This is a genomic window from Desulfovibrio intestinivivus (genome assembly GCF_053570665.1).
Genome location: NZ_JBRBQT010000001.1, coordinates 3,084,436 through 3,142,106 on the forward strand (window position 1 = coordinate 3,084,436; position 57,671 = coordinate 3,142,106).

Consider the following 57,671-nt stretch of genomic DNA (forward strand, 5'->3'; position numbering starts at 1 on the left):
CTGAACGGGGCCATCAACGTTCAGGGCGGGCGCGATGACCTCGCCCTTGCCGCCAACCAGATGGTTTCAACCACCGGGCAAAAATGGGCCGCCCTTGTTGTGGGCACCTATTATGTGGATAAGGACGCAACCTTTATCAACGCCCGGCTGGTGCGCGCCAGCGATGGCCTTGTGATGCGCACGGGCCAGCTTGTGCTGGTGAATACCCCCATTGTGACGCGCATGGCCGAGGCCGATGCGCCACCGCCGGTAAAGACCACGGCCAGCAGCGCCCCAGCCAAACCGGCCCCAACTTCGCTCTATACGCCTGCCAGCAGCATCAGCAGCGGCACGCTTGTAATCAAACAAGGGCGGTAATGCCGGAATTGCCATGAAAAAAACGTTGAACAACATCTGCACACTTTGCCTTGTGGCCTCATGCGCCCTGCCCCTAGCGGCGCTGCCAGCCATTGCGCTGGCCGACAGCATGTCGTCATACAACGGGCAGGCCAATGATGCCCAGGCAAAGCGCGAGGCAAAGGAACGGGCCAACTATCTTTCTGATGCCAACGAGCACAGCCTGGCCTATCTTGGTCAGGCCCGCCAGTTCCGCGAACAGGGGCGCTATGAGCTTGCGCGGCAGCGTTATCTTCAGGCCCTTTCCATCTGTGCCGACGACCAGACCCTTGGTATCATAAAAAGAGAACTGAACGGCGTTGAACTGCTTTTGCGCACCATGCGCTGAGGATCACCATGAACCGCTTTTTCATTACCATTCTTGTGCTTGCGGCCCTGCTCTTTCCGCTCACTGCGGCGGCAGCCGGAAACGTGCCCAATGCTGCCGTAAGCATTGCCAAGCAGCTTGACGAACAGATCATGATGCGCTTTTCGGGCGACAGCCAGGACATGAGCCGCAAAGACCGCGAAGCTCTGGCCCGCGCCCGCATCATGATCATGGGCACCACCCCGGTCAACATCAACAATCTGGACGAAGCCTCGCCCTTGGCGCGCCAGATGACGGAAGAAATCTCCCGCTGGCTCATCAATGCGGGCTACCGCTTTCAGGAACTGCGCAAAGGGCGCGACATCCGTTTTGACAAGCTCAAGGGCGAATTTATCCTGACGCGCGATGTGCGCCAGCTTGCCAGCCCCAGCGGCACCAGTCAGGCCATTCTGGCGGGCACCTATGTGACGACCAGCGAACAGGTGCGCTTCAGCATCCGGCTTATCCACACCTCAAGCAATGAGGTGCTGGCCATGGGCACGGCCACTGTGCCCATTACGGACGACCTGCGGCCCCTGGTTCGCGAAGCCCGGCCCGGCGACGGGCTTGCGCCCTCCGTGAGCACACGCCTTCAGTAGCGTCCTTGCCTCATACGCGCTTTGCGTCTATAACATGCCCGCGCCTGTCTGCTTGACGGCGCGGGTTGCCTTTGCGGCAGCCGCTGTTTTCAAAAATTCCACCGTGCCCACAGGGGCAATAGCGTAAACGATCCGTGAACCTGGGCCGCTGATTTTGCTGGCGGCCAATCCCGCGCGGGCACGCCGCCCACTGCGGGCTATACGCCTTTTTGCGCGCAGCAAGGAGACAACATGTCGCTCAGTATTGGTATTGTGGGCCTGCCCAACGTTGGCAAATCCACCCTTTTCAACGCCCTGACCAAGGCCCAGAACGCTCAGGCCGCCAACTACCCCTTCTGCACCATCGAACCCAACAAGGCCACGGTGGCGGTGCCGGACAAGCGGGTGGACGCCCTGACCGCCAAGGCCAAGCCCAAGAAGACCATCTACGCCAGTGTGGATTTTATCGACATTGCAGGTCTGGTGCGCGGCGCAAGCAAGGGTGAAGGGCTGGGCAACCAGTTTTTGGGCAACATTCGCGAATGCGCGGCCATTGTGCATGTGGTGCGCTGCTTTGAGGATGAAAATATCACCCACGTGGACGGCGGCGTTGATCCCCTGCGCGATGTGGACACCATTGAAACCGAACTGCTGCTGGCCGACCTGCAAAGCGTTGAAAAGCGCCTCGACAAACTGCAAAAGCTTGCCAAGTTTGATAAAAACGCCAAGGCCTCCGCAGAAATCATGCAGACCCTGCTGGCCCAGCTCAACGACGGCAAGCCCGCGCGGGAATTTGCCCTGCCGGAAAACGACAGCTTCCTGACCACATGGCGCGAACTTGGCCTGCTCACGGCCAAGCCAGTTATTTACTGCGCCAATGTGGATGAAGCCGCCGTTGCCGAGGGCAATGAATTTTCCGCAAAGCTTGAGGCTTTTGCCAAGGAACGTCAGTCGGGCTTTGCGCGCATTTGCGCCAAGCTTGAGGAAGAACTGCAAGGCCTGCCCGATGAGGAACAGGCTGAACTGCTCTCCTCCTACGGCATTGATGAAAGCGGACTTGTACGCATCATCCACACCGGCTACGCCACCCTTGGCCTGTACAGCTACTTTACCGCCGGGCCGGACGAAGTCCGCGCCTGGACCATCCAGAAGGGCTGGAAGGCCCCGCAGGCTGCTGGCGTCATCCATACCGATTTTGAGCGCGGCTTTATCCGGGCTGAAGTTATCTCCTACGCCGACTACATGAGCCACGAAAGCGAAGCGGCTTGCCGCGCTGACGGCGTCCTGCGCGTGGAAGGCAAGGAATACGTGGTCAACGACGGCGATGTCATGCACTTCCTGTTCAACGTATAGTTTTTGCCGCGTATAAAAAGCTTAAAGGCTCTGTTCCACAGGAACAGAGCCTTTTTTATGACAAAAACCGCCCGGAGCGTCAGTTCCGGGCGGCTTCAACCATTTCAAATCATCTACTGAGCATTTTTACAAGGGGCTGTTAACACTAGGAGTAATTTTGTTCCCTGCCAAGGAAGGAAGCCTTTTTATGAAGGGAGTGTACTTGCCCGGTACTCGACCGGAATAAAAAGACTTCCTGACGCAGGCAGGGGGCAAAAGAACCACAGTGTCAACAGGCTCTAATCGGCGCGGCGGCCAATGCAAAAGTACGCAAACCCGCGCTGCGCCATGAAGTTGGGCGAATACAGGTTGCGGCCATCAAACAGCAGAGGGGCGGTCAGCAGGCTCTTGATCTTGTCAAAGTCGGGGTTGCGGAACTGGTTCCATTCCGTAACCACCAGCAGGCCCTGAGCGCCTTCGCATGCGCCATATTGGCTGTCCACAATTTCAACCAGATCATTGCCCTTGAATATCTCGCGGGCGTTGTCGGCGGCAACCGGGTCAAAGGCGCGAACCTTCATGCCGGCGGCGGTAAGCTCGTTGACAATACTGATGGCAGCGGCTTCGCGCATGTCGTCGGTATTGGCCTTGAAAGCCAGCCCCCACAACGCAAGGGTTTTGCCCTTCACGCCGCCCTGGGGAGCAAAATATTCCATGATGCGGCCAGCCATGTGCTTTTTCTGCCGGGCGTTGACGTCTTCCACAGCGTTGAGCAGCTTGGGTTCCACGCCCGCCTTTTCAGCAGTGTGGATGAGCGCCTTCACGTCCTTGGGGAAGCACGAACCGCCGTAACCCACGCCGGGGTAGATGAACTGGTAGCCAATGCGGGTGTCGGAGCCGATGCCGGTGCGCACGTCGCGCACGTCCGCGCCCACTTTTTCGCAAATGGTGGCGATTTCGTTGATAAAGGAAATCTTGGTGGCAAGCATGCAGTTGGCCGCGTACTTGGTCATTTCTGCGCTGCGCACGCCCATGACGATGATCTTGTCGCGGGTGCGGGCAAAGGGCGAATACAGTTCGCGCATCAGCGAAGCGGCGCGTTCGGAATCCGTACCAAGCACAACGCGGTCGGGCTTCATGAAGTCGGAGATGGCGTCGCCTTCCTTGAGGAACTCAGGGTTGGAAACCACGTCCACCTTGTAGGACACGCCACGCGCTGCAAGCTCTTTTTCCACAAGCGCGCGCACTTCGTCAGCGGTACCCACGGGAACCGTGGACTTGTCCACAACCACGAGGTCGTTCTGCATGTGGCGGCCAATTTCGCCAGCCACCTGACGCACGTAGCTCAGATCGCACGAGCCATCGGGCTGGGGCGGGGTGCCAACGCAGATAAAGGCGCAGTCGGCATCCGCAATGCCATCTTCAAGACGGGTAGTAAACTTGAGGCGGCCATCCGTGCGGCTGTGGCGAACCATGGGTTCAAGACCGGGTTCAAAAATATGCACGGAACCGGCATTGAGCTTTTCCACCACAGCCGGGTTAACATCCACGCAGGTCACGGTATTGCCCATTTCAGCAAAGCACGCGGCGCTGACCAAGCCAACATAGCCGGTCCCGATAATGCACAACTTCATACAAAATTTCTCCGTACGTTCCCACAGCCAGCGCGCTTGACGTTACAGCGGGGAACGGGTCAGAATAGTTTAGGTTCAAAGCGAACCAATACGCTAATTTTTTTTAATGGGCAACAGCCCTGTTTGCAGTACATTCCGCCCGTACTGCATATGGTGGATAACTGATGATCATAGGCATTGGGACTGACATTACTGAACTGGCGCGTATCAAGGCAAGTTACGACAGGTTTGGGGAGCGCTTTTTGCAAAAGATCCTTACCCCGGATGAACTGAAACTCGTGCCGGAAAGCCCCATTGCCTACATTTCCGGTCGGTTTGCTGCCAAAGAGGCTGCGGTCAAAGCGCTCGGTACTGGCTTTAGCGAGGGGATTGGCCCTCTCCATATTGAAGTGCTACGCGGCCCTGCGGGGCAGCCAAAACTGCATTGGCACGGCCCTGCACTTGCGCGGGCTGAAGCTTTGGGCATGCGCGCCGCCCACATTTCCATAAGTCATGACCGCAATGCCGCCGTGGCAGTTGTGGTGCTGGAGGCATAATCATGCCCACCTCATTTGACGATCTGTTCCCTCCCCTTCCCCTGCCTGCTGAAATGCGCCAGTGGGATGCGGAAGCCATGGCCCTTGGCCTGCCTGAAGAACTGCTGATGGAAAATGCCGCCAGAGCGGCCTTTGACGTTCTGCGTGAATACCAGCCACGGATGACGGGTTTGCGCGTCTGGCTTCTTATGGGCAGCGGCAACAACGGCGGCGATGCCGCATGCCTTGCGCGGCATTTGCTGGACGCGGGCGCGGAACCGCTGGTGCTGCACACGCGGCCTCTTGCCGCCTGCAAGGGGGCCTGCGGCAAACATGTACGTATTGCCAGAGCCGCAGGCGTTGCCTTTGAACGCTGCCGCCCGGCGGTCTTCCAGCGGACGGAACTACCCAATATTCTTGTGGATGGTCTGCTGGGTACAGGTTTCAACGGTCAACTGCGACCGGATGCGCTGGAACTTGTGCGCGCGGTCAATACCTTGCAAAGCCGCCCCTTTGTGCTGGCGCTCGACATTCCCTCGGGGCTGGACGGACGCACCGGCCTGCCCATGCCGGAAGCAGTGCGCGCCACGGCCACAGTCAGCCTTGCGGCCGCCAAGCCGGGGCTGGCCCTGCCCGAAGCACGCCCCTGGACAGGCGCGCTGCACGTGCGCAGCATTGGCATTCCCCTTGCCGCACGGCGCAAGGCTCCCTGCTCTTTTTACGTCGCTGACGGGCATTGCCTCGCCCCACTTGCGGCGATTCAGCCCGGCGGCTTCAAAAACTCCTACGGTCATGTGCTGGTGGTTGGGGGCGCGCCCGGTCTTGGCGGAGCAGCGCACCTTGCCGCCCGCGCGGCCCTGCGCGCAGGCGCTGGCCTTGTAACCGCGGCCGCGCCAGGTGCGGGTATTGCGGATATCAAGAACGGCTGGCCCGAAATAATGACCCTGCCTCTGGGCGAGAGCGAGCGCCTGTGGCCCGCCAGCCTGCCGCAAAATTTTGTAGAACTGGCACAGCGCTGCGCCGCCCTTGTGGTCGGCCCCGGCATGGGCCGGGGGCAGGACGCTGCGGCCTTTATTGAAGCTCTTCTGGCGCTGCCGCACAGACCGCCCACGGTATTTGACGCCGATGCCCTGGTGCTGCTGGCCGGGCGGCAAGACCTGCTCGACCGCATAACCGCAGATGATATCCTGACGCCCCACCCCGGCGAAGCGGCAACCCTGCTGGGCTGTTCCGCAGCGGATGTTCAGGCCGACCGGCAATGCGCGCTTGAGCGCCTGCGCGGCCTCTGCCGCGGCGTAATTATTCTTAAAGGAGCGGCAAGCCTCATAGGGCAGGCTGACGCGCCAACACTGCTCTGCCCCTACGATGTGCCGCAGCTTGCGGTTGGCGGCTCGGGCGATGTGCTGGCGGGCTGCGCTGGCGGGCTGCTTGCCAGAATGCTGCCCGGCATGCAGGCCGCAAAAGGGCAAGAGCAAGTGCACAACAATACCGCAAACCACACTTTGACCTCATCCCACATGCTGGCCGGGCAGGCAGCGGCCCTGCATGCCCTTGCGGGCAAAAGCCTTGCCGCACAATGGCCCCTCAGGGGCAATACGCCCTCGACAGTGGCGGATGCATTGCCGCAAGCCCTCTCTGCCTGCATGGCAGCCAGTGAATCAAAGGACGACATTCTGCCATGGCCCAGATAATCCTGCGCAATCTTTCTGATACCAACCGCCTTGGGCATATGCTTGCCGAGGCTGTCGCCACCTGCGGCATTGCGGCATTGTTGCTGCGTGGCCCGCTTGGCAGCGGCAAAACGACGCTCACCCGCTCCCTTGTGGAGGCCATGCCCGGCGGTGATCAGGCCGAGGTGGGCAGCCCTTCGTTCACGCTCTGCAACTACTACCCTACCCAGCCGCCTGTCATACACAGCGATCTATACCGCAGCCCCGGCAGCCTGCCTGATGAAATTGCAGAAGGTCTGGACAATCCGCAAATCCTGTCTGTGCTGGAATGGTCGGAATACCTGCCTGAGGCGGAAATGCCGCAAGATTATCTGGACATCTCGTTGCAACCGTGCGAAGAAGGTCGCCTACTGACGCTGCAAGCTCACGGCCCTATTGCTGCTGAGCTTTTGCGCCACCTGCGCCGAAATTGGCCTGTGGACAGTCCTGACCACGGGTAACCAGTTCCGGGGTGGGCTGACCTGTTGTACCCATCAAGGATTGAGGACAATGGATACAGGCATGAAAATTCTGGTCCAGAAATTTGGCGGCACTTCCGTTGCCAAGCTGGAGTGCATGAAGCAGGTACGCGAGAAAGTGCTGGGAGGCCTTGCCAAGGGGTATAAGGTCATTGCAGTGCTTTCGGCGCGGGCTGGCGACACCAACAAGCTGCTTGCCCTTGCTGATGAATGGTCTTCCACGCCTGACCGCGCGGAAATTGATTCGCTCGTTTCCACTGGCGAACAGGTTTCCATCAGCCTGTTCACCATGCTGCTCAAAGATGCGGGCATCCGCGCCCGCTCGCTGCTCGGCTGGCAGATTCCCATCACCACGGACAACGATTTTGGCCGTGCGCGCATTCGCTCCATCGACAGCAACTCCCTGCGCAAATACCTCGACGACTACGATGTGCTTGTGGTCGCCGGGTTTCAGGGTTGCACAGAAGATGGCCGCATCACCACGCTCGGGCGCGGCGGTTCGGACACCTCGGCGGTGGCGCTTGCCGCCTCCCTCGGCTCTGTGGAATGCGACATTTACACCGACGTTGACGGCGTTTACACCACCGACCCCAACATCTGCTCCACGGCCCGCAAAATGGACCGCGTTGCCTATGAGGAAATGCTTGAAATGGCAAGCATGGGGGCCAAGGTGCTGCACATCCGCTCGGTAGAATTTGCCAAAAAATATAAGGTTCCCGTGCGCGTGCGCTCTACGTTCAGCGATGATCCAGGCACGCTTGTCACTCAGGAGGACTCCACCATGGAAGCCGTACTCGTTTCCGGCATTGCATATGACAAAGATCAGGCCCGCGTGACCCTGCGCGACCTTCCCGACGTGCCCGGTACGGCTGCGGCGGTGTTTGGCCCTCTTTCCGAAAAGGGCATTCTGGTCGACATGATCGTGCAGAACACCAGCCAGGACGGCCACACCGACATGACCTTCACCATCTCGCGCAAGGATCTCAAGCAGACCTTGCAGATGATGGAAGAAGTCGCCCAAAAGACCGGCGCGCGCGAAGTGCTGCACGACGTGAGCGTGTCCAAGGTTTCCGCCATCGGCGTGGGCATGCGCAACCATTCCGGAGTTGCCGCGCGGGCCTTTGCCGCGCTGACTCAGGAAGGCATCAATATCCTTATGATCAGCACCTCTGAAATCAAAATTACCATTCTGATTCAGGAAAAATACGTTGAGCTTGCCGTGCGCATTCTGCACGACACCTTCGGGCTGGACTGGGATCTTGGCTAGACGCCTGCCATACAGTTTACCGGCATATTGAACAAAAAAAACTCCCCGCTTGCGGGGAGTTTTTTTGTTATCTTTTGTTATCTGAGGCCCGATTCCGGATCGTGGCAACAATCAGGCAAGGAGCAGTTTCCGCAGGGCGGGAACGTCTTCGCACAATTTGTCCGCCCCGGCTTCTTCAAGCTCGCCGCGCGAACCGTAGCCATAGAGTACACCCACGCCGTCCATACCCACGGCATGCGCGCCAAGAATGTCATATTTTCTGTCGCCCACCATCAGGCATTGCGCCATATCCGCAACGCCGCACAGGCCGCAGGCATGCCGCAGCACGGACGTTTTGCTGTTGCGCGGGCCGGTCAGCTCCGCTCCCGCCACATGGTCAAACAGGCCGGCAATGCCAAAATGCTCCAGAATGCGCTGGGCAAAGGGTTCCGGCTTGGATGTAGCCAGCGACAACACCCGGCCTTCGCGCCGCAGATCGGCCAGCATGTCTGCCACGCCGTCATAAAGCGCATTTTCAAATATACCCGTGACTGAATAATATTCACGGTATTTCTGCACGGCCAGTTCAGCCTTGGCAGTGTCGCCCCCAAACAGCTTGCCGAACGAATCCTTCAGCGGGGGGCCGATAAAGTACAGCAGGTCATCGTCAGCGCGGGAAACGCCAAAATACTGCAGGGCATGCTGCACAGAGCGGATGATGCCGGTCTTGGAGTCTGTCACCGTGCCGTCAAGATCAAAAAAAAGGTATTGCTTCACGAAGGGGATTCCTTGCTTCCGGTTTCAGGCGAATGGCTACTCGCCGCTAAAGGGCGTATGCCGCCCGGTGCCGTCAACACCGAATTTGCTGTCCAGCGCCTTGTTGTCGCCCGGCGATGTAAAATAGCCGTTCATGGTGCGTTGCGGAACCCCCATGCCCAGCAGGGTACTCACAGAAACGAAATTGTAGCCTCTGCGGCGCAGTTCCGCCACAGTCTCGCGCAACAGTTGCGCAGAGCCCTTGGGCACCAGATTGGCGTGGAACAGCAGTATGGAACCCGGTTTGACCTGCGAGGCAACCAGATGGGCCTCGCGCCGCGCATGCTCGATATTGGTATTGTCCGCGCCGGATTCCGCCACCACATCCCACTGCACCACTTGCATGCCCAGCTTTGCCAGCGCCTGCAAAGACTGGTCGCTGCAACGCCCGTAGGGCAAACGAAACAGTGTGGGCACAGGCTGCATGACCGGTTCCGGGCGGCCCTGCGCCCTGGCTTCGCGCAAGGCCTCCTCGCGCAGCAGCTCATACTGGGCCTGCGTCCACAAAACCTGGGCGCGCAGGCCAGCTGGCGAAAGCAGGGCAAAATTGCCGTGCGACCACGCATGGTTGGCTATTTCAAACTGCGGCTCGGTCATGATTTGCAGCACCCGGCGGGAATGGGTGCGCATCCACTTGCCGCCCATAAAGAGCGTGGCCGGGATATGCTCGGCCCGCAAAAAACCGAGAATATCCATATCGCAGCCGGTGGTGACTGTATCCAGCTCGCAAAGATCAAAGGTAAGAGCAACCACCTTGGCCCCATCTGCCAGCGCTACCCGCCGGATGGTACCCACCGCGTCAGGCCCGAGCGGAGGAAGCATCACTGAAGGTTCGCGTTTGACGGGCGGGGTTGCATCGTTGCGCAAAGCCTTGCGGGCATCCTGCGCATCGGGCGCCCATGAGGGGGCCGGAGCAGACGAAGCAATAGCCGGGGCAGTAGACGCAGCATCTGCAGCAACAGGAGCAGCAACTGCGGGTTGCCCCACCAGGGCAGCGCATATGCCCGCTAAAATGCAAAACACGCCTGCCGAAAGAGCAACGGTATGCCGCAACCGCAAAACCAAGCTGACTGAGCTGAACATAGAGGGAAACTCCTGCGCCGCACTACGGCGTCAAACAGCAACTTTTGGGAACTATAGCTTACAGATTAGTGCGCTGCACACATGGTGAAGCCTTTTTCTGCCAAGCAGGTCTATATCCTTTACACAATCAGCCCACAAGCGTGACGAGCGGCATCTATACTCACCTGTAATCATAAGAATTAATTCTCAGCAAATTGCGTGTTGAATTTATTTTTCAAATATCGCATAATTTCAAAATGTATTTGCGGCGGCGTGTTGGCCTTGCGTGGGCATTACTGCGGGGTTTGCTATCTGCGAAGATCAAGGCAAAAACTTATATCCAGGCGATCAAGACCACATGTCCCACATCAAAATACCCGTTTCAACCCTACGCCCGGGGATGTATATTGTTGATCCTGGGATATCATGGCTGAAAGCCCCCCTGCTGTATATGCAGGAGGGAATTTTGGCTTCGGACGATGAGATCAGCGGCATAATCCTTCAGGGATTTGCCGAAGCATACTACGACCCGGAACGCTCACGCGATGAAAATTCCGCTGCTCCCCAGCCAAATACCCCGCTTGCCATAGAACTACAGGCCGCCAACAGAATTTATGAAGACGCCTACGAGAATGTGAAAAACTTTCTCGAATCCGCCAGAGGCGGCGCGCTTGATCTTACCTTTGCGCGCCCGCTGGTAGGCGACATCATCAAAAGCCTTTCGCGCAACGTTGACGCGCTGGTGACGCTTTCGCTGCTCAAAAAAACAGACGAATACACCTACGCCCACAGCGTCAACGTAACCATTTTTGCTGTGGCCTTTGCCAATTTTCTGGGTATGCCCGATGACCGCCTGCACAACGTGGGGCTGGCCGGGCTGCTGCACGATTACGGCAAGGCGCTGATTCCCAACGAAATTCTCACCGCGCCCCGCTCCCTGACGTTTCAGGAATTTGAGGTCATGCGGTCGCATGTGCTGCTTGGTGTTGAAAAAATCAAACAGTTTTCAAGTGTTGAGCATGAAGCCATTGAAGGCATCGCGCAGCACCACGAAAAACACAATGGTACGGGCTATCCCAATCGGCTTTCTGGCAAGCAGATTGGCGTTTTTGGACGTATTCTTTCGCTCAGCGACGTGTATGACGCGCTTTCGTCCAAGCGTGTTTACAAAGGAGCATTGGCCCCCAACAAGGCGCTGGGCATGATGTACAAAATGCGCGGCCAGGCCTGGGCACCCGGCTATGTGGAACGCTTCATCAAGATGGTGGGCATTTTCCCCGTGGGTACTGCTGTGGAACTCTCAAACGAACACCAGGGCATTGTGTGCCGCTCCAACCCCAATTTCCCCGCCCAACCCTGCGTTCTTGTGGCGCGAGACCCGGATGGACGCACCATTCAGCCGCAGTTTGTTGACCTCACGCGCTATATTGGCCTGCGCATCACGCGGTCTCTTTCTGCTGCCGAATCTGCGCATTTTGACATACCATTGTTACTGGGCGGCCCTGCGTAGGTCAGGTTACTGGTCGTGCAGACAAACACTTTTTAGCCGCTCAGCCAGCAAGCTACGACATTTTCTGCCACAAATACGCAATGACATTTCTTATACACATCCGGGCTTGCCCGCAGGTGCTGTAAACGCTATACATCGGCTACGGGATAAACCTGCTATTTCAGCATGTTCACCACCTGGGATGCGGCAACGCCCTGCCCCGGAATTTGCAATGTCAAAACGCATCAGGCTTAAGGATAATTTTCATGCGCAGAGTTGATGTTTTGATTGGTGCCCTCAGCCAGCTGACTGGCCGTGATGAGGGAGCTGTGGCCCAGACCTTTGAAGCCATCATTTCCAGCAATCCGGAGAAAGGCAAAGACCTGCTTGAGGAAATTACCTTCAGCGAGGCTTCTGTCATGCGCGAAAGGCTCCTCAAGGATGGCCCCGATGTACTGGCCCGCCTTGTGAGCAGAATCAGCGACTAAAAACCGCCCCGGGCATTCTGCCAAGGGCGGTCAGGTTGATATCAAATCCAGTCTTGCGGCATTTTGCTGCCGGAGCTGTCAGATACAGCGCCAGTGCAGTGCAAACTTGCCAGGCTGGCCTTGCGTCATGCCGCAAAAGCTACCAGCAGGCTTGCGGCGTCAGGGTTTCAATGAGCTTCCACTGGGCGGCAAAGGCCTTTTGCGAACTGCGCGATTCTGCATAGCAGCGGGCCTCGCGCTTCATGGCAAACAGCATGGCCTCATCGCTTGCCAGAGCCACCATGGCCGAGGCATAGGCCTCTGCCGTTTCCTGCCGCACAACTATGCCGCTTTTATCCGGCACCACGTTTTCTCTGGGGCCGCCCTGCCCGCTCACCACCACTGCCAACCCCGCAGCCTGCGCCTCCAGCACAACCTTGCCATACGTATCTGTGGTTGAAGGGAAAACAAAGATGTCGGCTTCTTCATAGGCCTGTACAAGCGCAGCACCGCTCAGATAACCCGTAAAGGTCACGGGCATGTCCGCAGCCTGCGCCTGCAGTTCCCCCGCCTGCGGGCCGTCGCCCACAATGGTCATCTGCGCGCCGGGGATATGCTCCAGCACCATCCTGAAGGCATCCACAAGACGGTTGACGCTTTTTTCTCTTGAGAGCCGCCCCACATACAAAAAACGTGTACCCTGAGCACTTTCCCGCCCGCTGTTGCACCAGGCGGGCGTGTAGCGCGAGGCGTCCACCCCACGGGGATAGAGGCGGATTTTTTCCTCTGGCAGACCGTGGGAGATCAGTTCCTTCATGGTAGCAGCCGAAGGCGCAAAGACCACATCCATCTGGTTATAGTACCAGTACACATACCGCCATGTGGCTTCCTCCAGCGATGTGTCGCCCGTCAGCTCCAAAATGTACTGCGGAAATGCCGTGTGATAGGTGGCGTGGATGGGCAGCTTGAGCATTTTTGCCGTCAGCAGGGCCGCGAGCCCCATGGGGCCGGGCGTTGCGGAGTGCAGCAGGGTGTAACCACTCTCATAGCAGTGCTGCACAATTTTAAGTGCGGGCGGATAGTGCAACGTCAGCTCGGGATATTCAGGGATGGAAAAACTGCCCGTGGGGTTGAAATTTATGGGGCCAAGCCCATCGGAGTGACTGCTTGTCACATTTTCTGCCCGAACGCAGGTGAGGATATCCATTTTCTTGCCCTGCTCCCGCGCCAGGGGCAGCATGGATTGCAGGGTTTTGGCAACGCCGTTCACCTCAAGATAGGTATCTGTAAAGTGGGCAATGGCGGCCCTGTCCGCCGTGTCGGATCTGGCGTCCCTAGGCCGAAAACGGCGCAGGCATTCGCGCGTAAACATTTTATCCTGCGCAAAAAGCGAATAGCCAATGCCATAAGGGGCAAGCATGGCGTAGAGCGATCCCATAGCTCCCACCAGCTTGAACACATTGAAAAAATTTCCCTTGAGCACATCGGACAAAACAGAATTGGCGCAGGCAAGCTGCACATTTTCCGCCACATCGCCCACAAAACGGGCCAGCAACGCCTCACGCCGGGGCATGCGCTCCTGCGGCACAATGACGTTGACGCTGTCCGCCGCCACGGCAAGCTCCGGAGATTGGGCAATGGCCCTGCCAGCCGCCTCAAGCATGTTTTCCTGCATGCTTTTCTCAGAGCGGGACACCCATCTGCCGCAGTTGAGCAAAAATCCGCCAATGGACATGACGCGCGTCTTGATGTTGCGGGTGCGCGTGTCTGGCTTGCCCGTAAGCATGTTTTCAGCAAAGCGCAGCACTGTGCTGTTGTTGATATCCTGCGCGAGCCCCGTGGAATTTTTATAGAACTGGTAGCCGATGGCATACAGATTATGGGCAAAGCCCAGCGGCGTTGCAGGTATGACCCGGGGCGTGGTGCCCCCCGCCATGACAGCCCGTAGCAAGGCCGAAGCCGGAGCGTGGCCCGAGCAGCCCAGTTCCGCGCGGGGGACTTCTATCACGGTGGAACTTCTGGCGATATTGCAGGAGGAATGGTCGTCAGACCCGGCCACAAAGCTCTTGCGCCAGGGCTGAGCAACAAGCGCGTCAAGACCGTGCTTTTCTTCCATTCTGGCTGTGGATTCCGGGGTCAGGTCGGCCACAATCTGGCGCAGCGCGTCATTCTGCACATTATTGCGCGCACCGTTAAGTTCAAAAACTGAAAACAGCAGTATGAGCTGCTCCACATGGCCCAGGGTCAACCGGTTATTGGCCGCGCACAGGGGATGCGCGCAGGCATGGGCAATGCCCTGCCCCATCAGGTAGGGAACAAGCTCAAAGATGTTGCCCCTGAGCTGGGTTATCTCCCGGTGCTGCGATTCCGTGATATCCCAGGCGAGCACGTGAATCTCGCACTTGTCCTCAGGAAAGTAGGCCGAAATTTCTTCGCTGATGAAGGTCTGCGACAAATGGGCGATTTCCAGCGCGCCAGCAATGGTGTCGTGATCTGTAATCGTAACGTAGTCCATGCCCCTGGCTCTGGCGATGTCGTAAATCTTGCGGGGAGGTGTGTAACTTTCGCCGCAGCCGATCTTTTGCAGAATCCACTGCGAGGGGCAGGTTGAATGGCGGGAATGGACGTGCAGATCTACGCAGAACGAGGCATTGAACGGGCTGGAATCACTCTGCTTTCCGTCTGGGCTTGGGAACATGCGGCTTCCTCCTGAATGTGCTGTGGCCATTCGCGATTCCGCCATCATCACGCCGTCAGCAACTACGTTGCCGTAACGGCGCGACACATCCGCCGTTTACAGCGTTGCCTGAAATGATGCGGATGCGTACTGGGTATTGCATGCCCTGCACTATAGAAAAAATCCAGAGGGCTTGTGTGCTGGCAGCGTGAAGGTTATCGGGCTTTTGTGCGATGCCTTAACGTTGCTAACAGGCTGAAATCAAATCCTTAAACCGACACGTACCATTTAACTGTAACAATCAGCGCTTAAACGACGGCGCTTTGCGGCTGACCTCAGTCCACAAGTCCTTGCAAACGCAAAAAGGAAGGCGAAAGCCTTCCTTTTTGCGCCAGCCCAGTTATGATTCCAGGTAAAAAAGACCAGCGGGGCTGAACTGCAAGGCGCAAGGGCGCGGGCTTAACAACACTCCTGAGCGGGAGTACGCGCCGAGGGGCAGTTACAGCGTCTTTCCAGCAGATGAAAAAACAGGCCTGCCAAGGCAAAAGCGCCGCCCGTGAGCATGACGCCGGGCCAGCGATATGCCGCCCAGGCCTGGCTGGCCGCAGCCGAACCCAGCGACCCACCCAGAAAAAATACCGTCATGTAAATGGTGTTCACTCTGCCGCGCGCCGATTCAGACAAGCCCAGAATGAGCGACTGATTGGACACCTGCGCAATGGACACGCCGAAGTCAAGCACAATAACCCCCAGCACAAGGGCGGTCATGCCGCTGAAGCTCATGATGCCGAAAGCCGCGATGCTTGTGAGCGCGCCGATCAACACGCCGCACCTGACGCCAAAGCGGTCTGTCAGCCTGCCCCCGGCCTGCGCTGCCAGCACGCCCACCAGCCCCACAATCCCGAACGAACCCGCCACGCTTGCGCCAAGCCCATAAGCCGGGCCTTGCAGATACAGCGCAAGCACTGACCAGAAGGCGCTGAAAGCCCCGAACACACAAGCCTGAATAATGGAGGCATAGCGCAGCGCACGGTAATCCCGCAAAAGTTGCAGCATGGAGACCAGTAACCGCCCGTAGGGCAAGCTCGACTTGCGCGGCAGATCAGGCAAGCGCCATGCAAGCAGCGCGCTCAGCAGCACGGCAAAGGCGCAAGCCAGCCAGAAAGCCTCGCGCCAGCCCAGCCACTGGCCCACCGCGCCAGACACCACACGTGCCAGCAATATGCCGCACAAAACACCGCTGAAGGCAATGCCAACGGCCTTGCCGCGCTCGCCTTCCCTGGCAAGGTCAGCGGCCATGGGAACCACCATCTGCGTAATGGTGGCTGCCACCCCCATACCAGCCGAGGCCGCCATGAGCACCGCCATCCCCGGCGCCAGAGCCGCAAGAGCTGCGGAAACCACCAGCAGCGCGCAGAGCGTCAGAACCAGTTTTTTTCTGTTCAGCGTGTCGCACAGGGGCACAAGAAACAGAAGCCCAAGGGTGTAGCCCATCTGGGTGATGGTGGCCACAAGGCCCACATGGTCGCCGCCCTTGAGTTCCCCGGCGATCAGCCCCAGCACTGGCTGGTTGTAATAGATGTTGGCTACGGCCAATCCTGCGGCCAGAGCCAGCAGGTATATAAGCGACCCGTTCTGCTGCGGGGCTGTGGTTTCCGTCTTCATAGCATGTTCCTTTATATCTGCTTGCGAGAGTTGCGCGCGATATGCGCGGCATGTACCCGATATGAAAAATTTGTCGCGAACCTACACCATGCCGCCATTGGCCCGGATGGTCTGCCCGTTGATCCAGCCGCCGTCCCTGCCTGCCAGAAAGGCCGCCACAAAGGCGATATCTTCCGGCTGGGCAAGGCGTTCCAGCGGCGGCAACTTTGCCATTGCCTCGACCTGCCCTTCAGTTTTGCCCTCAAAAAACAGGTCCGTGGCTGTGGGGCCGGGGGCCACAGCGTTGACCGTGATGTCGCGGCCCCGCAGCTCTTTGGAAAAGATGCCGGTCATGGTTTCCACAGCGGACTTTGTAGCCGCATAGACGGCGTATCCCGGCAGGGCAAGACGGTTGACGCTGGTGGAAAGATTGATAATGCGCCCGCCTTCCTGCATGCGGGCCGCAGCCAGCCGCAGCATATTGAACACGCCCTTGATATTGGTGCTCACGATGCGGTCAAACAGCGTATCGTCCGTCTGCGCCAGCGGCACCATGCCGGGCTGCATCAGCCCTGCGTTGTTTACAAGCACCCTCACAGTGCCGAACGCGCCTTCGCAGGCAGAGAACAAGTCTGCCGCCTGCTCGGGAACCGTCACATCGGCCTTGACGGCAAGGGCGCGGCCTCCCTGGGCGCATATATCAGCCGCCAGGGCCTCGGCCTTGCCCGCACTGCTGGCGTAGTTGACGACAACTGCCAGGCCGTCCCCAGCCAGCCGCCGGGCAATGGCCGCGCCAATGCCGCGCGCCGCGCCGGTAACAATGGCCGCATTGGGTGATGAAGTCTGCATGGTCATGTGTGCCTCCACTTGGTTTGCTTTGTTGAAAGCACAATGCTGCTTGAGGCGGATAATTGGTAGACGCATGGCATTCATATTGGTTATACGGATTACGTATGACAATATTTTCAAATCTGGCCCTGTTGCGTAGTTTTGTAAGCATTGCCGAAAGCGGCAGCATCTCGGCGGCGGCCCGCAACATGGGCCTTACCCAGCCAACCCTCAGCCGCCAGCTTGCGCAGATTGAGGCCGAATGCGGCACCGTGTTGCTGCGGCGCGATACACACCGCATGCACCTCACAGACATGGGCGCAAAGGTGCTCACCGATGCCCGCGCCATGCTGAACATGGCTGAAGAATGCGAACGCCGCCTGCGTGTGGATCAGACCGCCCTCATGGGGCATATCCGCTTTTTCTCCACCATCGACTTCGGGCAGAGCGTGGTCAGCAAGTTTCTGGCCCGATTCATGCTGCAAAATCCTGCCATCACCGTTGATCTGGTGTACTCAAACAGGCCCTTGCACATGCTTGAAGAAGGCTGCGACGCCGGCGTGGTAGCCGGCAGCGTTGCCGATGAAACGGTTATCGCCAGACCATTGGGCATGATACGCAGGTATCCAGTTGCAGCGCCCGTATTTCTTGAGGGCAGGCAACTGCCTGAAACACCGGGCGACATTGCAGCCTGGCCCTGGCTCACGCTGGGCACAGAAGTTTTTGGCGGCGCGCGCAACATCACCCTTTTTACTGAATCAGGCGAGGAGCAAACCCTGCATGTAAACCCCGTGCTGACGGCAGAGGGCGTTACCGCCTTGCGCGAAGCGGCCCTGCTGGGACTTGGGGTGTCCCCCCTGCCGGGCTGGCTGGTGACGGAAGACCTCGCTGCGGGGCGGCTGGTGCGCCTGTTGCCTCAATGGCGCGCGCGTGAACTGCCCGCCCATGTGGTTTACCCGGTACAAAAAGGTTTGCCCCTGCGTGTGCGAGCCTTGGTGGATTTTATGACAGAAAACGTAAAGGAGCTGCTGGCGCGGCCTTGCGTGTGCCCATGCACAGGCAACAATAAGCAAAGCAAGGGCTAGGCCGCGGCAAATGGTGTGCCGACAGCCCAGAAGCGTTAAAACGGTTCCAGATGGAGGGGATTGGAAGGGAAAGGTGACCTAACACAACAAACCCACAAAAAAATCCTGCCCTCCCCAAGCGGGATGCGGCAGGAAAGCGTTACAAGAATCGTCACGAGAAAAAATGTCTTACACGGTGCTGGTTTTCACTCTGTTGCGCCCGGAATTTTTGGCCTCGTAAAGCGCCTTATCGGCGGCTTCAAGGATTTTAGCCGCAAGCTGGGAAGGCGACACCTTTTCAAACTGGCTCTGCACTGTGGCCACCCCCGCACTTATGGTCACATAGTTGCGATCGCTGCCCGCGTGGGGCGTTTTGAGATCACACACCGCTGTCCGCAAAGTTTCGCATACCTCATGGGCATTGCGGTCATCGCATTCAGGCAGCACCACGGCAAACTCCTCGCCGCCATAGCGAAACAGCTCGCCCCCCATATCTTCCAACGAATCCTTCATGGTTCTGGCGACCTGTGCCAGACATTCGTCGCCCGCCAGATGCCCATACTTGTCGTTATAAAACTTGAAAAAGTCGATATCTATGAGGATCACTGAAAGGTTGCCCGCGCGGCGGTTGCACACGGCAGCCTCCCTGCGCAGGATGGCGTCAAAAAATCTTCTGTTATACGCGCCCGTGAGGTGGTCGTGAATGGACATATGGCGCAGGCGCTCGTTGGCTTCCTTGAGTTTGCGTTCCAGCGTTTTGCGCTCTGTAATATCAAAATACGCCAGCGAAAGCGCGGTTATGGTACCTGAGGCATTGCGAACAGGCGTGACGGAAACAGCGTAATCCCTGTTGTCGATGCTTACTTCATGGTCAGAAACCCGCCCACCCGTATCAAGATTGCAAAAATCACTCTGGATGTTTGCTTCCAGCTCCGGGTGCAACAAAGAAATATGCGCGCCGCTTGTGTCAAACAATGACCGCCCGGAGAGCTGCACATGGTGCTCGTTGGCAGAAATAAGCACACCGTTGCGGTCAACAACGCACATGGCAATGGGAGCGGTGGCGTAGATGGTATCCAGATCAATGGATGTGGAAATTCCCGCAGAATACAGGGCAATGTTGGCAATAACCCGCTCTACGCCTTTAAATCCCATCAGGCCGTAACCATCATCAAACAGAGGCTCTCCACTCATTTCCAGCAGAAACAGCACCCCATCGCTTTTCCGCACATAATGGCCGATCACGTTTGAAAAGGCGCGAGGCTCGCCATATTCATCCATGAGGGTTTCCAGGGCCATCTGCTGGTCAGCGGGGTCCATGCCGAAAAACAAGGACTGCCCTTTTACCGTTGGAATGCCAAGAATTGCGGACTTGAAGGGGACATCGTCGCAATAACACAAATCTGGCCCGGCTACCCATTCCCAGGACTGATGATTACTACTACGCTGCATTGGCGACTCGGGATTTACCCAAAAAAGAAAAGAGATTTTGACAATGGTCTGCTGGCTGGCAGGCCCATCCAAACTTGGGGGATATCTCTATACCGATTTTTTCCGCTCAGGTACAGATGTTTTAGGCCACACTTTATTTATACGATTTCATATATATTCAATATGTTTTTATTAAAAAAATAATATTTATGCGAAAAATTACTGTATTTTGAGCATTAATACAGATATATACTAACAAATCAAGAACTTTATACGCAATATTTATTTAAAAATATTCTATTTCATTTATTAGCTACACACAATTATTATAATTACGTGTGATGATAAATTATTATTGCAGTATATTATCTACAGCACTTGCCCAAGCGGTAAAAATATAATGCATGGCATATCTATCAACCCCGTGTCGTATTGATACCAACGTGCGGCAATCCCCAAAAATTTCATAGCCCTGAATGCACTGTGCGGCCCACATGCCTCATTGCCTCCGGCCTTCGCCCCATCCTGCCCAATGACTTCGCAAAAAAACAGGGCGGCACAGCGAAGTACGCCATGCCGCCCGCAGACAGACAAAACCCATCAGCTGAATCGCATAGAAAAGGGATCAGGCCAGATCAGCCATATGCTGCGCCTGATCAGCGCGAACGTTACAAAACCGCGTCGCAAAAACTCTTTATCTAGGTGCGGCTTCTGGGCAACAGCAGATTGAGCAGAACGCCCGTAACCGCCGCAAGGCCGATGCCGCCAAGCTTGAACGAACCGATGCTGAACTGCATGCCACCCACGCCAAAGATGATGATAAGCGCGACAATGATCATGTTGCGCGGCTCCATCAGATCCTTGCCAGCCCGCACCAGAGTGTTCAGGCCCACAACCATGATCGCGCCGAACAGCAGAATCATGATGCCGCCCATGACAGGCACGGGAATGGAGCCAAGGAACGCGCCGATTTTGGCCACAAACGACAGCAAAATTGAACACATGGCAGCCCAGGTCATCACGGCGGGGTTGAACACCCGCGTAAGGCTCACCGCACCGATAACCTCGGCATAGGTGGTGCAGGGCGGGCCGCCCACAAAACCGGCAGCCATGGTGGCAACGCCATCGCCAAACATGGTGGCGTGGACGCCGGGGTCTTTCAGGTAATCGCGCCCGGTAATGGAGCTGATGGCGACAACATCGCCAAAGTGCTCAATGGCCGGAGCAAGTGTAATAGGCATGATAAACAGTATGGGTTCCCAGGCGAACTCGGGGAAGGTAAACGAGGGCATCTGCAACCACGGGGTTGCGGCAACCTTTGTCCAATCGCCCACGCCGAAAAACATCGAAACAATAAAGCCCGCCGCAATGCCGCACAAAATGGGCATAAGCCGCAAAAAGCCCTTGCCCATGAGCGACACCAGCACGGTAACGGCCAGCGACGTCATGGAAATCCACAGGGCCGTGTTTTCAGGCACCAGCACAACCGCGCCATCGCCTGTTCTGCCCAGGGCCATGTGCACCGCCACCGGGGCCAGGATAAGGCCGATAACCATAATAACCGGGCCGGTCACAATGGGCGGCAGCACACGCAGCACCACATCCGTGCCGCGCCAGCGGATAAGCCCGCTCAAAAGAAAATATACCAGACCGGAGCAAACAAGCCCGCCAAGGGTTTGCGCCATGCCCCAGGTCTGAACGCCGTAAATGATGGGCGCAATAAAGGCAAAGGACGAAGCAAGAAAAATGGGTACCTTGCCTCGTGTGCAGACCTGAAACAGCAAGGTGCCCACACCAGCGGTGAAAAGAGCCACGTTGCTGTCAAGCCCGGTCAACAGGGGAACAAGAACCAGAGCGCCAAAGGCCACAAAGAGCATCTGCGCGCCTATAAGACAATCCCTGAAGCGAAAATTATAGTCAGTGGGTGCAATCTCGCGCCGCGTACTGGCTGTGCTCATGGGGCCCCTCGCTACTTGGTTCCGAAGATACGGTCGCCGGCATCGCCGAGACCAGGAATGATATAGCCGTTTTCGTTCAGATGATCGTCAATGGCGGCGGTGTAGATATCCACATCCGGATGGGCGGCCTTGACCTTGGCAATCCCTTCGGGCGCGCACACAAGGTTGAGACTGCAAATCTGTTTGCAACCGTGGCGCTTCAGCAGGCTGATGGCGGCAATAAGGGAGCCGCCGGTTGCCAGCATGGGGTCGAGGATGATGGCAAGCCGCTGATCCATATCGGTAGCAAGCTTCACGTAATATTCAACAGGTTCAAGGGTTTCCTCGTTGCGGTACAGGCCCACGACGCTGATCTTGGCGCCGGGGATCATGTCCAGCACGCCGTCCATGAGGCCAAGGCCAGCGCGAAGAATGGGAACAACCGTCACCATCTTGCCGGAAATGGCTTCAATTTCCACCGGCCCGGCCCAGCCTTCAACCGTGTGCTTTTCTGTACGAAAGCCCTTGGTGGCTTCGTAAATGAGCAGACGCGCAATCTCGTTGGAAACAGAACGAAATTCGCGCGTGGAGGTGGCCCCCATGCGCAAAATGCCCAACTTGTGGCGCACAAGAGGATGATCAACGACATAAACGGCCATAAAGCCTCCTTAGCTATGCATAACTGACTGAGTGGAAAAAATTAAAACCGGACTACGCTATTCTTAATGACGACTCGTGTCAATGATACTTGCGGACAGCCTTATTGCCCTGACTGCGCGGCATGCGCTAGTGTTTTGAAGCTTTGCACAGGGCAAAACCGTGCCGGATTCCCTGCCCTGCCGCACCTTAAACATCCTCACATGGAGGCCACGCCATGCCCGCCACAGTTTATTATGCAGATATGCACTGCAGGTCGCACGAGGACAGCAAAATCGCCAAGGTAGCGCGCCTCTGCGATGCGCTCAATCTGAAAAAAATCATCAAGAAAAAAGAACTTACCGCCATCAAGCTGCACTTTGGCGAATATGGCAACGACACGCACCTCAACCCAACTCTGGTGCGCCAGGTAGTAAACAAGATCATGGAAGCAGGCGGCAAACCATTTCTGACGGATACAACAACCCTGTATTCCGGCAGCCGCCACAATGCCGTTGACCACATGCAAACAGCATACGCCCATGGCTTCGCGCCTTCGGTGGTGCACGCCCCCATCATTCTAGCCGATGGCTTGTATGGGGAAAATGACGTACCCGTGCGCATCAACGCCAAGCATTTCAAAGACGTGCATATCGCTACCGAGATACGGCGCGCTCCGGCAATGGTGGTGCTGTCGCACTTTAAAGGGCATGAAATGGCTGGATTTGGCGGCGCGATCAAGAATCTTGCCATGGGCGGCGCTGCCGTACGCGGCAAAAAAGAGCAACACGCCACCCACGTATCTGTCAGTGAAAAAAAATGCGTTGGCTGCGCCAAGTGCGTCAAGGTGTGCCCGCAGCATGCGCTCAGTATGAAAAACAAAAAGAGCGTTGTTGACATTGAAAAATGCATCGGCTGCTTTGAATGCATTACTGTTTGCCCAGAAAAAGCCATCAGCATTGATTGGGAAACAGAAATGCAGCCATTTATAGAGCGCATGACAGAATACGCTTATGGCGCTGTAAAAGGCCGCAAAAAGAGCGTTTGCTACATCAACTTTGTACTCAACGTAACTCCTGACTGCGACTGCACACCCTGGAGCGATATGCCGCTGGTGCCGGATGTGGGCATTCTGGCCTCTACCGACCCGGTCGCCTTGGATCAGGCCTGTTTTGACCTTGTTTCAAAAGCCCCCTCCATCGGGCAGGAGGCTTCGGCCCAACCCGTTGCAGACAAGTTCGCTGCCCGCTGGCCGCACACCTGCGGGCAGGTACAACTCAGCTATGGCGAATCGCTGGGTCTGGGAAACCGCGAATACAAGCTCAAAAAAATCTAGCACTCTGCGCATTACAACATCAGGGCACATTGCTCCCCGGTCAGGTGCCTTGGTGTTGCGATGCGTAGTTGCTGACCAGCATTCTCACTGCCTGCCCTGCCGTGAGTTATGGGCATGAGCAGATGGCGGGGAGCCTCCAGAAGACTGCGTCACAAAATTGTCACAAAATTGTAATATTTTTGTCATAATAATGAGAATTACGTGTGTTATGATTAAATATTTTTCATACTATCAGTATCTATAAATCAATTTACAATTTATTTTCAAACAAAAAAATAATTTTTTATTGCAAAAAAAATTTTGGGCAACCATTTTTCTAAAAAAATTCATAATATTATTATTTTTACTATTTAAAACTTTAATATTTAATAAATTTCAAATAGTATTTTAATATTTTATTTTACTTTTATTTTAAAAAAAAATTCATTCTAACAAATTAACTGTAGTAGTCGGCATGTTTTCAGCAAAAGCGGCGAAATTTCAGCTTTCTACATTTTTGTTGAAAACAATCATTTCGGCGTGGATTCAGGATATAAGAGCTTCTTCAACTTTTTTTTGCAAATAACAGTTGAATTTTAGGTAGATCGTCACTTAAGTTTGCCTCAGCTTTTGACCCGTCAGAGTCTGACGCACCCGAGCGTATTGGGAAACGTGGGCGCGTCGGCTGGTCATAATTGCCCCCCTGCTGTGGACAGGGATAAGTTTTCATTGTCAAACGGCATCTAAGTTTTACTAGCGAGGAGGTTTACAGGATGAAACGTATCGTAGCATTGCTTGTTGCTCTGGGCCTTGTTTGCGGCATGACCCTTGGCTTTGCCCAGGCTGCTGAAGCCAAAACCATCATCAAGATGGCGGGCATGAAGCCCGAGGGCGAGCCGGAAACCATCGGCATGCACCTTTTCGGCAAGTATCTTGCCGAACTTTCCAATGGCAAATATGAGGTGCAGGTCTTCCCCAACAGCCAGCTTGGCAAGGAAGACGCCTACATTGCCGCCACCCGCAAGGGCATCATCCAGATGTGCGCCACCGGTACGCAGACCTCTGCCCTGCACCCCGCCATGGCCATGCTTGAAACGCCCATGCTCTTCGACGATCTGGATCACGCCCGCCGCGCCATGGAAGGCAAGACTTTTGACCTCATCAACGAAGGCTTCACCGAAAAGTCCGGCCTGCGCACCATGAACGCCTTTCCCTTGGGCTTCCGCCACTTCTACACCAAGAAGCCCATCGTCACGGTGGAAGACATAAAGGGCCTGCGCATGCGCGTGCCCAACATTCCCCTGTACACCAACTTTGCCAAGGAATGCGGCATCAGCGGCCAGCCCATGCCCTTTGCCGAAGTGCCCGGCGCGCTTGACCAGGGCGTTATCGACGGCGGCGACAGCCCCCTGGCCGACATCGTCAGCCTCAAGATGTATGAGATCACGCCCCAGATCACCCTTACCGGCCACATCCTCGTGATCCACTCCCTCTATATCAACGACAAGTTCTATCAGTCGCTGCCCGCCGAGGACAAAAAGTGGTTTGACGAAGCTGCCAAGCGCTCCGCCGATGACGTGTGGGTCATGGTTAAGGAAGGCGACGAAAAAGCCAAGGAAACCATCCTTGCCAACAAGGGCAGCATCAATACCCCCAGCAAGGAATTCCACGATTACATGGCTGAAGCCGGCAAGCGCAGCTGGAAGCTCTTTTACGACACGGTGCCCAACTGCCAGGCCATTCTGGACAGCGCCGCCAGCTACCGCGAATCCAAATAATTGTTCCCCGCTTTACAGGCCGGAAAAGTATAGGCTTTTCCGGCCTGTGCAGTTCATGGACAAAACCCCCGCATCCTTTTTGGGCCGCGGGGGTTGCAACAATTCTTCACGCAGCCATCTGCGGCGGCACAAACAGGCTTGCTGACATCAGCATGGCACTGCGTAGCCAGCGATTGGGGCAGCGTTTTCCAGAGGTTCGTTATGAGCGACGACATTTCCAAAAATTTTCCGCCTGACCATGCGCCGGGCGTCCATGCCCTGCTTGAGCCGGAACAGGAACCCAAGCACGAAACCATGGGGCAATTGCTGTTTGAAGTATTTTGCGCCGTCATCTTTCTGGGCATGATCGGTCTTGTGTTTTACAATGCCCTGCTGCGCTACATCTTTTCTTCGAGCTACCCGCCGAGCGAAGAATGGGCACGCTTTCTCTTTATGTACATCACCTTTTTCGGCGCTATTGAAGCCTTTATCTGCAAGAAGCACATTGCAGTCGACCTGCTTGTGACCACACTGGAAGGCACCAAGCGTAAGTCTGTGGATGTACTGGCTTCAGTATGCAGCCTTTTTGCCCTGGGTCTGCTGTTTTACGGCGGCGTGGTCAACGTGCTGCAAACGCTTGATACCTACTCTGTGGCGACCAACGTCAACATGGCCTTTATCAACGGCACCCTGCCCGTCATGGCCCTTGTTGGTTTTGTTGTAGAACTGCGCTCTCTCGCGAGCCTGGTTCGCAGACCCGCATCCACCTTCCAAAAGGGCTAGGAGAGAAGAATGGAACTCTTTATTTTCCTCGGCTCCCTCTTCTTCTTCATGCTCATTGGCGTTCCTCTGGCCATTGTGCTTGTGTTGTGCTCCATTGTGCTCATGTGGCACTCGGGCATGTGGGATGCCATGATTATTCCCGGCAGCATGCTGGACGGCGCCAACAACTACCCCTTGATGGCCATTCCCTTCTTTGTGTTCGCCGGTGAAATCATGGCGGAGGGCGGCCTTTCCAAACGCGTGGTGCAGCTTGCCCAGCTCATGATTGGCCGGGTGCGCGGCGGCCTTGGCTATGCGGCCATTATCGCCAGTATCATCTTTGCTGGCCTGATGGGCAGCTCAGTGGGTGAAGCCGCCGCTCTTGGCGGCCTGCTGCTGCCCATGATGAAGCAGGTGGGTTACCACCCTGGCCGCGCGGGCGCTGTTATCGCCTCCGGCGCCATCCTTGGCCCCATCATCCCGCCCAGCACCAACTTCATTCTGCTTGGCGCTACGGTCAGCGGACTTTCCATCACCAAGCTGTTCATGATCGGCCTGGTGCCCGGTATCATGATCGGTCTGGCCCTCATGGTGGTGTGGTTCTTTGTGGTGCGCAAGGATGGCTATAACGAAACCATCCGCTTCACCAAGAAAGAAGCCATCAAGATTCTTATCGACTCCACGCCTGCCTTCATGATGCCGGTGCTGCTGCTTGGCGGCATTCGCTTTGGTGTTTTCACACCTACTGAAGGCGGCGCGTTTGCAGCCATCTACGCCATTTTGGTGTGCGTGCTGTACTACCGCGAGCTTTCCTTCCGCGATCTGCTGCGGGTGAGCGCCCGTGCGGCCCGCACCACCTCGGTGGTCATGCTGATCGTGGCCACGGCTACGGCTGTTGGCTGGTTCATTACCATCGCGCAGATTCCCAACCAGATGACCGCGCTCTTCTCGCCGCTTATTGACAGCCCAATATTGCTGCTCATCAGCATCAATATCTTCCTGTTCCTTATCGGCATGGTCATGGACCTCACGCCCAACATCCTGATCTTTGCGCCAGTGTTCTACCCGCTGATCCAGCAGGCTGGCATCGACCCGTACTACTTCGGCCTGCTCTTTGTGCTCAACCTGGGCATCGGCGTTATTACGCCCCCGGTGGGCACGGTGCTGTACGTGGTGTGCGGCATCGGGCACATCAAGTTTGCCGACCTCATCGTCAAACTTGTGCCTTTTGTGCTTGTGGAAGTGGTCATGCTCTTCCTGCTGCTGTTCTTCCCCAGCCTTTCGATTGTTCCCATGAACTGGCTGATGGGCGGCAATTAGCAACTCATTGCGCATAAATAAAAACCTCCCGGCATACCTGTGGCATGCCGGGAGGTTTTGTTTGACGCCTGCCGGGGCTTACTGCTTAGCCGGCAAGTTGCATCGCAGTTGAGTGCTAGACCACCACAACGGGCTTGATCAGGTCGCGCGGCTTGTCCTTCATCAAGAGCAAGGCGCTTTCAATATTCTCAAATCCCTTGAATCTGTGGGTCAGCAGGGGCGCAACGCTCAACCGCCCGTGAACCAGCAAACTTGCCAGCTTTTCCATGCGCAGCCTGCCGCCGGGCATCAGCCCCCCCGCCACGACCTTGTGGCCCATGCCGCAGCCCCACTCGATGCGCGGGATTTTGATGAAATCGCCGGATCCCAGATAGTTCACGTTGCCGATGCGCCCGCCGGGCTTGAGCACACGTATGACCTCCGCAAAGGTGTCCACATCGCCCCCGGCAATGATGGCCTTGTCCACTCCCTTGCCCTTGGTGCGGTCCATTACCTGGCTGACAATGTCGCCATCGCGGTAATTGATGATGGCTGTTGCGCCGTATTCACGGGCAACCTGTGCGCACAGGGGCCGGGAGCCAACAGCTAAAATTTCGCCAGCGCCGCGCAGGGCAGCACCCGCAACCGCCATCAGGCCCACAGGGCCAATGCCTACCACCAGCACGGAATCACCGTATTGCACGTCTGCGAGTTCCGCGCCATGAAAGCCCGTGGGAACCATATCGCTCAGCATCACGGCCTCGGCAGGATCAATGGAGGGCGGCAGCAAAGCCAGGTTGCCGTCCGCATCGTTAACGTGAAAAAGCTCGCCGAACACGCCGTCCTTGAAATTGGAAAACTTCCAGCCCGCGAGCATGCCACCAGAATGCATGGAATACCCGGCCTGCGCCTCAAGCGAATTCCAGTCTGGCGTAATTGCGGGCACGATGACCTTGTCCCCGGGTTTGAAACAACGCACCAGGGAACCGACTTCCACAACTTTGCCAACCGCCTCGTGTCCCAGAATCATGTCGTGCCGGTCACCCAGCGCGCCCTCCCAAACCGTGTGGACATCTGAAGTGCAAGGAGCTACCGCCACGGGTTGAACAAGGGCATCCAGCGGGCCGCACTGGGGCTTTTCTTTTTCTATCCAGCCGATCTTGTTCAGGCCAAGCATTGCAAAACCTTTCATTTTTCTTCTCCTGTCTTTTGGGTAACTGCGACAGCCAGCACAACTGGTTGTGCATTCACCCTAGAATGTACCGAAGCAGGAGTAAAGTGATTTTTTTCACAAAATAATATTATACAAATATAGTTTATTAACTCCACAATGCGGCCTGCCATCGCCCATACTTTCAGACCGACAGCGCCGATATTGCCGTCATCTGGAGAAGCCACCCAACAAACCCAGCCTTCTGCGAAAATTAACGCATGGTTATTATCTTTAATGCTCTGTCATCATTTTTTTGAACAATTCAAGCTGGATGCATTAAAATACTACCTGGCGATAAAAAATTGTCGTTTTCTTGTAACAAAGGATTTTTATTCAAAGCATAAAGTTATATATACAACGAACGATACGCTAATTAGTATCAATGCGAAAATGCAGCAGGAAATTTTATCTACAGACTGAACCATTAGGCCGATCCAAAGGTTGGCGCAGCTGATTTGCTTCAACAGTAAATGGTACTGGAGGTATGCATGTTCAGGATGTTCACGATCTCGTATCGTATGTTCATGATCTTGATTTTTACTCTGATTATTGTTGGCGGGCTGGTGTACTCCCTGATCCACATCTCCAACTCCGCCACCGAACTTTCCGCCCAGAAAGTGGGCGAAATGTTTTATGAAGGTCAGAAGCAACGCATCCGAGATCTCTCAACCACCATGGCAAACAGCATTGGCGAGCAGATCAGCGGCATTACCGACATAACCAAGCGCAATGCCATTATTGCCAGCGCCATAAAAAAAGCCCGTTACGAAAAAGACAGCTCCGGCTACTTCTTTGTATATGACGGCGGCATTGTTGTTGCTCACGTTTTCCCTGATCTTGTGGGCAAGGATCTTGGCAATTCCGTTGACAAAAACGGCGTCCGCTTCAACGCGGAGCTTGCCAAAAAGGCGGCGGAAGGCGGCGGTTTTGTGACCTTTGTCTTCAACAAGCCCGGCGGCGGCACCCAGTCAAAAATCGCCTATGGCGCACAGGTGCCCGGCACGAGCCTGTGGGTCGGCGCTGGCGTCTACATCGACAATGTGGAACAGGTCAAAAATGAAATCGCGGGCCAGATCAGCGATGCCATTTTTGCCAATCTCAAAAAAATCCTCATCGCGGTGGCCTGCTGCGTTGTGCTTTTATACATTCCGTTCATGCTGCTGATTACCCGCTCCATCCTGCTGCCCATCAAGGACGCGCGTGAGGCTGCACAGCGCATATCCAACGGCGACATGGACGTTAACATCACAGCGACTGGCAAGGACGAAATTACGGTTCTTGAACGCTGCATGTCCGAAATGACCGCCAACGTAAAAAAATCACTGGCAATCTCTGAAGAAAAAACCCGCGAGGCTGAACAGAGCGCGGCAAAGGCCCTCGAAGCCGTTGCCGAGGCCGAACGCCTGACTGAGGAAGCGCACCGCGCCCGCAGCGAAGGCATGTTGAGCGCCGCCAAGCATCTGGAACAGGTGGTGACGGCCATAACCAGTATTTCGACAGAAATTTCCGGCAATATCGAACAGGCCGAGCAAGGGGCCACCACGCAGGCCGCGCGCACCACAGAAGCCGCCACTGCGGTTGAACAGATGAACTGCACGGTCATAGAGGTTGCCAAAAACGCCTCGGCCACAGCGGATCTTTCCACCAGCATGCGCCAGCGCGCTGCGGAAGGCGCGGAAGTTGTGTTCCAGTCCGTGCAGGCCATTGGCAATGTGCAAAAGGATGCCCTTGTGCTGAAAGACGAAATGACCAAGCTTGCCGAGCATGCTGGGGCTATTTCGCAAATTATGGGCGTTATTTCCGACATTGCAGACCAGACCAACCTGCTGGCCCTCAACGCCGCCATTGAAGCGGCGCGCGCCGGAGAAGCCGGACGCGGCTTTGCCGTTGTTGCCGATGAAGTGCGCAAACTGGCGGAAAAAACCATGAGCTCCACCAGTGATGTGGGCAATGCCATTGGCGCAATCCAGAAGAGCGTGGATTCCAGCATCCGTCAGGTTGACGTGACTGCTGGCAACGTGGAAAGCGCCACCACACTTTCGCAAAAATCCGGCGAAGCACTGCGCGAAATCGTGGGTATGGTGGATCAGACCGTTGATCAGGTGCGCGGCATCGCCACTTCGTCAGAAGAACAGTCCGCCGCAACCGAATCCATCACGCAAACAGTGACCCAGGTCAGCTCCATCGCGGCAGAAACCGCCACCATCATGCACACATCGGCCCGAGCGGTTGCCGCCCTTGCCGATGAGGCCAAAAAGCTCAACAACATGGTCACTGAACTGAAAAACACCAAATAATGCGGCAAGTTCAGGGCGCTTCACCTTGGTGAAGCGCCCTGCTGCACAGCGCCATCATTCCTCCAGAGTTTGATAAACAAATACACAGCGGCAGCGTGGAAATTTCCGTAACGCTGTTGTGTGAGTACGTTGCCGCCCGCAATTGTCGGGGGCGGGTCTATGGTTTTGCCGCGCAGTCTGCAACTTGTTACAAAATTGGCCCAGCAAGCCAAGAAGCAAACAAAAATGTTCCAGATTGCGCCTGTTAAAAAATTCAATATATTTAAATAGTTTATCTTTCTCTTTGGAACAGATGGTGCATATACATGGCCGGTTTCATTGCCTTTAGCATTTCTGAAAGGAGAATCTGATGTCCATGAATTTTATCTCTCTGGTCAGCCGCAAAACCCTGCCTGTTCTCATGGCATGCGGCCTCTTACTGCCTGCTGCGACAGTCAAGGCGCAGGATGAGCCCCAGTACACTGCGACCATTTCCGCCGCCACCAACCCCCTGAGCACCAGGGGCGTTGTTACCAGCCCCAATTACCTGGCTTCGCAGGCCGGGCTGGACGTGCTGCGGCGCGGCGGCACGGCCGTAGACGCGGCCATTGCCACCGCCTCCACCCTTGCGGTTGTGTATCCGCAGATGTGCACCCTGGGCGGAGACAACTTCTGGCTCATTTACAATGCCAAAACCGGCGAGCTGAAGGCGCTTAACGCCAGTGGCCGCTCGGGCGAAATGGCTACCATTGACTTTTATGCCTCCAAAGGGCTGAAAAAAATTCCCTCCCGAGGCTACATTGCGGCCAATACCGTGCCCGGCGTAGTTTCCGGCTGGGATGCGGCCTATGCCTACAGCAAGCAGAGCATGGGCAGCAAGATGAAGTGGAAGGAGCTGCTCGCTTCCGCCACCGATTATGCCGCCAACGGCTTTCCCGTGAGCACCTCGCTGGCTTACTGGAGCAAGATCAATACCAATCCCAATGATTCAGAATTCCGCAACCTGCAACGCTTTGACGCCTTCCGCAAAGCCTATCTGCATGCGGACGGCAGCCCCTACACCGTGGGCCAAGTCATGCGCCTGCCCGATCTGGCAGCCACGTTGAACCAGCTTGCGGACAAAGGCGCGCAGGTCTTCTACAAGGGCGACATCGCCAAGCGTATTGTGGCCGACCTGCAAGCCAACGGCGGTCTGCTGACCCTCAACGACTTTGCCAACCACAAGGCCGATTGGGTTGACCCCATTTCGGTCAATTACCGTGGCTACAAGGCCGTGAACTTCCCGCCCAACACGCAGGGCATGGCCTCCCTTGAAATTCTGAACATCCTCAACAACTTCAACATCAAGGCCATGGGCGAAGGCACGGCGGATTACTACCACGCGCTGATCGAAGCCACCAAGGAAGCCTTTGTCGACCGCGACAAGTACCTCTCTGACCCTGATTTTGTAAAAATTCCGCTCGACTACCTGCTTTCTGCCAAGCATGGCAAGGATCAGGCCGCGCGCATCAGCATGAGCAAGGCTGCCACAAACCTTACGCCCCTTGATCCCAAGGGCGACACCATCTGGCTTGGCGTTGTGGATGCGCAGGGCAACGCGGTTTCGCTTATCCAGAGCATTTATCACGACTTTGGTTCCGGCATCGTGGCGGGCGGCACCGGCGTACTGCTGCAAAACCGGGGCAGCTTCTTCTCCCTTGATCCCAAGCACGTGAACCATCTTGAGCCGCGCAAGCGCACCTTCCACACGCTGAACCCGGCCATGCTGCTCAAGGACGGCAAGCCCTACCTTGTGTACGGCACCATGGGCGGCGAAGGCCAGCCCCAGACCCAGGCCGCCATCGTTACCCGCGTGGTGGACTTTGGCATGACCCCGCAAGAGGCCATTGCCGCTCCCCGCTGGCTTTATGGCCGCACCTGGGGCGCTTCTTCCAACGACCTCAAGCTTGAAGGCCGCATTCCCCAAAAGGTGGCGGACGAACTCAAGCGGCGCGGGCATCCTGTGCGCCTGATTGAAAACTACACCGACACCATGGGCCATGCGGGTGCGATCCTTGTGGATCAGGCCACCGGTGTGCGTCAGGGCGGTACGGATCCGCGCGGCGACGGCGCTGCCGTGGCCTACTAGACTGACGTAAAAACAAGTTTCGGACCCAGCAGCATGTGGGGCCGCAAGCTCTGACACAAAAACACCCGCTCTGGTCTTTCGGCCACAGCGGGTGTTTTTTATTGTCGATAACGGCCAAGCTGGGCTTTATGCCCAGTCTTTATCGGCGTGGCCCAGGTCTTCAAGCACCAGGGTTGGCTGATGCTCCTCCCTGGCAAGATCGGCGCGCGTGGCTTCGCCGCTGAGCACCAGAATGGAATCAATGCCCGCATTGCGCGCAAGCTGCATGTCCGTACTCAGGCGGTCGCCCACCATGACCATTTCTTCCTTGCGGTAGCGCGCCAGCAATGGCGCGAGCACGGCTGGGGCGGGCTTGCCAAAAATGTGCTGCGGCTTTCTGCCCGTGGCCGTGGCGTACAGGCTGATGAAACTGCCCACATCCGGCAGCGGGCCTTCGGGCGAGGGGCATACCAGATCGGGGTGCGTGGCGAGAAAGAGCACCGAACTGTCCTGCAAAAGCACGGCAGAACGGGCAAGCTTGTGGTAGGTGAGCTCCGTATCGTAGGCCAGCACCACGGCCTGCGCGCCTTCTTCCACCAGTTGCAACTCAGGCATGCGCTTGAGCAGATCATGCTGAAAATCGGCATTGCCCACGGGAAAAACGCGCAAAATGCCATTGGCGCGCAAAAAATCCACCAGAGGCGTCACGGGCGAGAGCAGCAGGTCTTCGCGCGCAGCAATCCCCATACCGTTGAGCTTATCCACATAGGTGAGGGGCGATTTGGAAGTATTATTGCTCAGAAAATAAAAATCCAGACTGTTCCAGTGCCGCTGAATAAAGCCCACGGCCCCATCAATGGGGATATGACCGAGGTAGACGGTGCCGTCCATATCAAGCACAACGCAACGCTTTTTTGACCAATCCATATATGCAATCCTCAAGTTTTTTGCTTTCATTATGCGGCATTGCCCACTCTGGCAAGCGCTACCGCAACATTCTCTTGTATTCAATCTTGACGCAACTACACAAATTGATAACCATACGGTATCAACAATCATCCTGAGCATAACCGCAGCAATTATCCAACCGATCCGGCCCTTCAATCTTGTTGCGTAGATGCGCCGTTGTTTTTCGGCCCCGCAGGCGCGGCATCTGACAGCGTCTGCATGCTTCAGGACGATTCCGACAATTTGCTCCACTGGAGAAACCATGCTTGAAACTACTGTTGTCGTCATCGGCGGCGGCGCAACAGGCATAGGAACCCTGCGCGATCTTTGCATGCGCGGCGTTCCTGCCATATTGCTCGAACAGGGCGGCCTGGCCCACGGCACAAGCTCGCGCTTTCATGGCCTGCTGCACAGCGGCGGCCGTTACGCTGTGGGGGATAATGAATCCGCGCGTGAATGTATTGAAGAAAACACGATCGTGCGGCGCATTGGCAGGCAGTGCGTGGAACAAACCGAAGGTTTTTTTGCGCTCACGCCCGAGGACGACCCCGCCTACGTGGATCGCTGGGTTGAGGCCTGTGCCCGAGCGGGCATTGATGCCCCTGAAATTGACGTCAAGGAAGCCCTGCGCCTTGAACCCAACATGTCGCCCGAGGTCAAACGCGTTTTCCGCGTGCCTGACTCCTGCGTGGATGGCTTCCGGCTGGTGCTGCACAACGCCATGTCGGCCAGGCGCCACGGCGGGCAGATGCTCACCTATCATGAAGTGACCGGCATCTGCCAGAAGAACGGCAAGGTCTGCGGCGTCACGGCCATCAACAAAAATACGGGCGAAACCATTGAAATTGCCTGTTCTGTCGTTGTCAACGCCGCTGGCTCGTGGTCTGGTCGCATTGCGGCCCTGGCCGGGCTTGATGTGGCGGTTTCGCCCGATCGCGGTACGCTTGTGGTCTTTAACCACCGCTTCACTTCGCGCGTGGTCAACCGCCTGCACCCCGGCTCGGACGGCGACATCTTTGTGCCGCACGGCTCCATCACCATTCTTGGCACCACGTCCATACCCACCGACAGGCCGGACGACACGACCCCCACCAGCGAGGAAGTGTTGCGCCTGCTCAAAATCGGTGAGCCGCTGTTTCCCGATGTGCGCAGCTACCGAATTTTGCGCGCATTTGCGGGCACACGCCCCCTCTACACGCCGGGCAATACCGCCGGGCGCAAGGCCAGCCGCAACTTCCATGTTATGGACCACGCCGAGCAGGGCCTTGACGGCATGGTTTCCATTTTCGGCGGCAAGCTGACCACCTACCGCCTCATGGGAGAACGCACCGCAGACAAGGTTTGCGCCAAGCTTGGCGTTACCGCCCCCTGCCGCACCGCTGAAGAAGCCATTGTGCCGGATCCGGACGAAGCCACGCTTTCCCGCGCTGCCAAGTACTTTCCCGTGCAGGGCATCCAGCTTATGGCCGACCGCATGGGCGATGACCTGACCCCTGTGATCGAGCGCGCGGAAAAGGCCGATTCCAACCCCCTGCTCTGCGAATGCGAAATGGTCAGCATGGCGGAAATTGAATGCGTGGCGCGCGATGCCTCCACCCATTCGCTTACGGATATCCGCCTGCGCACACGCCTGGGCATGGGCACCTGCCAGGGAACGTTCTGCTCCTTACGGGCAGTTGCCGCGCTTTCAGAACACGATATTCCCCTCGAATTTTCAGCTACCGACAACGTGCGACGCTTCCTTCAGGAGCGCTGGGGCGGTCTGCGCCCTGCCCTGTGGGGCATGCAGGCGCGTGAAATGGAACTTGGCCGCGCCGTATACGCGGGAACACTCAATCTTGATGGAGCCGCCCATGAGCAGGATTGTTGACGTACTGGTGGTCGGCTCCGGCATGGCGGGCCTTGTGGCCGCCCTTGCCGCAGCGGATCAGGGCCGCAGCGTACGGCTGCTCACCACGGGCATGGGTTCGCTGGCTATCAGCGGCGGCTCGGTGGATTTTCTTGGCTATGCGGACGGCAGATTTGCCGCCGACCCGTGGCAGGCACTGGCAATGCTGCCTGAAGACCATCCCTACAGCCTGCTTGGGGCAGAAAGCGTCCGCTCGGCCTTTCAGTTCTTTGCAAATGTGATGGAAGGCCAGCACTGGCCCATGCGCCCCGCCCTCTCGCAGGACGGCACGCCGTGCAACACCCAGCTGCCCACCATCATGGGAACCCTCAAGCCCACCTATCTGCTGCCAGCCAGCCTGCATACCGAGGCGCTCGCCAGCGCCAAAAAGGTACTGGTGCTGAGCGTGCAGGGCCTGCGCGACTGCCGCCCCTCCCTGGTGGTCAGCCAGTTGCGGCGCTACAAAAGCTGGGCCGACAAGGAATTCACCCAGGGGCTTTTGCCCTCGCCCTTTGGCGAAACCCACCGCGCCATATCGGCGCTTGATCTGGCCCGCATGGCGGACAAGCCGCACAGCCGCCGCTGGCTGCTGGATGCACTAGCCCCGCATGCCGGAAAGTACGACCTCATCCTTATCCCGCCGCTCTGCGGCAGCAAGGCCAATCCGGAAATCTGGCAGGCGGTCAATGCCGCTGCGGGCTGCCCGGTGGTGGAAATGCTGTCCATCCCTCCGGGGGTTGGCGGCCTGCGTCTGCGTGATGCCCTGTTGCAGGCCCTGCACAAGCACAACTTTGAACTGGTGGAAAACTGCACTGCGCTGCGCGCCGAAACAAGCGGCAAAACATGCACAGCGCTGGTGGTCGAGGCCTCCGGGCAGGAACGCCACCACGCCGCCCGCGCCTTTGTAACCGCCACCGGCGGCATCCTTGGCGGCGGCATGACGCTTGAACCCGGCCAATGCTGGGATTCCGTGTTCGGCATCGACATCACCGTGCCGCAGGATGTTTCGCAGTGGTCAGAGCCGAAGATTTTTGGCAACCACCTGTTCTCGCGCATGGGTGTGCGCGTTGACCGCACCATGCGCCCTGTTGACGATGCCGCCGTAGTGCGCTGGCAAAACGTCTTTTTCGCCGGGCGCAGCCTTGGCGGATATGATTACGCAACAGAAAAAAGCGGTCACGGCGTTGCCATCGCCACGGGCTGGCAGGCGGGCCTTATGGCCGCCGCAGCCGCCGCTGCCGGGGAAAACCAATGAGCGTGCACATCAATCCAGACAAATGCATAGCCTGCACCACCTGCGTGGTGCACTGCCCCGTGGCGGATGCGACCCCCAAGTTTCTGGGGCCGCGCATGATAGGCCCTGCCTATGAGCGCTTTCGCCTGCTCGGGCTGACGGAAGACCCCTCGCTGCACTACTGCGCCAACTGCAAAAACTGCGATATCTCGTGCCCGCACGGCGTGCCGGTTTCCAGCCTCAACATGATGGCAAGAGCCGACCAGTTCAAGAAGCACTCCCCCGGCCTGCGCGACTGGGTGCTTGGTCACGGCGAGCTCATGGCCAAGTGGTTACGGCTCATTCCGGCGGCGCTCAAGAACTTCGGCATGCTCAATCCCGTTACCCGCATGGTGCTGGATGCGCTGGGCATCGACAAACGCGCGCCCCTGCCCGCCTTTGCGCCCCAGACCTTCCGCCAGCTCATGCGCCATGTGCACCAGCCCGACCACAAACGCAGCGTGGTTTTCTACCCCGGCTGCTACGTGGACGTGTACGACCCACGCACCGGCCTTGATATGGTATGGGCCATGAACCGCGCGGGCTACAAGGTCATTGTGCCCGAAGAACTTGTGTGCTGCGGCCTGCCAATGGTTGCCAACGGCTTCTGGCAGCATGCCCGCTCCAATGCGGAACATAACCTGAAAGCTCTGGGCCAGTGGCGCGATGCAGGGCTACCCGTGGTGACGGGCTGCCCCAGTTGCGCCCTCATGTTCCGGGTAGATCTGCCGGAGTACTTCCCCGATGTGGCGGAAAAGTACGGCGCATGCAGCCTTGCGGACGCGCAGGAATTTCTGCTGGATGCTGTGGACAGCGGCGACCTCTCGCTGAAGGCCGATGGCAAACAGCAAACCCTGCCCGACCTCAAGCTGATCTACCACGCGCCCTGCCATCTGCGGGCACAGGGCAACGGCCTGCCGGGGCTGGAACTGCTGCGCCGCCTTGACGGCGTAACCGTGGAAAATGCTGATGCAGGCTGCTGCGGCATTTCCGGCAGCTATGGCTTTAAAAAGGAAAAATACGACATTGCCCAGACCGTGGGCTCGGAACTGTTCGCCAAGGTACGTGAAAGCGGCGCCCAGGCGGCGGTTTCCGAGTGCGGCACCTGCCGCGTGCAGATCACGCACGGTTCCGGCAAATTCAGCCTGCACCCTGTCACCATTCTGCGGCAGCGGCTCGAAGCCCGCTAGGCTTTGGATTGCGGCAACTATGCCACGCAGTTAAGCGCTTACAACACCCGCTTGGCAGACGGTTCACCGACTGCCAAGCGGGTGTTTGCAAGGTCAACACCTCAGGAAATCAGAAACAGGCTGCAACATTGCCGCGCCGTCTGACGCATATTTTCTGTGCATTGCTCCAGTTGTCCAGACGGTTTGACCAACCCAAAGGATACGCCATGACAGCCCAAAACAGCACCAGAGCATTCTGGAACAGCAGAGCCGAGTCCTTTCCCCGCTATGAATCCGGGGCCGACACCTACGAAGGCCGCATGCTCCAGCTGGCGCGTGACAACGGCGTGGATTTTCGCGGCAAAACGGTTCTGGATGTGGGCTGCGGCAGCGGCATGTACACCATCCGCCTTGCGCAGGAGGCCGCATCGGTCATTGCCGTGGATATATCTGACGAAATGCTCCGCATCCTCATGCAGGATGCCGCCGCGCAGGGCCTTGCCAACATACGGCCCGTGCTTTCAGACTGGGAACACTTTGCCCTTGAGGAACGCTTCCAGATTGTATTTGCTTCCATGACCCCGGCCCTGAGCGATGACGCCGCCCGCGCGAAGCTGCAGCACTACGCTCTGGAGCAGGTGGTCTTTATGGGATTCACCGAGCGCAAGACTTCGGATGTCATGGCCGGGCTGTACACGCACTACGGCATCACGCCGCCGCAGTTCGCCGATGCCCCCGACATGCGTGCATGGCTTGAGGGCCAGCGCATTCAGTATACCGCGCTGCCCGTTGACGGCCAGTGGGTTGTGCCGCACACCCGCGATAAGCTGCTGGGAGCCTGCGCCGCCAACTTGCGCGCCCGTGGCTCTGAGCCGGATATGGCCCATCTGGCCGCGCATCTTGAGGGATTTCGCAACCAGAACGGGGAATACGTGGAACGCACGGAATATTCCCTTGAAATGCTCATCTGGCGTACATCCTGACCACGGCGCTGATCCGCGCAGATACTTCAAAAACTTCTGGCTGCGCGTAAAACTACCATCCCCGCCGCCGAACCACTGCCTGCATTTCTGCCGCATATGCTGCGCATAAGCCATGCGCATTGTCTTGCTCGCTGTATTCTTACGCGGGTTGGATTGTTCACGCTTTGCAGCTTTTACGCCTCCATTCCTATTTTGATACAATTTTGAATCAAATGCTCCCGACTCCGACCATACATATCTTTGCGGCATGCAGGGCTGAGCATACTCGATGAATAAGCCCTTTTGCATTCCTCACTGACAAATCAGTCCGAACGTATACGTTCTTGCCTGAACCGCCACCTTCCTCCCCTCACACTGCCCTCAATTCGCCGCCTTTTTGCTATTCAATCCCCGCCCTTGCCCCATTTGCCTGATGGGCCGGGCTTTCTGCGTTCATGAGCAGCCATCACTGCCCTGCCTGTTTTCCACTGCGCGTCCATCACCGTAGGCCCCAAATACAGCCCATTCTGTCCCCGCACATTCACGCATGGTGATTTCTCTGCAACACGTTCCCAATTTCAAACAAATTTGTATCGTCGATTTACAGCCAAAATTTTTCGTCAAATAAAAACCTATCATTAAACCGAGTTACAGAGAACCGAGTTTTTTATGCACCGTGGGCCATATTAACAATTTTGTATTGATTGTGCATACAGATTATAAAATTAATCAATAATATTATATAGTTAAACTAACGGCACGGTTTCTGCACAAAGAGGGACAAGCGCAACGAGCGCGGGAACATCAAACCCAGAGGGAATCTCATGCGTCAGGTAGCTATTTACGGCAAGGGCGGTATCGGCAAGTCCACCACCACACAGAACCTTAACGCCGGCCTTGGCGAAATGGGCAAGAACATCATGATCGTGGGTTGCGACCCCAAGGCCGACTCCACGCGCCTTATTCTGGGCGGCCTTGCCCAGCAGAGCGTGCTCGATACCCTGCGTGAAGAGGGTGAAGACATCGAGCTGGATCTGGTGCTCAAAAACGGATTCAAGGGCATCCGCTGCGTGGAATCCGGCGGCCCCGAACCGGGCGTTGGCTGTGCCGGGCGCGGCATCATCACCTCCATCGGTCTGCTGGAACGCCTTGGCGCCTACACTGAAGACCTCGACTACGTGTTCTATGACGTTCTGGGCGACGTTGTGTGCGGCGGTTTCGCCATGCCCATCCGTGAAGGCAAGGCTCAGGAAATCTACATCGTGGCCTCGGGCGAAATGATGGCCCTCTACGCCGCCAACAACATCTGCAAGGGTGTCAAAAAGTACGCCAACACCGGCGGCGTGCGCCTTGGCGGCATCATCTGCAACAGCCGCAAGGTTGATGGCGAAGCCGAGCTTGTCTCTGCCGTTGCCAAGGAAATCGGCACCCAGATGATCCACTTTGTGCCGCGCGACAACATGGTGCAGCGCGCCGAAATCAACAAGCAGACCGTTATCGAATTTGACCCCACCTGCGGACAGGCCGACGAATACCGCACCCTGGCGCAGAAGATCGACGGTAACGACATGTTTATCATTCCCAAGCCCCTTTCCCAGGAAAGGCTCGAAGAGCTGCTCATGGAACACGGTTTGATGGACGCCTAAACCAACAGCACGAAACGGAGAACAACAATGCAGATGATTCGCACGATTATTCGGCCTGAGAAGACCACCGAGGTTCTCTCCGAGCTGCTGGCAGCGGGCTTTCCCGCCGTTACCAAGCTTGATGTGGTGGGGCGCGGCAAGCAGAAAGGCATCATGGTGGGCGACATTCAGTACGATGAAATTCCCAAGCAGATGCTCGTGCTTGTGGTCAGCGATGAAGACAAGGACGATGCCATCCGCGTTATCCTGCGCGTGGCAAAAACGGGCGACGGTCACTTTGGCGATGGCAGAATCTTTGTTTCAAGCGTCAGCGAGGCCTGGACCATCAGCAGCGGCAAGTCCGGCCTGTAGGAGGCTCCCATGCAGGAAATAGTTGCAATGGTTCGGGCCAACATGGTGGCGGCTACTAAAAATGCCCTGTCCAAGGCCGGATGCCCCTCATTCTCATGCACCAAGTGCCTGGGACGCGGCAAAAAAGGCATGGATCCCGCCACGCTGCGCATGGTTATGGAAAGCGGCGAGCTGCCGCGCACTCCGGCGGGCGAGTCCCTGACCGAAGTGGGCAGGCTGATCCCCAAGCGGTTGTTCAATATCTGCGTTCCCGATGAAAAGGTCGAAGCTGTGGTCAAGGCCATTATAGAAGCCAACAGCACCGGCCACCCCGGCGATGGAAAGATCTTTGTGATGCCGGTGGAAGAATCCTATGTGGTTCGCACGGGCGAGCGCGCTGACGCATAAGGTAGGTATGTATGAGTATTGACGCCAACGCAGTAGTGCTTGAGCGCTACAACGCCAAGGTCTTCAAGAACCGCAAGGAGCACATGCTCAAGGTCAATCCTGCGGAAGACCAGATTATTATCGCCAACACGCGTGCCATTCCCGGCATCATGACCAACCGGGGCTGCTGTTACGCTGGCTGCAAGGGCGTTGTGCTCGGCCCAATCAAGGATATGGTCCTGATTACCCACGGCCCTGTGGGCTGCGGCTTCTATAGCTGGGGTACGCGCCGCAACAAGGCCAAGGCAGAAGGGGATACCCCCAATTACATCCAGTACTGCTTTACCACAGACATGCAGGAGCCTGATATCGTCTTTGGCGGCACCAAGAAGCTCAAGAAGGCCATTGATGAAATCATGGAGCTTATGCACCCCAAGACCATCATGATCGCCGCCACCTGCCCTGTGGGCCTGATCGGTGACGACATTCAGGCCGTGGCCGCAGAAGCTGAACAAGAATACGGCATCCGCTGCGTGGCATACAGCTGCGAGGGTTACAAGGGCGTAAGCCAGTCGGCGGGCCACCACATCGCCAACAACGGCATCATGAAGCGCGTTATCGGCACAGGCAGTTACGAACCGGCCAGCAAGTATTCGATCAATATTCTTGGCGAATACAACATCGGCGGCGATGGCTGGGAACAGGAACGCATCCTTAAAAAGATCGGTTACGAAGTGGTTTCGGTGTTCACCGGCGATGGCGAAGTGGAACGCATCGCCAGCTCGCACAAGGCCAACCTGAACCTTGTGCAGTGCCACCGCTCCATCAACTACATCGCCGAAATGATGAAGACCAAGTACGGCGTGGACTGGCTCAAGGTCAACTTTATCGGCCTGGAAGGAACGGTTCAGAGCCTGCGCGACATGGCTGCCTACTTTGGCGACCCCGAGCTTGCGCAGCGTACTGAACAGGTTATCGCCGAAGAACTGGCCGAAGTGCAGGATCAGATGGCGGCCTACAAGGCCCGCCTCAACGGCAAGACCGCAGCCCTCTTTGTGGGCGGCAGCCGCTCGCACCACTACCAGGGCCTGTTGCAGGATCTGGGCATCAAGACCGTGCTTGCCGGGTACGAATTCGGCCACCGCGACGACTACGAAGGCCGGGAAATCATCCCCAACATCAAGGACGACGCGGACAGCAAGAACATCGAACACATCACTGTAGAAAAGGACGAGAAGAAGTATCACGCCTACCTTACGCAGGAACAGTACGACAAGCTGGCCGCCGAAATCCCGCTTGAAAAGTACGATGGCATGATACGCGACATGGACGAGGGAACCTACGTGGTTGACGACCTCAACATGTACGAAGCTGAAAAATTTATGGAAATCCTCAAGCCCGACATGTTCTTCTCCGGCATCAAGGACAAGTACGCGCTGCAAAAGGCCGGGACCCTCTCGCGCCAGCTGCACAGCTACGATTACAGCGGGCCTTACGCGGGTTTCAAGGGCGCAACGCAGTTCGGTTACGACCTCTGCATGGGGTACTTCACCCCCGCGTGGCACATGGTAACCCCGCCCTGGAAGAACCGCGCCACCCTGCAAGGAACTGTGGGAGAATAGTATGCTTGACCTCACCCCAAAGACACATGTGAACAGATCGGGCGTTCTTATCAACCCGTGCAAGACCTGTCAGCCGGTGGGTGCGCTGTTTGCCGCCCTGGGCGTGCACAACTGCATGCCTTACAGCCACGGATCGCAGGGTTGTGCTTCTTACCACCGCACCTACCTTACGCGTCACTTCAAGGAACCCGCCATTGCGGTCACCAGTTCCTTTACCGAAGGCGCGTGCGTGTTCGGCGGCGGCCCCAACATCCGTCAGGGCGTCAAGACCACGCTTGAGGTCTACAACCCTGATATTATTGCCGTGCATACCACATGTCTTTCTGAAACCATCGGCGATGACCTCAAGACCTACATCGACGAAATGGAAATTCCGGACGACAAGGTCGTGGTGCACTGCAACACGCCGAGCTACGTTGGCTCGCACGTGACGGGCTTTGGCAACATGATGGCCGGGTTCATCAAATACCTTGCCAGCAAGGGCAAGACCACGGAAACCGTGGCGGTGTTCCCCGGCTTCGTAAACCCCGGCGACATCCGCGAGTACAAGCACCTTGTGAACCTGATGAAGCTCAAGTCCATCATGTTCCCCGATTGCAGCAACGTCATGGATGCGCCCATGACCGGCGAATACAAGATGTACCCCGAGGGCGGCACCACCATTGACGAAATCCGCGCGCTCGGCTCGTGCCGCAAGGTTCTGGCTCTTGGCCGTCTTACCAGCGAGGAACCCGCCGCCCAGCTCAAGCGCAAGTGCGGCGTGAATTTTGACCTGCTGCCCCTGCCCATCGGCCTGGCCGATACCGATGCCTTTATCATGGCCATGGCAAACCTCAACGGCGGCGAAGTTGACCCGCTTATTGACGAAGAACGGGGCCGCCTGCTCGACCTCATGCTGGACGCCAACCCGTACTTCTACGGCAAAAAGGTTGCCGTGTACGGCGACCCCGACACAGTGCTTGGCATGACCCGCTTCTGCCTTGAACTGGGCATGATCCCCAAGTACGTGCTCACTGGTACGCCCGGCGAAACATTCGTCAAGCTGGCCACAGCCATGTTCAAGGAATACGGCAAGGAAGAAGAATGCAAGGCCTATGCGGCCAAGGATCTATTTGACCTGCACCAGTTCATCAAGGAAGAACCCGTGGATCTGCTGCTTGGCAACTCGCACGGCAAGCAGATCGCCAAGGCCGAGGGCATCCCGCTGGTTCGCGCCGGTTTCCCGGTGCTTGACCGCTACGGACACGCCTCGCTGCCCATGGTCGGCTACCGTGGAGCCTTCCAGCTCGCCACCCGGATCGCTGATACGCTCATGGAAGAGTTTGACCGCAACTGCGCTGACGAAGACATGGATCTGATCATGTAAGACGGCTCAAAGCCGCGACAAGGGCCGGGGGGGTATGCCCCCCGCCCTTCCAAGGGGGTTACCATGGCGATGGAAATACTTGAAGAACGCCGCACGTCCATCAAGGAAAAGGGAAACAAGGGCGGAGGCTGCTGTAGCGGCAACGGCCTGCGTTGCGATACGGCCAGCGTGGCCGGTTCCGTGAGCCAGCGGGCCTGCGTGTACTGCGGTGCGCGCGTGGTGTTAAACCCCATTACCGATGCCTTTCATATCGTTCACGGCCCCATCGGCTGCGCCAGCTACACCTGGGATATTCGCGGTAGCCTTACCAGCGGCTCTGAACTGTTCCGCAACAGTTTTTCTACCGACTTGCAGGAAAAAGACATTGTCTTTGGCGGTGCAGAAAAGCTCACCCGCGCCATTGATGAGGCCGTGGCCAACTATTCGCCCAAGCTCATCTTTGTGTACGCCACCTGCATTGTGGGCGTGATCGGCGACGATGTGGAAGCCGTGTGCCGCAATGCGGAAAAAAAGTACGGCATCCGCGTTATCGCTATCAAGGCTCCGGGTTTTTCGGGCACAAAGTCCACGGGCTACCGCATGGCCTGTAATGCTCTGGTGCAGCTCATGGAGCCACACAAGGAACAGCCCAAGGTCAAGGGCGTCAACATTCTGGGCGACTACAACCTTGCGGGCGAAATGTGGATTATACGCAATTACCTGCGCGAAATGGGCATTCCCATTGTTGCCACCCTTACGGGCGACGCCGCGTACGAAACGCTCATCAAGGCCCCGGCTGCACAGCTCAATATTGTGCAGTGCGCTGGCTCCATGATGTATCTGGCCCAGCGCATGGAAGACGAAATGGGCGTTCCCTGGATGCGCGCCAGCTTCTTTGGGGTGGCGGACACCTCCACCGCCCTGCGGCAGGTGGCCGAGCGCCTCAACGACGACTACGCCAAGCGCAAGGCTGAAGCCCTTATTGCCGAGCGCGGCGCAAAGGCTGAAGCTTTTCTTGAACAGTACAAGCCGCACTTTGTGGGCAAAAAGGCCGCCATCTTTGTGGGCGGCGGTTTCAAGGCCATATCGCTCATCCGGCAGTTTAACGAGATGGGCATCGAAACCGTGGTTGTAGGAACCCAGACCGGCAAGCCTGAAGATTATGAAATCATTTCGAGCCTGGTGAACCCCGGCACAGTCATTCTTGACGATGCCAACCCCGCAGAGCTTGAAACCTTCATGAAGCAGAAAGGCGCGGATATTCTGGTGGGCGGCGTCAAGGAACGCCCCCTGGCCTACAAGCTGGGCATAGCCTTTTGCGACCACAACCACGAGCGCAAGCACGCCCTGGGCGGTTTTGAAGGCGTTGAAAACTTCACCCGCGAGGTGAACCTTTCGATCAACAGCCCTGTGTGGCAGTTTACGCGCAGCTCTGCCTCATTTGCCGAGGCAACGCAGGCGCAGGCCAGTTTGGTACGCCAGGCACTGGCCGCAAGAGCAGCACATTTTTAGCACAGCGTAATCGGCTTGCACACAGTTTGCCCGCCGCCGCGGCCACAGGCCGCCTGGAACAAAGGAGAAGACAATGAGCGCCAATCTTGTCAACCTGAATACAAATCCCTGCAAGATGTGCATGCCCATGGGTTCGGTAAGCGCCTTTTACGGCATCAGCAAGAGCATGAGCATTTTGCACGGTTCGCAGGGATGCAGCACCTATATTCGGCGGCACATGGCAACCCACTACAATGAGCCGGTGGATATCGCCTCCTCTTCGCTTACGGAAGAAGGTACGGTCTTCGGCGGAACCAAGAATCTGCTCAAGGGGCTTGAAAACCTCATCAAACTGTACAACCCCGAGGTGATCGGCGTTTCCACCACTTGCCTGGCCGAAACCATCGGCGAGGATGTGCCCGCCATCATCAAGCAATTCAAGGACGAGCACCCGGAAGTGACGGCCACCATCATTCCCGTGTCTTCGCCCGGCTACGGCGGCTCGCAGTACGAAGGATTTTTCCGTGCGCTGCATGCCATTGTGCGCCACGTGCCCATGGATTCCGCGCCCAACAACGTGGTCAACATCATCACCGGGCACCTCTCTGCGGCGGATACCAGAGCGCTCAAGCAGCTGCTTGACGCCAGCGGCCTTGAATACGTGCTGCTGCCCGACCTTTCGCAGAATCTTGATGGCGGGCACGAAGACGACTACAATCGTTTGCCGCAGTACGGCACAACGCTTCCCCGCATCGGCCTCATGGCTGGCGCGCGCATGACCCTCGAACTTGCGCCCTTCTGCCCCGAGGGCTATTCCCCTGGCGTGTACCTGCGCGATACCTACGGCGTGCCGCTCCTGCGCATGAACCTGCCTGTGGGCCTGCGCGATACCGACGCCTTTATAGCCACGCTTGAAGCCCTTGGCGGGACCATCCCCGCCACTGTGCGCGAAGAACGCGCCCGCTACCTTGACGCCATGATTGATGCGCACAAGTATAACGCCCAGAGCCGCGTTGCCGTATTTGGCGAGCCGGACATGGTGCTGGCCCTTGTGCGCGCCTCATGCGAAAACGGAGCCGTCCCTGTGGTGGCCGCCACCGGCAGCCGTTGCGCCGCCTTTGAAAAAACGCTTGCGCCCGATATGGCTCAGGCTACGGAAACGCAGTTCAGCGGCGATTTTGACATCCTCAACTTTGCAGACTTTGCCGGCATTGAAAACGCCCTGCTTGCGCGCAAGGCCAATCTCATGCTGGGCAATTCCGATGGCCGCCGCATTGAAGAACGCCACCACGTTCCGCTGCTGCGCTACGGCTTTCCCATCCATGACAGGGTTGGCGGCCAGCGCACGCGTCTGCTATTTTATGACGGTTCGCTCAGCCTTATGGAAGCAACGGCCAACGCCATGCTGCAGTTTACCGAGAACAGCTTCCGCGAGGAGCTTCTCAACAAATACTTCAAGGAAGAAGCCGCCATGGAAGCTGATGCCTCCCGCATAGAAGTTGTGGCCCCCGCCAGCGAGCCGCTTGTGCCTGTAACTGCCCCTACAGCCGCCCATGCCGCTGGCAGCGCCGCCGCCGTCAATGCGGAGCGCACCAAGTCCCACCCCTGTTTTTCCTGTGGGGCCTGTGCCACCTCGGCGCGTCTGCATCTGCCCATCGCGCCCAAGTGCAACCTGAGCTGCAACTACTGCCTGCGCAAGTACGACTGCGTTAACGAAAGCCGCCCCGGCGTCACCACCGCCGTGCTCACGCCCGCACAGGCTTTTGACCACTTTATGAAAGTAAAGCGCGACATGCCCAATCTTACTGTTGTGGGCATCGCCGGCCCCGGCGACACGCTGGCAAATCCCGAGGAAACCTTCCGCACGCTGGAGATGATCCGCAGGGAAGACCCCAATATCACATTCTGCATGTCCACCAACGGCCTGGCCCTGCCGGAATACGTGGAAGACTTGAAGCGCGTGGGCGTAAGCCACGCCACAGTGACCATCAACGCCGTTGACCCCGCCATTGGCGCGCAGATTTACAAATTCGCCATGTACAGAGGCAAGCGCTACACGGGCGAAACCGCAGCAGCCCTCCTGCTGGCAAACCAGATGGCTGGCCTGCGCGCCCTCTCCCAGGCGGGCATAGTGAGCAAGGTCAACACGGTGCTGCTCAAGGGCATCAACGACGGGCACATCCCGCAGGTGGTGGAAACCGCGCGCGAACTGGGCGCTGTGATGACCAACATCATGCAGCTCATCCCGGTCAAGGGCAGCGTTTTTGAAAACATGCCCCTTGTGAGCAACAAGGAGCTCATGGACATGCGCCGCAGCTGCGAGCCCACGCTCAAGCAGATGTACCACTGCAAGCAGTGCCGCGCCGACGCCGTGGGCCTGCTGGGCGACGACAAGTCCATTGATTACCGCCCGCCCGTGGCCGAAAAGGCCCCCGCTGCCGCTGTGGAAGCCAAGCCCGCCGTGGCCCGCAAGATACGCATTGCCGTGGCTTCCAAGACAGGCATGACCGTTGATCAGCACTTTGGTCAGGCCGAGCAGTTCTACATCTACGAAAGCGACGGCGACGCCGCCAGCTACGTGGAAACCCGCAGTGTCTCCAAATACTGCAACGGCATGGACGACTGCGGCGAAAAGACCGGGCGCATGGCGGGCATTCTGGCCGCCGTGGACGACTGCAAGGGCGTGCTGGCCCTGCGCATAGGCGAAAGCCCGCTGAAAAAGCTTGAGACCAAGGGAATACGCGTGTTCACCCTCTATGAAAATGTGGACAAGGCCGTGAATGACGCCGCCAGGGCGCTCTGCGGATAATTCCGGCCCAATCCATCGGCCCAACCCATCGGCCTGACCGGAGGCAAACCGGTCAGGCCGGGGCACACGCCATCTTTGCCAAGAGGTTATTTCCATGCCGCAACTGGTGGACAGAACGCTCTGCCTGCTCTACCGGGTGCTGCCAGCCGCGCACTCGCAAGAGGAAAGGCAGACCGCAGACGCATTTGCGCTCTGGGCCGGGGAATGGATCGACCTCATGCACCACATGGGTTTTGTGGTCGAAATTCCCCCAGATCTGCAATTTACAGCAGCCAGCGTCAAGGCCCGCCGCACGGGCAAACGCCCGATCCTTAACGGCCCGTGGGCGCGCCTGAGCGGTTGCTGTGACGCTCTCTATACCTTTGAAACGGAATTCTGGCCGCGCTTTGCCGCCATCAAGGATACGGTGGAGTTCTGCCCCGGCGATCACGCGGGCTGCGCCACGGCTCTTGCCGTGCTGTGGCTGCTCAAGGGCGGCCCCCGTGTGGCGGGCTGCATTGGCGGCTCTGCCCTGCACGGCCCAGATGCCGGGCCTGCCCTGGAAGAAGTGGCCATGAGCCTGTACGCCCAGGGTCTGGAAACCGGCCTGACGCATCTGGACAAACTGCCCGAAGCAACCGCCCTGCTCAGGGAGGCGGGCCTGGAAGTTTCCCACCACAAGGCCGTGCTGGGCACGGATATTTTTGCTGTTGAATCCGGCATCCATGTGGATGGCATTGTCAAAAAGCCCTTTCTTTACGAACCATATGCTCCAGCTACTGTGGGGCTTGAACGCCAGATAGTGGTGGGCAAGCACTCAGGGCACGTTTCGTTGCGCATCAAGGCCCGCCAGCTTGGTTTGAACTTGCCGCGCACGGCGGAAGAACATATGCTGGAACTGGTTCAGCAGCTTGCCGAGCGCCAGCAATGCAGCCTGACCGATGCCCAGTTTCTCGACCTGTGTCACGCATGCCATCCCCCCGAATCCTTGTCTCCTGCCCGAACGGACTGTTGCGGTCTTTCGGGCGCAACGGTTTCTGTGGAGGTGGGCCATGCCTGAGATCATTATTGTCGATACCACCCTGCGCGACGGCGAGCAGGCTCCTGGCTTTGCATTCCCCCCTGCCCTGAAAATCCGCCTTGCCGCCATGATGGACGAAGCTGGCGTGGACCAGATCGAGGCGGGCGTTCCCGCCATGGGCGAAAATGAAAAGGCCACCATCCGCTCCATCCGCGAGGCCTGTTCCAACGCCCGCGTTTCCACCTGGAACCGCCTGCGCGAAAGCGACGTGCGCCACTCCTTTGACTGCTCTCCGCATATCATTCATCTATGCTGCCCGGTTTCTGACCGGCAGATCAAGGACAAACTCAAAACCACCCGCGCAGAGGTAATGGCCTCCCTTGCCAAGTGCGCGGCACTCGCCGCAAGCCGTGGTGCGGAAGTGACAGTTGGTTTTGAAGATTCCTCCCACGCATCGCCCGACCAATTGCGCGATGCGGCGAGGGCCGCGCGTCAGTGCGGCGTGGTGCGGGTGAGGCTCAGCGATACCGTGGGCTGTTACACGCCAGACAAGGTCTGGCGGGCCGTGCGCATGCTGCGCGAAGCAGGCGTGGATGTGGAAATCCACGCGCACAACGACTTTGGCATGGCTGTTGCCAATTCGCTCATGGCTGTGAACGCCGGGGCGCGCTACGTCAATACCACGTTGTGGGGCATTGGCGAGAGGGCTGGCAACTGCGGGCTTGCCACCTTTACGGCGGCGGCTGCACGGCTTGGCAATACCTCGTGCGCGGTGGATGCGCGCAAAGCTCTTGAACTGGAGCGCCTTGCGGCCACACTTTTACCGCAAAAATCCATGAACGGCTGGGGCAAGCATTTGGGGTATAGCTACGGCACTCGCCCATTTGGCCTTTAGCGGCACAAGTGTCTTTTGTCCTCTGCCAGCGTTGCGTTAGCCGTTGCGACGCAGAAAGCTACGGATAACGACAGCAACTGGATAGAAAAAATCGGAGCAAGTCCATTGCTGTCGCTGTTGGCAAGCCAGACAAACGAGCGACAACTAGCGCTGACTTCGCCAGCTTTTTCGGTCGAGTACTATAAGAGTACACTCCCTCAAAGCAGGCTTGTATTCCTTGGCAGGGAACAAAATTCATCTTGTGCCAGTATATTCGCAGATACCTGCTCCCAGCCTACGGAGATCGCCATGAAATGCGACTGCATTGCAGTGTTGCAAAATACAGATAATTCAATCACGGCCATGGAAAACTGCACCCACCTTTCCGTCTGGCAGCGCGACTGGAGCACGGGCAAGGGCTGGCATGCCTGTGATCCTGTGCCTTTTTCTCTTGAAGGCTGCGGCACCCTGCCCCAGATACGCGACCAGCTGCGTCAGCTGGCCCTTCTGCTGCCCGCAGAGGCTGCCATAGCCGGGGCCAGCATTTCCGGCCTTGCCTACAATGAACTGAGCCGCATGGGCTTTTGCCTGTGCGAGCTGGACGCATTCTCGCCCGATATTCTGGATGCCCTGGCCAGCGAAATTCTGGCGTCCGCCCAGGGGGAGGCGCAGGTTCCCACCGCACCCACGCCCACAGATACGCCCGGCGTGTACAGCATAAATCTTATGGAAGTGCAGGCAGCACACCCGGAAATTACGTCAAAAAAAGCCCTGCGCCCCTTTTTTGCGTCAACGCCCTTTGTGGAACTGGAACTCATCTGCGGGCACATGCCCCCCTGGCTTGAGGAGCACATGCGCCAGCAGCGCCTGACATGCGCCCTCACCCGACAGGAAGATGGAACTGTCCGGGCCCGTATTTCGCATGCGCTTTGCGGCGAATCCGCGCCAAATGGACGTTAGAGCAGTTCACGGATGAAATGGGTTAACTGCTCTGTAAGGATTTTCCTGAAAATGCTTGCCACGAAATGCGAGCTGAGAGGCTTTGCCTGACGCAAACGAGCATTTCAAGTGTTACATGCTCCAAGGAGTCTATGATATGGGTACCGCCCTGCAATTTGATACTGTGGCTACGCCCTACGGCACCATCACCAACGTGCATGTGCTCTCCCGCTGGCCCGGCGGCGCGCCGCAGGATTGCCGCCTGCTGGCAGAAGATACTGTGCCCACGCCCCACGGCTGGCTCACGCCCCTTTACGAAGCCGAAGACGTGCGCCGCAGCAGCGGCAAGAGCTTTTGCCTCTACCCCAACGGCATGTGGCGCAGTCTGGAACTGCAAAATCAAACAACTGTAAACACACCTCTTGGCGACATGCCCGCCGAATGGCTGGCATGGCACGGAAACGGCGCGCTCAAGCGCATACTCCTGCGCAAGGGCAAACTCAGCGGCTACTGGACAGAGCAGGACGAGCGCAAGCTGGCAAGCCAGATATCCCTCTCCCTGCACGGACAGGAAATAAGCGCCAAGATTCAGGGCCTGCGTTTCTATCCTTCAGGCGTGCTGGAAAGCGTCACCTTCTGGCCCGGCGAAACAATCAGGCTCGTTACCCCACTTGGCCCCATGCCCGTGAGGTACGGCTGCGCCTTTTACGAGAGCGGCGCGCTGCGAAGCTGCGAACCGGCGCGCCCTGCGCATGTGCCGACCTCCATTGGGCAGATTGCGGCCTACGACCCCGCCGCCTCGGCCATCTGCGGGGACACCAATTCCCTGTGCTTTGGTGAAGACGGCACGGTTTCCAGCCTTGTCACCGCCGCCTGCTCCCTGCGCTGGCAGCAGGGCAAGGAGCAGAAATGCATGTCGCCGCGCATGGAAAAAGATCAGCTCACCATGCTGCGCACAGTAATTGTTCCCCTGCGGGTAGAATTTCTGCCCAATGGTCTGGTACACATGGACGATGGCAAACAGGTCATGCAGGCCCCGGCGCAGGGCATAACTGTCGGGCCTTTTGTGGCTCTGCCCGACATGCGCGAAAGCCGCTGAGTTTTTGCGCTGCAACGACAACCCTGCCTTACATTGCAACCAGTTGGACGAGCATCGCGCTGCCGCAAACATTGTTGCGGCAGCGCGTCTTGCGCTGTATATGGTCGCAGTGTTAGATTGCCGCAGGAGGCTCCATGGAAGTTCCTTTGCTCTATGAAATCGTCATTATTTTTCTTCTTTCAATTTTCGTCACAATCGTCTGTAACAAAATAAAACTGCCCGCCACCGTGGGCTTTCTGCTTACAGGTGTTTTGTGCGGCCCGTCCCTGCTGGGTATCGTCAAGGATATGCAGGCCATTGACCATATTGCAGAACTCGGCGTTGCCATGCTGCTGTTCACAATAGGCATGGAACTTTCCGGCGAGGCCCTCAACCGGCTGAAACGGCCCGTTTTTCTGGGCGGCAGCCTGCAAATCGGCCTGACGGTTCTTGCCGTGGCGGGCATAGCCATGCTGCTGCGCGATGCCACATTCCAGAAAGGCCTTTTCTGGGGCTGTCTGGTGGCGCTCTCGTCCTCAGCCATCGTGCTGCGCATTTTGCAGGAGCGCGGGGCCACCAACACGCCTACAGGCCGCCTTTCCCTCGCCATCCTTGTTTTTCAAGACATTATGGTTGCGCCCATGCTGCTGGCGGTGCCCCTGCTAGCGGGCACGCTTGAGCTTTCGCTCCAGGGAGCAGTGTTCTCCACCCTGCGCGTGGTGGCGGTGCTGGGCTGCGTGCTGCTGTTTGCCCGCTTTGGCCTCAACAGGCTTATGGAAGCCGTGGTACGCACCCGCACGAGGGAAATACTGCTGCTCTCCACTCTTGGCCTGTGCCTTGGCATGGCCATGCTTACCAACCATCTGGGGCTTTCGCTCTCGCTCGGGGCCTTCCTGGCCGGTTTGATGCTCGCCCGCTCGGAATACAGCATGAGCGTTATTTCGGGTATTCTGCCCTACCGCGATGTTTTCATGAGCCTGTTTTTCATCTCGGTGGGCATGATGCTGAATCTGGAGTTTTTTTTACAGCATTTTGTCGCCATTATTGTTCTGACGGTGCTGTTCATCGTCATAAAATCCCTGCTCACCCTGCCTTCGGTGCTGGTGCAGGGCTATCCCTTGCGCGCGGCCATCATCACGTCTCTTTCTCTCGCGCAGGTGGGCGAATTTGCCTTTGTTCTTGCGGCATCGGGTCTGGCGGCCGGGCTGTTCGACATGAACGCCTACCAGACATTCCTTGATGTCAGCGTGCTCACCATGATGCTGACCCCCGGCCTTATGGCTGTGGCCCCGCGTCTTGCAGACAAGGTGGCGGGCAAGCGCAACGAAAGGATGCTCGCCAAGGGCGAAGACCACGAAGGTGCCTGCGCTATGGAAGACCACCTGATTATTGTGGGCTTTGGCATCAGCGGCAAACATCTGGCCCATGTGGCCCGCGAGTCCGGCGTGTGCTATACCATCCTTGAAATGAACCCTGAAACAGTTACCCGCTATCGCCACAAGGAACCCATTTCGCACGGCGACGCCTCGCAGCCCATTGTGCTGGAGCATCTGGGCGTCACCAAGGCACGTGTGCTTGCTATCGTCATTTCCGACCCGGCTGCGGTGCGCTCCATTGTTATTGAAGCCCGCCGCTTCAACCCTCACCTGCACATCATTGCCCGCACCCGCTTTGTGAGCGAGGTGGCCCCCCTGCGCGGCCTTGGCGCGGACGAGGTGATCGCGGAAGAATTTGAAACCTCCATTGAAGTCTTCAGCCGTGTGCTGACGCGCTATCTGGTTCCCCGGCAGGATATAGACACCTTTGCCGCGCGTATCCGGCAAGAGAATTACCGCATGATCCGGCGCATGAGCGCCTCGGTAAACTCGCTTGATTCCATGGTCAGCCGTCTGCCAGACATGGGCGTTCAGGCCATGCGCCTTGCCGATGCCTCGCCCCTTTGCGGCATCAGCCTTGCCCAAAGCCAGATGCGCCGCAAATACGGCGTAACGGTCATTGCCATTCTTCGTAACGGCGTGACCCAGGCATCGCCCGAAGCCAATGACCTGTTTGAAGCCGACGATGTTGTATATCTATTTGGCAAAACAGATAAACTTCTGGCAATAGCCCCGCTCTTTTCCGGCCCCTTGCGCGAATCCGGCAAGGAAACCAGCCCTCCGCCCAAGGCTGCATAGCGCATTTCGCAATTGTTGCGGCAAAGGAGGCGGGGCTTGCCCTGCCTCCTTTTAATTGTCAAACTCGGCAAGATGTTAACGCTGCCTCGGTAAAAGATTCTGCCAGACCGGGGCTGGGAACTTGCGCATTTTGCCATTGCCGTCTATTAAAACAGATTACAGATATACTAACGGGAGCAACCCAAAGGGCTGCCCGCTGATAATCCGCCCTCTTGCGGCATGGATGTACTATGCTTGACGACAGACTGATGCGCGCCATGTTTGGCGAATCACGCAGCGTCGCCATTATCGGCGCCAAGGACAAAGCCGGACAGGCCGTGGACAGGGTCGGGCGCTATCTGCTGGAACAGGGATACACGATTTTTCCTGTCCATCCCGTGCGCAAAACCGTTTGGGGGCTGCCTGCGGTAACCTGTCTTGCGGAACTGCCCGGGCCGGTGGATATCGTCAATCTGTTTCGCGCTCCGGAATACTGCCCCGCCCACGCGCAGGAAGTACTGGATCTGCCCTGGAAACCAAAAGTTTTCTGGATGCAGCTTGGCATACGCTCGATCGAGGCACGTCAGCTGTTAGCCCGTACAGGCATGACAGTGATTGAAGATTCCTGCATCATGGTGGAACACGAGCGCCTCATGCGCCCCTCGCTCACTTTTTAAGGCCAAGGATTATAGCCCATGTCTGCCGCTCACGGAGAATCGGTTTTCAATTGCCGCATGTGCGGCCACTGCTGCGAAGGAAGAGGCGGCATTGTCGTAAGCCCCACAGACCTGATCCGGCTGGCAGCGCACATGCAGCAAGCACCGGAAGCAGTGGCAGACAGCTATTGCGAACGCATTGGCGGCAAGCTCAAAATTCGCTGCGGCGAAGACGGCTACTGCGTATTTTTTCGCCAGGGCAGCGGCTGCGGCGTGCACGAGGGCAAGCCTTCAATCTGCCGCGCATGGCCCTTTTTTCGTGGCAACATTGAAGACCCGACCAGCCTCGCCATGGCCAAGGAATTCTGCCCCGGCATCGAAACTGACGCGCAGCATGCGGATTTTGCGCGCGAAGGCCGCGGCTATCTGCACGAAAACGGCCTGCTTGCTTCCGATGCCACCTGTGAAGCCAATGCGCTTATCCTGAAGTAATCATGCGACGCCGCCCCCGCCAGATATCGCTGAAAGAATGCTACGACATTCTCAAGCTTAAAAAAAACGCCGATACGGCTGACCTCAAGCGGGCCTATCGGCGTCGCGCTTTTGAGCTGCACCCCGATCTCAACCCCGGCAACCCGGACGCCAGCCGGGAATTTCAGCTGCTCAACGAGGCCTATGTGGCCCTTTCCGCCATACTCAAGCATGAGGACGGCGTGCGGGCTTCAACAGAGGCCAGCAGGGCTGCGCAGGCAGAGAGCAAGGCGCGGGCCGCAAAGGAAGAACCCACTGACGACAGGGCCGAACAGAAGACCCAGGCTGAAAATGGCTCTCAAGGCAGCAACGGACAGCAAGCGGGCTCTGACGCAAAAGAAGACAGCTCTGGCCCGGCTGACGCCGCTGCCGGGGCACGGGCCGCAGACGAGACCGGGAAAGCCCAAAAAGAGCAGAATCAAGAGCAGCAAAAAAACAAAACTGCAGACCCAAAAAACGCGCAGAACGGCTATTCTGAGCATGACGTGCTGCGCGACCTGCTGACAGATCCCTTTGCCCGCCGCGTTTTTGAAGATATTTACAGCGAACTGAACCGCCAGCATCAGGAAGAAGCGCCCCCCCAGCAGGAAGCGCCTTACCAAAAGGAAGGGCCTGCTTTTGGCCAGCCCAAGGAAAAACCCACGGCGGAAAAGCGCAATGTAAAGCTGCACAAAAGCAATCTGGCCTGGGGCACGCCCAAGTGGAACAAAGACCACAGCAAGGGCGTTACCGGCATGGTCAAGGGCTGGCTGCGCCGTCAGATCGATGAAGAACAAACTCTTGCGCTGCCCTCGGCCAACCTTGCGCCCGGCAAACGCATTCGCCTGCAAATACGCCAGGCCCTTTCAGGCGAGCTGAAAACTGTCGAGATCACCCTGCCCCCGGATTTTGCCGTGGGCAAACCCATTCGACTGCGCGGGCTGGGCAAGCGCGTGGGGCCGTGGCAAGGCGATTTGTACCTGATTATCACCAACGAATGATCCGCGCGGTTTTTATGCGCGCCGTACTATAAACGAAAAGAGGCCCCGCGGGGCCTCTTTTCGTTTATAGTACACTGTTCGGCGCAAGAGCGTCTCATACGTTCTGCCGGAGCCTGCGGCTATTCGGTTTCCACATGAAAGCCAAAGTCGCCTTCTTCTTCCCCGTCCACCACATAGCGCAGGCGCTCATGAATGCTGTTGTCCTCGTTAAAGGTCAGCACCACGGGTTTGCGGCTGTAAAGATCCTGAGGGCCGTTCACGTATTCGTAAGCGCTGATGATGACTTCATCCCCACGCTGGCAGGCCCGGGCCGCCGCGCCATTAAGTATGCAGCAGCGCGAACCCGGCTCGCCGTAGATGACGTAGGTGGAAATGCGCTGTCCGTTGCTCTTGTTCCAGATATACACAAATTCCAGCGGGTAGATGCCCGCCTCGCGGCACTGCTCCGGGTCAAGCGTCACCGAGCCGTGGTAGTTCAGTTCGCACCCGGTAACACGAATGCAATGCAGTTTTGCCCGCAGTATTTGCAGCATGACAAACTCTCTTGCGCGATTGATCGCGCCTAAAAAAAGGTC

General features: G+C 57.5%; 49 protein-coding genes (1 of these 49 running past the window's edge). 36 read left to right on the forward strand and 13 right to left on the reverse strand.

All coding sequences use genetic code 11. The annotated features are described in order from the left end of the window. The 4 genes from ACUZ9P_RS13135 to ychF all read left to right on the forward strand — a co-directional run. A protein-coding gene (locus ACUZ9P_RS13135) for a FlgO family outer membrane protein (protein WP_449250039.1) crosses the window boundary here: on the forward strand, window positions 1-357 show its 3' portion. Its footprint begins 303 nt before the window's first position; 357 of the gene's 660 nt are visible here — the last part of the coding sequence; the start codon falls outside the window, past its left edge; it ends in the stop codon at window positions 355-357. Window positions 358-370: 13 nt separating this feature from the next. Next, window positions 371-724, forward strand: coding sequence for a hypothetical protein (locus tag ACUZ9P_RS13140; protein WP_449250040.1), 354 nt, complete (start codon window positions 371-373; stop codon window positions 722-724). An 8-nt stretch (window positions 725-732) separates the two neighbouring features. Then, window positions 733-1,341, forward strand: coding sequence for a FlgO family outer membrane protein (locus ACUZ9P_RS13145; RefSeq protein WP_298993361.1), 609 nt, complete (start codon window positions 733-735; stop codon window positions 1,339-1,341). Between the two features lie 231 nt (window positions 1,342-1,572). Then, window positions 1,573-2,673, forward strand: coding sequence for a redox-regulated ATPase YchF (gene ychF / locus ACUZ9P_RS13150; protein WP_298993358.1), 1,101 nt, complete (start codon window positions 1,573-1,575; stop codon window positions 2,671-2,673). 278 nt (window positions 2,674-2,951) lie between these two features. Here the strand turns inward: ychF and ACUZ9P_RS13155 are convergent, their stop codons facing one another. Next, window positions 2,952-4,286, reverse strand: a complete 1,335-nt coding sequence (locus tag ACUZ9P_RS13155; RefSeq protein ID WP_298993355.1) for a UDP-glucose dehydrogenase family protein — start codon at window positions 4,284-4,286, stop codon at window positions 2,952-2,954. A 164-nt stretch (window positions 4,287-4,450) separates the two neighbouring features. Between ACUZ9P_RS13155 and ACUZ9P_RS13160 the strand changes: the two genes are divergently transcribed. From ACUZ9P_RS13160 to ACUZ9P_RS13175, 4 genes are all read left to right on the forward strand, one after another. After that, the gene (locus tag ACUZ9P_RS13160; RefSeq protein WP_449250041.1) at window positions 4,451-4,822 is read left to right on the forward strand and encodes a holo-[acyl-carrier-protein] synthase; all 372 of its coding nucleotides are present in this window, start codon (window positions 4,451-4,453) and stop codon (window positions 4,820-4,822) included. Between the two features lie 2 nt (window positions 4,823-4,824). Beyond that, a complete protein-coding gene (locus tag ACUZ9P_RS13165; protein ID WP_449250042.1) occupies window positions 4,825-6,492 on the forward strand; it encodes an NAD(P)H-hydrate dehydratase in 1,668 nt (555 codons plus the stop codon). After that, window positions 6,480-6,971 carry a tRNA (adenosine(37)-N6)-threonylcarbamoyltransferase complex ATPase subunit type 1 TsaE gene (locus ACUZ9P_RS13170; RefSeq protein ID WP_449250043.1) on the forward strand — a complete coding sequence of 164 codons (492 nt, stop codon included), beginning with the start codon at window positions 6,480-6,482 and terminating at the stop codon, window positions 6,969-6,971. Before ACUZ9P_RS13165 ends, ACUZ9P_RS13170 begins: the two co-directional genes overlap by 13 nt. A gap of 61 nt (window positions 6,972-7,032) precedes the next feature. After that, complete coding sequence (locus ACUZ9P_RS13175; RefSeq protein WP_449250044.1) at window positions 7,033-8,256, forward strand: aspartate kinase; 1,224 nt, start codon at window positions 7,033-7,035, stop codon at window positions 8,254-8,256. Window positions 8,257-8,367: 111 nt separating this feature from the next. Here the strand turns inward: ACUZ9P_RS13175 and ACUZ9P_RS13180 are convergent, their stop codons facing one another. Next, complete coding sequence (locus ACUZ9P_RS13180; protein ID WP_449250045.1) at window positions 8,368-9,012, reverse strand: HAD-IA family hydrolase; 645 nt, start codon at window positions 9,010-9,012, stop codon at window positions 8,368-8,370. A 36-nt stretch (window positions 9,013-9,048) separates the two neighbouring features. Then, the gene (locus ACUZ9P_RS13185) at window positions 9,049-10,134 is read right to left on the reverse strand and encodes a polysaccharide deacetylase family protein (RefSeq protein ID WP_449250046.1); all 1,086 of its coding nucleotides are present in this window, start codon (window positions 10,132-10,134) and stop codon (window positions 9,049-9,051) included. A gap of 337 nt (window positions 10,135-10,471) precedes the next feature. Between ACUZ9P_RS13185 and ACUZ9P_RS13190 the strand changes: the two genes are divergently transcribed. Next, window positions 10,472-11,623, forward strand: a complete 1,152-nt coding sequence (locus ACUZ9P_RS13190; RefSeq protein ID WP_449250047.1) for an HD-GYP domain-containing protein — start codon at window positions 10,472-10,474, stop codon at window positions 11,621-11,623. A 245-nt stretch (window positions 11,624-11,868) separates the two neighbouring features. Beyond that, complete coding sequence (locus ACUZ9P_RS13195; RefSeq protein WP_298993331.1) at window positions 11,869-12,090, forward strand: hypothetical protein; 222 nt, start codon at window positions 11,869-11,871, stop codon at window positions 12,088-12,090. A gap of 139 nt (window positions 12,091-12,229) precedes the next feature. Here the strand turns inward: ACUZ9P_RS13195 and ACUZ9P_RS13200 are convergent, their stop codons facing one another. The 3 genes from ACUZ9P_RS13200 to ACUZ9P_RS13210 form a co-directional block, all read right to left on the reverse strand. Beyond that, window positions 12,230-14,767: a glycosyltransferase gene (locus tag ACUZ9P_RS13200; RefSeq protein ID WP_449250048.1), complete on the reverse strand. Its 2,538-nt coding sequence runs from the start codon at window positions 14,765-14,767 to the stop codon at window positions 12,230-12,232. A 438-nt stretch (window positions 14,768-15,205) separates the two neighbouring features. Continuing rightward, window positions 15,206-16,411, reverse strand: a complete 1,206-nt coding sequence (locus ACUZ9P_RS13205) for an MFS transporter (protein ID WP_449250049.1) — start codon at window positions 16,409-16,411, stop codon at window positions 15,206-15,208. Window positions 16,412-16,492: 81 nt separating this feature from the next. After that, complete coding sequence (locus ACUZ9P_RS13210; RefSeq protein ID WP_449250050.1) at window positions 16,493-17,245, reverse strand: SDR family oxidoreductase; 753 nt, start codon at window positions 17,243-17,245, stop codon at window positions 16,493-16,495. A gap of 98 nt (window positions 17,246-17,343) precedes the next feature. Between ACUZ9P_RS13210 and ACUZ9P_RS13215 the strand changes: the two genes are divergently transcribed. Continuing rightward, window positions 17,344-18,303 (forward strand): LysR family transcriptional regulator, encoded by a 960-nt coding sequence (locus tag ACUZ9P_RS13215; RefSeq protein WP_449250051.1) that lies wholly within the window; start codon window positions 17,344-17,346, stop codon window positions 18,301-18,303. A gap of 168 nt (window positions 18,304-18,471) precedes the next feature. On the opposite strand, the gene ACUZ9P_RS13220 is transcribed toward ACUZ9P_RS13215, so the two are convergent. The 3 genes from ACUZ9P_RS13220 to upp form a co-directional block, all read right to left on the reverse strand. Continuing rightward, a complete protein-coding gene (locus ACUZ9P_RS13220) occupies window positions 18,472-19,734 on the reverse strand; it encodes a diguanylate cyclase (RefSeq protein ID WP_449250052.1) in 1,263 nt (420 codons plus the stop codon). A 677-nt stretch (window positions 19,735-20,411) separates the two neighbouring features. After that, complete coding sequence (locus ACUZ9P_RS13225) at window positions 20,412-21,671, reverse strand: uracil-xanthine permease family protein (RefSeq protein WP_298993313.1); 1,260 nt, start codon at window positions 21,669-21,671, stop codon at window positions 20,412-20,414. Window positions 21,672-21,682: 11 nt separating this feature from the next. Then, on the reverse strand, window positions 21,683-22,309 hold the full coding sequence (upp, locus tag ACUZ9P_RS13230; protein WP_192111981.1) for a uracil phosphoribosyltransferase: 627 nt from the start codon (window positions 22,307-22,309) through the stop codon (window positions 21,683-21,685). Window positions 22,310-22,524: 215 nt separating this feature from the next. Here upp and ACUZ9P_RS13235 point away from each other — a divergent pair, with 215 nt between their 5' ends. The 4 genes from ACUZ9P_RS13235 to ACUZ9P_RS13250 all read left to right on the forward strand — a co-directional run bounded on the left by ACUZ9P_RS13235 (window position 22,525) and on the right by ACUZ9P_RS13250 (window position 27,440). Further along, window positions 22,525-23,622: a DUF362 domain-containing protein gene (locus ACUZ9P_RS13235; RefSeq protein WP_449250053.1), complete on the forward strand. Its 1,098-nt coding sequence runs from the start codon at window positions 22,525-22,527 to the stop codon at window positions 23,620-23,622. 752 nt (window positions 23,623-24,374) lie between these two features. After that, a complete protein-coding gene (locus ACUZ9P_RS13240; protein ID WP_449250054.1) occupies window positions 24,375-25,379 on the forward strand; it encodes a TRAP transporter substrate-binding protein in 1,005 nt (334 codons plus the stop codon). Between the two features lie 201 nt (window positions 25,380-25,580). Beyond that, window positions 25,581-26,141, forward strand: coding sequence for a TRAP transporter small permease (locus ACUZ9P_RS13245; RefSeq protein WP_449250055.1), 561 nt, complete (start codon window positions 25,581-25,583; stop codon window positions 26,139-26,141). 9 nt (window positions 26,142-26,150) lie between these two features. Further along, entirely contained in the window at window positions 26,151-27,440 is a 1,290-nt protein-coding gene (locus ACUZ9P_RS13250) for a TRAP transporter large permease (RefSeq protein WP_449250056.1), read from the forward strand. A 115-nt stretch (window positions 27,441-27,555) separates the two neighbouring features. On the opposite strand, the gene ACUZ9P_RS13255 is transcribed toward ACUZ9P_RS13250, so the two are convergent. Both ACUZ9P_RS13255 and ACUZ9P_RS13260 read right to left on the reverse strand, forming a co-directional pair. Next, complete coding sequence (locus tag ACUZ9P_RS13255; RefSeq protein ID WP_449250057.1) at window positions 27,556-28,611, reverse strand: NAD(P)-dependent alcohol dehydrogenase; 1,056 nt, start codon at window positions 28,609-28,611, stop codon at window positions 27,556-27,558. Next, entirely contained in the window at window positions 28,608-28,817 is a 210-nt protein-coding gene (locus ACUZ9P_RS13260) for a hypothetical protein (protein WP_449250058.1), read from the reverse strand. The genes ACUZ9P_RS13255 and ACUZ9P_RS13260 overlap by 4 nt, the downstream gene beginning before the upstream one ends. 303 nt (window positions 28,818-29,120) lie before the next feature. Between ACUZ9P_RS13260 and ACUZ9P_RS13265 the strand changes: the two genes are divergently transcribed. Together ACUZ9P_RS13265 and ggt are read left to right on the forward strand one after the other, a co-directional pair. Further along, window positions 29,121-30,929: a methyl-accepting chemotaxis protein gene (locus ACUZ9P_RS13265; RefSeq protein WP_449250059.1), complete on the forward strand. Its 1,809-nt coding sequence runs from the start codon at window positions 29,121-29,123 to the stop codon at window positions 30,927-30,929. A 349-nt stretch (window positions 30,930-31,278) separates the two neighbouring features. Then, window positions 31,279-33,036, forward strand: a complete 1,758-nt coding sequence (gene ggt / locus ACUZ9P_RS13270; protein WP_449250060.1) for a gamma-glutamyltransferase — start codon at window positions 31,279-31,281, stop codon at window positions 33,034-33,036. Window positions 33,037-33,162: 126 nt separating this feature from the next. On the opposite strand, the gene ACUZ9P_RS13275 is transcribed toward ggt, so the two are convergent. Beyond that, window positions 33,163-33,942 (reverse strand): HAD-IIA family hydrolase, encoded by a 780-nt coding sequence (locus ACUZ9P_RS13275; RefSeq protein ID WP_449250061.1) that lies wholly within the window; start codon window positions 33,940-33,942, stop codon window positions 33,163-33,165. 283 nt (window positions 33,943-34,225) lie between these two features. On the opposite strand from ACUZ9P_RS13275, the gene glpA reads away from it, so the two are divergent. The 19 genes from glpA (at window position 34,226) to ACUZ9P_RS13370 (ending at window position 57,096) form a co-directional block, all read left to right on the forward strand. After that, window positions 34,226-35,833, forward strand: coding sequence for an anaerobic glycerol-3-phosphate dehydrogenase subunit GlpA (gene glpA, locus ACUZ9P_RS13280; RefSeq protein WP_022659264.1), 1,608 nt, complete (start codon window positions 34,226-34,228; stop codon window positions 35,831-35,833). Continuing rightward, window positions 35,817-37,106, forward strand: coding sequence for an anaerobic glycerol-3-phosphate dehydrogenase subunit GlpB (glpB, locus tag ACUZ9P_RS13285; RefSeq protein WP_449250062.1), 1,290 nt, complete (start codon window positions 35,817-35,819; stop codon window positions 37,104-37,106). The genes glpA and glpB overlap by 17 nt, the downstream gene beginning before the upstream one ends. Then, window positions 37,103-38,314 carry an anaerobic glycerol-3-phosphate dehydrogenase subunit C gene (locus ACUZ9P_RS13290; protein ID WP_449250063.1) on the forward strand — a complete coding sequence of 404 codons (1,212 nt, stop codon included), beginning with the start codon at window positions 37,103-37,105 and terminating at the stop codon, window positions 38,312-38,314. Before glpB ends, ACUZ9P_RS13290 begins: the two co-directional genes overlap by 4 nt. Window positions 38,315-38,520: 206 nt before the next feature. Further along, the gene (locus ACUZ9P_RS13295; RefSeq protein ID WP_449250064.1) at window positions 38,521-39,276 is read left to right on the forward strand and encodes a class I SAM-dependent methyltransferase; all 756 of its coding nucleotides are present in this window, start codon (window positions 38,521-38,523) and stop codon (window positions 39,274-39,276) included. A gap of 803 nt (window positions 39,277-40,079) precedes the next feature. Then, window positions 40,080-40,901 (forward strand): nitrogenase iron protein, encoded by an 822-nt coding sequence (nifH, locus tag ACUZ9P_RS13300; RefSeq protein ID WP_022659260.1) that lies wholly within the window; start codon window positions 40,080-40,082, stop codon window positions 40,899-40,901. Between the two features lie 27 nt (window positions 40,902-40,928). Continuing rightward, window positions 40,929-41,252 carry a P-II family nitrogen regulator gene (locus tag ACUZ9P_RS13305; RefSeq protein WP_449250065.1) on the forward strand — a complete coding sequence of 108 codons (324 nt, stop codon included), beginning with the start codon at window positions 40,929-40,931 and terminating at the stop codon, window positions 41,250-41,252. Window positions 41,253-41,261: 9 nt separating this feature from the next. Next, window positions 41,262-41,639, forward strand: a complete 378-nt coding sequence (locus ACUZ9P_RS13310) for a P-II family nitrogen regulator (RefSeq protein WP_022659258.1) — start codon at window positions 41,262-41,264, stop codon at window positions 41,637-41,639. A gap of 11 nt (window positions 41,640-41,650) precedes the next feature. Next, a complete protein-coding gene (gene nifD / locus ACUZ9P_RS13315) occupies window positions 41,651-43,240 on the forward strand; it encodes a nitrogenase molybdenum-iron protein alpha chain (RefSeq protein ID WP_449250066.1) in 1,590 nt (529 codons plus the stop codon). A gap of 1 nt (window position 43,241) precedes the next feature. Beyond that, the gene (locus ACUZ9P_RS13320; protein ID WP_449250067.1) at window positions 43,242-44,606 is read left to right on the forward strand and encodes a nitrogenase component 1; all 1,365 of its coding nucleotides are present in this window, start codon (window positions 43,242-43,244) and stop codon (window positions 44,604-44,606) included. A gap of 63 nt (window positions 44,607-44,669) precedes the next feature. Further along, window positions 44,670-46,097, forward strand: a complete 1,428-nt coding sequence (gene nifE, locus ACUZ9P_RS13325; RefSeq protein WP_449250068.1) for a nitrogenase iron-molybdenum cofactor biosynthesis protein NifE — start codon at window positions 44,670-44,672, stop codon at window positions 46,095-46,097. A gap of 73 nt (window positions 46,098-46,170) precedes the next feature. Beyond that, entirely contained in the window at window positions 46,171-48,885 is a 2,715-nt protein-coding gene (gene nifB / locus ACUZ9P_RS13330) for a nitrogenase cofactor biosynthesis protein NifB (RefSeq protein WP_449250069.1), read from the forward strand. Between the two features lie 94 nt (window positions 48,886-48,979). Then, complete coding sequence (locus ACUZ9P_RS13335) at window positions 48,980-49,924, forward strand: homocitrate synthase/isopropylmalate synthase family protein (RefSeq protein ID WP_449250070.1); 945 nt, start codon at window positions 48,980-48,982, stop codon at window positions 49,922-49,924. Beyond that, window positions 49,917-50,780, forward strand: coding sequence for a homocitrate synthase (locus tag ACUZ9P_RS13340; protein WP_022659252.1), 864 nt, complete (start codon window positions 49,917-49,919; stop codon window positions 50,778-50,780). The genes ACUZ9P_RS13335 and ACUZ9P_RS13340 overlap by 8 nt, the downstream gene beginning before the upstream one ends. Window positions 50,781-51,068: 288 nt before the next feature. Further along, window positions 51,069-51,719, forward strand: a complete 651-nt coding sequence (locus ACUZ9P_RS13345; RefSeq protein WP_449250071.1) for a Fe-only nitrogenase accessory AnfO family protein — start codon at window positions 51,069-51,071, stop codon at window positions 51,717-51,719. Window positions 51,720-51,855: 136 nt separating this feature from the next. Next, entirely contained in the window at window positions 51,856-52,797 is a 942-nt protein-coding gene (locus ACUZ9P_RS13350) for a hypothetical protein (protein WP_449250072.1), read from the forward strand. Between the two features lie 134 nt (window positions 52,798-52,931). Beyond that, entirely contained in the window at window positions 52,932-54,950 is a 2,019-nt protein-coding gene (locus tag ACUZ9P_RS13355; protein WP_449250073.1) for a cation:proton antiporter domain-containing protein, read from the forward strand. Between the two features lie 230 nt (window positions 54,951-55,180). Then, a complete protein-coding gene (locus ACUZ9P_RS13360) occupies window positions 55,181-55,606 on the forward strand; it encodes a CoA-binding protein (protein ID WP_449250074.1) in 426 nt (141 codons plus the stop codon). An 18-nt stretch (window positions 55,607-55,624) separates the two neighbouring features. Next, a complete protein-coding gene (locus tag ACUZ9P_RS13365) occupies window positions 55,625-56,077 on the forward strand; it encodes a YkgJ family cysteine cluster protein (protein WP_449250075.1) in 453 nt (150 codons plus the stop codon). Window positions 56,078-56,079: 2 nt separating this feature from the next. Continuing rightward, window positions 56,080-57,096 (forward strand): J domain-containing protein, encoded by a 1,017-nt coding sequence (locus ACUZ9P_RS13370; RefSeq protein ID WP_449250076.1) that lies wholly within the window; start codon window positions 56,080-56,082, stop codon window positions 57,094-57,096. Between the two features lie 119 nt (window positions 57,097-57,215). On the opposite strand, the gene panD is transcribed toward ACUZ9P_RS13370, so the two are convergent. Continuing rightward, window positions 57,216-57,629: an aspartate 1-decarboxylase gene (panD, locus tag ACUZ9P_RS13375; RefSeq protein WP_192112101.1), complete on the reverse strand. Its 414-nt coding sequence runs from the start codon at window positions 57,627-57,629 to the stop codon at window positions 57,216-57,218. Window positions 57,630-57,671: the final 42 nt, after the last annotated feature.

What these genes read in the sequence shown, in the direction of transcription:
- ACUZ9P_RS13170 (WP_449250043.1), top strand. Translation starts at nt 6,480, where the DNA reads ATGGCCCAGATAATCCTGCGCAATCTTTCTGATACCAACCGCCTTGGG.
- ACUZ9P_RS13240 (WP_449250054.1), top strand. Translation starts at nt 24,375, where the DNA reads ATGAAACGTATCGTAGCATTGCTTGTTGCTCTGGGCCTTGTTTGCGGC.
- ACUZ9P_RS13235 (WP_449250053.1), top strand. Translation starts at nt 22,525, where the DNA reads ATGCCCGCCACAGTTTATTATGCAGATATGCACTGCAGGTCGCACGAG.
- ACUZ9P_RS13220 (WP_449250052.1), bottom strand. Translation starts at nt 19,734, where the DNA reads ATGCAGCGTAGTAGTAATCATCAGTCCTGGGAATGGGTAGCCGGGCCA.
- glpB (WP_449250062.1), top strand. Translation starts at nt 35,817, where the DNA reads ATGAGCAGGATTGTTGACGTACTGGTGGTCGGCTCCGGCATGGCGGGC.
- ACUZ9P_RS13290 (WP_449250063.1), top strand. Translation starts at nt 37,103, where the DNA reads ATGAGCGTGCACATCAATCCAGACAAATGCATAGCCTGCACCACCTGC.
- ggt (WP_449250060.1), top strand. Translation starts at nt 31,279, where the DNA reads ATGTCCATGAATTTTATCTCTCTGGTCAGCCGCAAAACCCTGCCTGTT.
- ACUZ9P_RS13200 (WP_449250048.1), bottom strand. Translation starts at nt 14,767, where the DNA reads ATGTTCCCAAGCCCAGACGGAAAGCAGAGTGATTCCAGCCCGTTCAAT.
- ACUZ9P_RS13140 (WP_449250040.1), top strand. Translation starts at nt 371, where the DNA reads ATGAAAAAAACGTTGAACAACATCTGCACACTTTGCCTTGTGGCCTCA.
- upp (WP_192111981.1), bottom strand. Translation starts at nt 22,309, where the DNA reads ATGGCCGTTTATGTCGTTGATCATCCTCTTGTGCGCCACAAGTTGGGC.
- ACUZ9P_RS13365 (WP_449250075.1), top strand. Translation starts at nt 55,625, where the DNA reads ATGTCTGCCGCTCACGGAGAATCGGTTTTCAATTGCCGCATGTGCGGC.
- nifH (WP_022659260.1), top strand. Translation starts at nt 40,080, where the DNA reads ATGCGTCAGGTAGCTATTTACGGCAAGGGCGGTATCGGCAAGTCCACC.
- ACUZ9P_RS13350 (WP_449250072.1), top strand. Translation starts at nt 51,856, where the DNA reads ATGGGTACCGCCCTGCAATTTGATACTGTGGCTACGCCCTACGGCACC.
- ACUZ9P_RS13195 (WP_298993331.1), top strand. Translation starts at nt 11,869, where the DNA reads ATGCGCAGAGTTGATGTTTTGATTGGTGCCCTCAGCCAGCTGACTGGC.
- ACUZ9P_RS13295 (WP_449250064.1), top strand. Translation starts at nt 38,521, where the DNA reads ATGACAGCCCAAAACAGCACCAGAGCATTCTGGAACAGCAGAGCCGAG.
- ACUZ9P_RS13160 (WP_449250041.1), top strand. Translation starts at nt 4,451, where the DNA reads ATGATCATAGGCATTGGGACTGACATTACTGAACTGGCGCGTATCAAG.
- ACUZ9P_RS13205 (WP_449250049.1), bottom strand. Translation starts at nt 16,411, where the DNA reads ATGAAGACGGAAACCACAGCCCCGCAGCAGAACGGGTCGCTTATATAC.
- ychF (WP_298993358.1), top strand. Translation starts at nt 1,573, where the DNA reads ATGTCGCTCAGTATTGGTATTGTGGGCCTGCCCAACGTTGGCAAATCC.
- ACUZ9P_RS13370 (WP_449250076.1), top strand. Translation starts at nt 56,080, where the DNA reads ATGCGACGCCGCCCCCGCCAGATATCGCTGAAAGAATGCTACGACATT.
- ACUZ9P_RS13320 (WP_449250067.1), top strand. Translation starts at nt 43,242, where the DNA reads ATGCTTGACCTCACCCCAAAGACACATGTGAACAGATCGGGCGTTCTT.
- ACUZ9P_RS13275 (WP_449250061.1), bottom strand. Translation starts at nt 33,942, where the DNA reads ATGGATTGGTCAAAAAAGCGTTGCGTTGTGCTTGATATGGACGGCACC.
- ACUZ9P_RS13345 (WP_449250071.1), top strand. Translation starts at nt 51,069, where the DNA reads ATGAAATGCGACTGCATTGCAGTGTTGCAAAATACAGATAATTCAATC.
- ACUZ9P_RS13245 (WP_449250055.1), top strand. Translation starts at nt 25,581, where the DNA reads ATGAGCGACGACATTTCCAAAAATTTTCCGCCTGACCATGCGCCGGGC.
- nifB (WP_449250069.1), top strand. Translation starts at nt 46,171, where the DNA reads ATGAGCGCCAATCTTGTCAACCTGAATACAAATCCCTGCAAGATGTGC.
- nifD (WP_449250066.1), top strand. Translation starts at nt 41,651, where the DNA reads ATGAGTATTGACGCCAACGCAGTAGTGCTTGAGCGCTACAACGCCAAG.
- ACUZ9P_RS13190 (WP_449250047.1), top strand. Translation starts at nt 10,472, where the DNA reads ATGTCCCACATCAAAATACCCGTTTCAACCCTACGCCCGGGGATGTAT.
- panD (WP_192112101.1), bottom strand. Translation starts at nt 57,629, where the DNA reads ATGCTGCAAATACTGCGGGCAAAACTGCATTGCATTCGTGTTACCGGG.
- ACUZ9P_RS13145 (WP_298993361.1), top strand. Translation starts at nt 733, where the DNA reads ATGAACCGCTTTTTCATTACCATTCTTGTGCTTGCGGCCCTGCTCTTT.
- ACUZ9P_RS13265 (WP_449250059.1), top strand. Translation starts at nt 29,121, where the DNA reads ATGTTCAGGATGTTCACGATCTCGTATCGTATGTTCATGATCTTGATT.
- ACUZ9P_RS13360 (WP_449250074.1), top strand. Translation starts at nt 55,181, where the DNA reads ATGCTTGACGACAGACTGATGCGCGCCATGTTTGGCGAATCACGCAGC.
- ACUZ9P_RS13215 (WP_449250051.1), top strand. Translation starts at nt 17,344, where the DNA reads ATGACAATATTTTCAAATCTGGCCCTGTTGCGTAGTTTTGTAAGCATT.
- ACUZ9P_RS13210 (WP_449250050.1), bottom strand. Translation starts at nt 17,245, where the DNA reads ATGACCATGCAGACTTCATCACCCAATGCGGCCATTGTTACCGGCGCG.
- nifE (WP_449250068.1), top strand. Translation starts at nt 44,670, where the DNA reads ATGGCGATGGAAATACTTGAAGAACGCCGCACGTCCATCAAGGAAAAG.
- ACUZ9P_RS13305 (WP_449250065.1), top strand. Translation starts at nt 40,929, where the DNA reads ATGCAGATGATTCGCACGATTATTCGGCCTGAGAAGACCACCGAGGTT.
- ACUZ9P_RS13340 (WP_022659252.1), top strand. Translation starts at nt 49,917, where the DNA reads ATGCCTGAGATCATTATTGTCGATACCACCCTGCGCGACGGCGAGCAG.
- ACUZ9P_RS13310 (WP_022659258.1), top strand. Translation starts at nt 41,262, where the DNA reads ATGCAGGAAATAGTTGCAATGGTTCGGGCCAACATGGTGGCGGCTACT.
- ACUZ9P_RS13335 (WP_449250070.1), top strand. Translation starts at nt 48,980, where the DNA reads ATGCCGCAACTGGTGGACAGAACGCTCTGCCTGCTCTACCGGGTGCTG.
- ACUZ9P_RS13225 (WP_298993313.1), bottom strand. Translation starts at nt 21,671, where the DNA reads ATGAGCACAGCCAGTACGCGGCGCGAGATTGCACCCACTGACTATAAT.
- ACUZ9P_RS13355 (WP_449250073.1), top strand. Translation starts at nt 52,932, where the DNA reads ATGGAAGTTCCTTTGCTCTATGAAATCGTCATTATTTTTCTTCTTTCA.
- ACUZ9P_RS13255 (WP_449250057.1), bottom strand. Translation starts at nt 28,611, where the DNA reads ATGAAAGGTTTTGCAATGCTTGGCCTGAACAAGATCGGCTGGATAGAA.
- ACUZ9P_RS13175 (WP_449250044.1), top strand. Translation starts at nt 7,033, where the DNA reads ATGAAAATTCTGGTCCAGAAATTTGGCGGCACTTCCGTTGCCAAGCTG.
- ACUZ9P_RS13165 (WP_449250042.1), top strand. Translation starts at nt 4,825, where the DNA reads ATGCCCACCTCATTTGACGATCTGTTCCCTCCCCTTCCCCTGCCTGCT.
- glpA (WP_022659264.1), top strand. Translation starts at nt 34,226, where the DNA reads ATGCTTGAAACTACTGTTGTCGTCATCGGCGGCGGCGCAACAGGCATA.
- ACUZ9P_RS13185 (WP_449250046.1), bottom strand. Translation starts at nt 10,134, where the DNA reads ATGTTCAGCTCAGTCAGCTTGGTTTTGCGGTTGCGGCATACCGTTGCT.
- ACUZ9P_RS13250 (WP_449250056.1), top strand. Translation starts at nt 26,151, where the DNA reads ATGGAACTCTTTATTTTCCTCGGCTCCCTCTTCTTCTTCATGCTCATT.
- ACUZ9P_RS13155 (WP_298993355.1), bottom strand. Translation starts at nt 4,286, where the DNA reads ATGAAGTTGTGCATTATCGGGACCGGCTATGTTGGCTTGGTCAGCGCC.